Origin of the sequence: Sphingobacterium mizutaii (assembly GCF_900187125.1) — a bacterium.
GTDB lineage: Bacteria > Bacteroidota > Bacteroidia > Sphingobacteriales > Sphingobacteriaceae > Sphingobacterium > Sphingobacterium mizutaii.
Genome location: NZ_LT906468.1, coordinates 807,401 through 865,071, shown reverse-complemented (window position 1 = coordinate 865,071; position 57,671 = coordinate 807,401). Strand labels below are relative to the sequence as shown.

General features: G+C 40.3%; 41 protein-coding genes and 5 tRNA genes (2 of these 46 running past the window's edge). 21 read left to right on the top strand and 25 right to left on the bottom strand.

Features of this window, described 5'->3' with window-relative positions:
• The 8 genes from CKW03_RS03730 to CKW03_RS03695 form a co-directional block, all read left to right on the top strand.
• On the top strand, positions 1 to 702 hold the 3' portion of the coding sequence (locus tag CKW03_RS03730; RefSeq protein WP_093098587.1) for a 3-keto-disaccharide hydrolase. Its footprint begins 96 nt before the window's first position; the window shows 702 of its 798 coding nt (coding positions 97-798); its start codon lies off the left edge, out of view; the stop codon is at positions 700 to 702.
• 19 nt (positions 703 to 721) lie between these two features.
• A complete protein-coding gene (locus tag CKW03_RS03725) occupies positions 722 to 1,441 on the top strand; it encodes an EboA domain-containing protein (RefSeq protein WP_093098585.1) in 720 nt (239 codons plus the stop codon).
• Between the two features lie 12 nt (positions 1,442 to 1,453).
• Positions 1,454 to 2,434 (top strand): TatD family hydrolase, encoded by a 981-nt coding sequence (locus CKW03_RS03720; protein ID WP_197700972.1) that lies wholly within the window; start codon positions 1,454 to 1,456, stop codon positions 2,432 to 2,434.
• 11 nt (positions 2,435 to 2,445) lie between these two features.
• Positions 2,446 to 3,318, top strand: a complete 873-nt coding sequence (gene eboC / locus CKW03_RS03715; RefSeq protein WP_093098582.1) for a UbiA-like protein EboC — start codon at positions 2,446 to 2,448, stop codon at positions 3,316 to 3,318.
• Positions 3,319 to 3,330: 12 nt separating this feature from the next.
• The gene (locus CKW03_RS03710) at positions 3,331 to 4,512 is read left to right on the top strand and encodes a 3-dehydroquinate synthase (RefSeq protein WP_093098581.1); all 1,182 of its coding nucleotides are present in this window, start codon (positions 3,331 to 3,333) and stop codon (positions 4,510 to 4,512) included.
• Positions 4,499 to 5,713, top strand: a complete 1,215-nt coding sequence (eboE, locus tag CKW03_RS03705; protein ID WP_093098579.1) for a metabolite traffic protein EboE — start codon at positions 4,499 to 4,501, stop codon at positions 5,711 to 5,713. Before CKW03_RS03710 ends, eboE begins: the two co-directional genes overlap by 14 nt.
• Before the next feature lie 2 nt (positions 5,714 to 5,715).
• The gene (locus tag CKW03_RS03700) at positions 5,716 to 7,101 is read left to right on the top strand and encodes an alkaline phosphatase family protein (protein WP_093098578.1); all 1,386 of its coding nucleotides are present in this window, start codon (positions 5,716 to 5,718) and stop codon (positions 7,099 to 7,101) included.
• 93 nt (positions 7,102 to 7,194) lie between these two features.
• Positions 7,195 to 8,733 (top strand): hypothetical protein, encoded by a 1,539-nt coding sequence (locus CKW03_RS03695; RefSeq protein ID WP_093098576.1) that lies wholly within the window; start codon positions 7,195 to 7,197, stop codon positions 8,731 to 8,733.
• A 207-nt stretch (positions 8,734 to 8,940) separates the two neighbouring features.
• Here the strand turns inward: CKW03_RS03695 and CKW03_RS03690 are convergent, their stop codons facing one another.
• Genes CKW03_RS03690 through CKW03_RS03680 form a run of 3 tightly spaced genes read right to left on the bottom strand, consistent with a single transcriptional unit; the run spans position 8,941 to position 12,406 of the window.
• Entirely contained in the window at positions 8,941 to 10,383 is a 1,443-nt protein-coding gene (locus CKW03_RS03690) for an MFS transporter (RefSeq protein ID WP_093098575.1), read from the bottom strand.
• A 30-nt stretch (positions 10,384 to 10,413) separates the two neighbouring features.
• Positions 10,414 to 11,583, bottom strand: a complete 1,170-nt coding sequence (gene uxuA, locus CKW03_RS03685) for a mannonate dehydratase (protein WP_093098573.1) — start codon at positions 11,581 to 11,583, stop codon at positions 10,414 to 10,416.
• 1 nt (position 11,584) lies between these two features.
• Entirely contained in the window at positions 11,585 to 12,406 is an 822-nt protein-coding gene (locus CKW03_RS03680) for an SDR family oxidoreductase (RefSeq protein WP_093098572.1), read from the bottom strand.
• A 141-nt stretch (positions 12,407 to 12,547) separates the two neighbouring features.
• On the opposite strand from CKW03_RS03680, the gene CKW03_RS03675 reads away from it, so the two are divergent.
• Complete coding sequence (locus CKW03_RS03675) at positions 12,548 to 13,540, top strand: sugar kinase (RefSeq protein WP_093098570.1); 993 nt, start codon at positions 12,548 to 12,550, stop codon at positions 13,538 to 13,540.
• A 1-nt stretch (position 13,541) separates the two neighbouring features.
• Positions 13,542 to 14,192, top strand: a complete 651-nt coding sequence (locus CKW03_RS03670) for a beta/alpha barrel domain-containing protein (RefSeq protein WP_093099053.1) — start codon at positions 13,542 to 13,544, stop codon at positions 14,190 to 14,192.
• A gap of 4 nt (positions 14,193 to 14,196) precedes the next feature.
• Here CKW03_RS03670 and CKW03_RS03665 read toward each other — a convergent pair whose 3' ends face one another.
• The 10 genes from CKW03_RS03665 to CKW03_RS03620 form a co-directional block, all read right to left on the bottom strand.
• Positions 14,197 to 14,877, bottom strand: a complete 681-nt coding sequence (locus CKW03_RS03665; RefSeq protein WP_093098569.1) for an MgtC/SapB family protein — start codon at positions 14,875 to 14,877, stop codon at positions 14,197 to 14,199.
• Positions 14,878 to 15,009: 132 nt separating this feature from the next.
• Positions 15,010 to 19,287 carry a DNA-directed RNA polymerase subunit beta' gene (gene rpoC, locus CKW03_RS03660; protein WP_093098567.1) on the bottom strand — a complete coding sequence of 1,426 codons (4,278 nt, stop codon included), beginning with the start codon at positions 19,285 to 19,287 and terminating at the stop codon, positions 15,010 to 15,012.
• A gap of 73 nt (positions 19,288 to 19,360) precedes the next feature.
• Positions 19,361 to 23,170: a DNA-directed RNA polymerase subunit beta gene (gene rpoB / locus CKW03_RS03655; protein WP_093098566.1), complete on the bottom strand. Its 3,810-nt coding sequence runs from the start codon at positions 23,168 to 23,170 to the stop codon at positions 19,361 to 19,363.
• A gap of 163 nt (positions 23,171 to 23,333) precedes the next feature.
• Positions 23,334 to 23,714 (bottom strand): 50S ribosomal protein L7/L12, encoded by a 381-nt coding sequence (gene rplL / locus CKW03_RS03650; RefSeq protein ID WP_093098564.1) that lies wholly within the window; start codon positions 23,712 to 23,714, stop codon positions 23,334 to 23,336.
• Positions 23,715 to 23,796: 82 nt separating this feature from the next.
• Complete coding sequence (gene rplJ / locus CKW03_RS03645) at positions 23,797 to 24,315, bottom strand: 50S ribosomal protein L10 (protein ID WP_093098563.1); 519 nt, start codon at positions 24,313 to 24,315, stop codon at positions 23,797 to 23,799.
• Between the two features lie 2 nt (positions 24,316 to 24,317).
• Positions 24,318 to 25,016, bottom strand: a complete 699-nt coding sequence (gene rplA / locus CKW03_RS03640; protein WP_093098561.1) for a 50S ribosomal protein L1 — start codon at positions 25,014 to 25,016, stop codon at positions 24,318 to 24,320.
• A gap of 22 nt (positions 25,017 to 25,038) precedes the next feature.
• Positions 25,039 to 25,482, bottom strand: a complete 444-nt coding sequence (rplK, locus tag CKW03_RS03635; RefSeq protein ID WP_093098559.1) for a 50S ribosomal protein L11 — start codon at positions 25,480 to 25,482, stop codon at positions 25,039 to 25,041.
• A gap of 153 nt (positions 25,483 to 25,635) precedes the next feature.
• A complete protein-coding gene (locus CKW03_RS03630) occupies positions 25,636 to 26,859 on the bottom strand; it encodes an FG-GAP repeat domain-containing protein (RefSeq protein ID WP_093098557.1) in 1,224 nt (407 codons plus the stop codon).
• An 82-nt stretch (positions 26,860 to 26,941) separates the two neighbouring features.
• Positions 26,942 to 27,958: a glycoside hydrolase family 18 protein gene (locus CKW03_RS03625; protein ID WP_197700971.1), complete on the bottom strand. Its 1,017-nt coding sequence runs from the start codon at positions 27,956 to 27,958 to the stop codon at positions 26,942 to 26,944.
• Positions 27,959 to 27,970: 12 nt separating this feature from the next.
• Positions 27,971 to 29,194 carry a DUF5009 domain-containing protein gene (locus CKW03_RS03620; RefSeq protein WP_236736508.1) on the bottom strand — a complete coding sequence of 408 codons (1,224 nt, stop codon included), beginning with the start codon at positions 29,192 to 29,194 and terminating at the stop codon, positions 27,971 to 27,973.
• A 95-nt stretch (positions 29,195 to 29,289) separates the two neighbouring features.
• Between CKW03_RS03620 and CKW03_RS20265 the strand changes: the two genes are divergently transcribed.
• A complete protein-coding gene (locus CKW03_RS20265; protein ID WP_139185474.1) occupies positions 29,290 to 29,484 on the top strand; it encodes a hypothetical protein in 195 nt (64 codons plus the stop codon).
• Between the two features lie 526 nt (positions 29,485 to 30,010).
• Here CKW03_RS20265 and nusG read toward each other — a convergent pair.
• From nusG to CKW03_RS03580, 8 genes are all read right to left on the bottom strand, one after another.
• Positions 30,011 to 30,556 carry a transcription termination/antitermination protein NusG gene (gene nusG, locus CKW03_RS03615; protein WP_093098554.1) on the bottom strand — a complete coding sequence of 182 codons (546 nt, stop codon included), beginning with the start codon at positions 30,554 to 30,556 and terminating at the stop codon, positions 30,011 to 30,013.
• Between the two features lie 20 nt (positions 30,557 to 30,576).
• Positions 30,577 to 30,771 (bottom strand): preprotein translocase subunit SecE, encoded by a 195-nt coding sequence (secE, locus tag CKW03_RS03610; RefSeq protein WP_093098552.1) that lies wholly within the window; start codon positions 30,769 to 30,771, stop codon positions 30,577 to 30,579.
• Between the two features lie 24 nt (positions 30,772 to 30,795).
• Positions 30,796 to 30,866: transfer RNA gene (locus CKW03_RS03605), tRNA-Trp, on the bottom strand.
• A 234-nt stretch (positions 30,867 to 31,100) separates the two neighbouring features.
• Positions 31,101 to 32,288 (bottom strand): elongation factor Tu, encoded by a 1,188-nt coding sequence (gene tuf, locus CKW03_RS03600; RefSeq protein WP_093098550.1) that lies wholly within the window; start codon positions 32,286 to 32,288, stop codon positions 31,101 to 31,103.
• Positions 32,289 to 32,360: 72 nt separating this feature from the next.
• Positions 32,361 to 32,432: transfer RNA gene (locus CKW03_RS03595), tRNA-Thr, on the bottom strand.
• 90 nt (positions 32,433 to 32,522) lie between these two features.
• A tRNA-Gly gene (locus CKW03_RS03590) sits at positions 32,523 to 32,595 on the bottom strand.
• 58 nt (positions 32,596 to 32,653) lie between these two features.
• Positions 32,654 to 32,737 (bottom strand) — tRNA-Tyr (locus CKW03_RS03585).
• Positions 32,738 to 32,762: 25 nt separating this feature from the next.
• Positions 32,763 to 32,835, bottom strand: a tRNA-Thr gene (locus CKW03_RS03580).
• Positions 32,836 to 33,140: 305 nt separating this feature from the next.
• On the opposite strand from CKW03_RS03580, the gene CKW03_RS03575 reads away from it, so the two are divergent.
• Positions 33,141 to 34,292, top strand: a complete 1,152-nt coding sequence (locus tag CKW03_RS03575) for a BamA/TamA family outer membrane protein (protein ID WP_261772024.1) — start codon at positions 33,141 to 33,143, stop codon at positions 34,290 to 34,292.
• A 44-nt stretch (positions 34,293 to 34,336) separates the two neighbouring features.
• Here the strand turns inward: CKW03_RS03575 and CKW03_RS03570 are convergent, their stop codons facing one another.
• Genes CKW03_RS03570 through CKW03_RS03555 form a run of 4 tightly spaced genes read right to left on the bottom strand, consistent with a single transcriptional unit; the run spans position 34,337 to position 38,820 of the window.
• Positions 34,337 to 34,795 carry a hypothetical protein gene (locus tag CKW03_RS03570; protein ID WP_093098549.1) on the bottom strand — a complete coding sequence of 153 codons (459 nt, stop codon included), beginning with the start codon at positions 34,793 to 34,795 and terminating at the stop codon, positions 34,337 to 34,339.
• A gap of 24 nt (positions 34,796 to 34,819) precedes the next feature.
• A complete protein-coding gene (locus CKW03_RS03565) occupies positions 34,820 to 36,139 on the bottom strand; it encodes a sensor histidine kinase (protein WP_093098547.1) in 1,320 nt (439 codons plus the stop codon).
• Between the two features lie 2 nt (positions 36,140 to 36,141).
• Positions 36,142 to 37,497 carry a sigma-54-dependent transcriptional regulator gene (locus tag CKW03_RS03560; RefSeq protein ID WP_093098546.1) on the bottom strand — a complete coding sequence of 452 codons (1,356 nt, stop codon included), beginning with the start codon at positions 37,495 to 37,497 and terminating at the stop codon, positions 36,142 to 36,144.
• Positions 37,498 to 37,512: 15 nt separating this feature from the next.
• Positions 37,513 to 38,820, bottom strand: a complete 1,308-nt coding sequence (locus tag CKW03_RS03555) for a TolC family protein (protein ID WP_093098544.1) — start codon at positions 38,818 to 38,820, stop codon at positions 37,513 to 37,515.
• Between the two features lie 569 nt (positions 38,821 to 39,389).
• On the opposite strand from CKW03_RS03555, the gene CKW03_RS03550 reads away from it, so the two are divergent.
• The 9 genes from CKW03_RS03550 to CKW03_RS03505 form a co-directional block, all read left to right on the top strand.
• Positions 39,390 to 40,643, top strand: a complete 1,254-nt coding sequence (locus CKW03_RS03550) for an efflux RND transporter periplasmic adaptor subunit (RefSeq protein WP_093098543.1) — start codon at positions 39,390 to 39,392, stop codon at positions 40,641 to 40,643.
• A 167-nt stretch (positions 40,644 to 40,810) separates the two neighbouring features.
• Positions 40,811 to 43,195 carry an ABC transporter permease gene (locus CKW03_RS03545; RefSeq protein WP_093098541.1) on the top strand — a complete coding sequence of 795 codons (2,385 nt, stop codon included), beginning with the start codon at positions 40,811 to 40,813 and terminating at the stop codon, positions 43,193 to 43,195.
• Between the two features lie 50 nt (positions 43,196 to 43,245).
• Positions 43,246 to 43,926, top strand: a complete 681-nt coding sequence (locus tag CKW03_RS03540) for an ABC transporter ATP-binding protein (RefSeq protein WP_093098540.1) — start codon at positions 43,246 to 43,248, stop codon at positions 43,924 to 43,926.
• Between the two features lie 1,055 nt (positions 43,927 to 44,981).
• Complete coding sequence (locus tag CKW03_RS03530; protein WP_093098538.1) at positions 44,982 to 45,353, top strand: hypothetical protein; 372 nt, start codon at positions 44,982 to 44,984, stop codon at positions 45,351 to 45,353.
• A 1-nt stretch (position 45,354) separates the two neighbouring features.
• A complete protein-coding gene (locus CKW03_RS03525; protein WP_093098537.1) occupies positions 45,355 to 47,715 on the top strand; it encodes an ABC transporter permease in 2,361 nt (786 codons plus the stop codon).
• A 226-nt stretch (positions 47,716 to 47,941) separates the two neighbouring features.
• Positions 47,942 to 50,332: an ABC transporter permease gene (locus tag CKW03_RS03520; RefSeq protein WP_093098535.1), complete on the top strand. Its 2,391-nt coding sequence runs from the start codon at positions 47,942 to 47,944 to the stop codon at positions 50,330 to 50,332.
• Positions 50,333 to 50,514: 182 nt separating this feature from the next.
• Positions 50,515 to 52,926, top strand: a complete 2,412-nt coding sequence (locus CKW03_RS03515) for an ABC transporter permease (protein ID WP_093098533.1) — start codon at positions 50,515 to 50,517, stop codon at positions 52,924 to 52,926.
• Positions 52,927 to 53,536: 610 nt separating this feature from the next.
• Positions 53,537 to 55,930 (top strand): ABC transporter permease, encoded by a 2,394-nt coding sequence (locus CKW03_RS03510; protein ID WP_169918974.1) that lies wholly within the window; start codon positions 53,537 to 53,539, stop codon positions 55,928 to 55,930.
• A 159-nt stretch (positions 55,931 to 56,089) separates the two neighbouring features.
• Positions 56,090 to 57,671: the 5' portion of an ABC transporter permease gene (locus tag CKW03_RS03505; RefSeq protein WP_093098530.1), read on the top strand. 866 nt of this gene lie beyond the right edge of the window; the window shows 1,582 of its 2,448 coding nt (coding positions 1-1,582); it begins with the start codon at positions 56,090 to 56,092; the stop codon falls past the right edge of the window.

Here is a 57,671-nt window from a genome sequence, read left to right as displayed (position 1 = left end):
GACAGTACCGCCAGCGATACGGTAGGGTTAGACGATGGTTATATCGCCATGTTTGACCCGAATTCCTTATCCGGCTGGGAGGGTGATACCACCTATTGGAAAATGGAAAATGGGGTCCTATCGGGCGAGATCCGAGCAGACCAAGAGCCCTTAAAAACTAATACATTTTTGATCTGGAACGGTGGGGATGTAGCTGACTTTTCATTGAAAACTAAATTTAAAATTTCCGAAAATGGAAATAGTGGTGTAAATTACAGAAGCGATCGTTTCACAGAGGTGCCGAATGCCCTACGGGGGTACCAAGCGGACATTGATGGAAAGAATAATTACACTGGTCAAAACTATGAGGAACGCAAGCGAACAACCTTAGCTTACCGTGGTCAGCGAACAGAAATATTGAACCCTGCAGATGGAAATAAAGGCGAGTCGAAAGGCAATGCCTGGACAAATATGAAGGTGATCGATTCTGTAGCTACCGATGAAGAATTAAAGACCATAGTAAAACCGAATGATTGGAATGATCTGGAAATCGTTGCTGAAGGCAATAAACTAACACATTTTATCAACGGAAAGGTAATCGCTGAAGTGATCGACAATGATCCTGAAAACCGCAAGGAGAAAGGATTGATTGGTGTGCAAGTGCATGTTGGTCCACCAATGAAAGTTGAATATAAAGACATGCAGATTAAAATTTTAAAGTAATCATAATATAAACTGCAATATGGAATGGAAAGAACAAGTGCGAAATACCTTATTCGAACTGCTGACAACAGAGGAGAAAAGCTATTTAGAGGAATGTGAGCGAACGATTGCAGATAATTACACTACAAGTTTTGTAAAGATATTTTCCTCATTAAGCAGGAAATTAAATACCAGCAAGGATAAAACAGTAAGTATGGTCCAAGAGGATAGCAATCCCTTGATTGTCGAGAATTGGACCGTACTTAGACTTGCGCGGGTATACCTATTGAGTTTGATCGAAGATCAACAAGAACCCTATTTTACTTTTATCGAGAAGTTGTTCAATTATGCTGATATGCAAGAGCAGGAAGCTTTGTATTCGGCATTGAACATTTTCCAGTTCCCAAGAATCTGGATTGACCGTTGCCAAGAGGGTATTCGGAATAATATTGGGCTGGTTCAAGGCGCTATCATGGAGCAGAACAAGTTTCCTGCTACCTACTTAAATGAAGAAGCCTGGAACCAAATGATTTTAAAGAGCTTTTTTACCGGCAAGGATATCAAGAAGATTTATGGTCTCTACGACCGCAACAACATCCATCTTGCAAACTCCATTGTCGACTATATTTATGAACGCGATTCTGCCAATCGAGAGATCCACCCTATGCTATGGGTTTTGGCGAAGGATCACTTACCTCCTCGCGCTAAAGAAATCTTGAAGCAGCAAAACGTTAGCCCAGAATTATTAGAGAAAAATTAAAAACAGACAGGAATGTGCACAGAATTAAATAGAGACCTAGCGAGTATGGGGAGACCAATGTCGTTAGACTTTGAATTAATTAAAGGGATGAAATTTGTGGACCCACATATTCATATGGTTTCACGAACGACGGATGATTACCAAGCGCTGTTTGATGCAGGTGTTCTTTTACTGATCGAACCTGCCTTTTGGGTCGGACAGCCAAGAACTGGGATAGATACCTTTAAGGATTATTATAGTAGCCTGATTGGATGGGAAAGATTTAGGGCTTCCCAATTTGGGATTAGACATTTTTGTACCATCGGTCTTAATTCTAGAGAAGCAAACAATGAAGCTTTAGCAGAACAGGTCATGGAATTACTTCCTCATTTCATTTATAAGGAAGGTGTTGTCGGGATTGGAGAAATTGGTTTCGATGACCAGACTCCTGCTGAAGATAAATACTATAGAGCTCAATTGGAGCTTGCCAAAGAAGCTGGACTGCCTGTCCAGGTTCACACCCCCCACCGTGATAAAACCCGCGGAACCACACGCAGTATGGATATCGCTATCGAGCATGGCCTAGACCCTCAAACCGTCATCATTGACCATAACTCGGAAGAAACGGTTAAGGAAGTTTTAGACCGTGGTTTCTATGCCGGATTCACCATCTATCCATTTACCAAAATGGGCAATGAGCGCATGGTGGACATCGTCAAAGAATACGGCTCTGATAGGATCATGGTCAATTCAGCAGCAGACTGGGGAATCTCAGATCCATTGGCAGTGCCAAAAACTGCTGCATTGATGCTGCAACATGGTGTTTCAAAAGAAGATGTCATCAAGGTGACCTATCAGAATGCTTTAGATGCTTTCAAGGTCAGCGACCATCTTGATTTAAATACCCTGGACAAGACTTTATTTGCAGATCCGAATGAGAAATTTGAAGGTAATACAATCCTTCGTGGTGGTCAACAACCTAGGTTAAATAAGGATTCTATTATTATTTCTTAATACCGTTGCGTATGTTGAAACCATGGATCCAAATCATCAGGCCGTCCAATGTTTTAACAGCCATATCTGATGTTTTAGCTGGTGTCGCTTTAGCCTGCTTGTTTCTGCAACAAGATTTACCCCCGGTCAATCCATTGATCTGGATTACCATTTCCAGTATGTTACTCTATACTGGCGGGATAGTCTTTAATGATGTCTTTGATGCCGCTTTGGATAAAGTGGAGCGTCCCGAACGCCCTATCCCTTCCGGTAGGATCAAAAAATCCGCTGCCAGCATTTTAGGTACCTTAGCCTTTGCCATTGGATCCTTTTTGGCCTATCAGGTCAATATGACCGCATTCTATGTTTCATTGGCCATCGTGCTGATGTGCTTATTGTACAATGGCAAAGCAAAACATCATTTCCTAGCTGGCCCTATCGTCATGGGAGCCTGTAGAGGTCTGAACCTTCTTTTGGGAATGGCCGTATTGCCAGATGCCTTGAGCTATTGGTATATCGCCATCATCCCGATTATCTATATCGCCTCGGTAACAAATATAAGCCGTGGTGAAGTTTATGGAAGCAATAAGACTGCCTTATTGGTTTCCATTGGCTTGTATTCCATTGTTATAATAACCTTACTTTACTTCACCTATAGCAGCAAAAATTACTTGGCCTTGGTTTTCATCCTGCTTTTCAGTGTTATGATTGGTTCACCGGTTTCCAAAGCCCTGAAAACATTGCAGCCACAAGATGTCAGGAAGGCTGTGAAATTTGGAGTACTCGCACTGATTTTAATGAATGCTAGCTGGATTGCCATATCTGGCCACTGGCTGTTAGCATTGGCCGTATGCGCCATATTACCGGTTTCAATCTTCTTAGCTAAGAAATTTGCCGTAACCTAAACCCTATTGAGTATGGAACGTGTATTAGAACAAAAATTCACTATTGAATATCAATATAATATCTTTTTCACCAAAGGTCTTTTCACCTTAGGCAACAACCTATTGAAAGATTTTCTTTCCCAGCACAGCAACCCCGGATTCAAACAGAAAATCCTCTTTGTTATTGACGCTGGATTTATGGAAAAACACCCTAATCTGACGGAACAGATCCATAATTATTTCATGGAAACGGAAGATTTTATTTTAGCGAGCGAGCCATTGGTCCTTCCCGGCGGAGAGATCTGCAAGAATGATACGACCTGCTTAGACTCCATAATCCAAGCGGTAGATCAGTATGGGATCGATAGACATTCCTATGTTATTGGCATAGGCGGCGGAGCTATTTTAGATCTAGTGGGCTATGCCGCTGCGATCTCGCACCGTGGCATCAAGCATATCCGTATCCCGACTACGGTCCTATCCCAGAATGATTCAGGTGTGGGAGTAAAAAACTCGGTGAACTATAAAGGGAAAAAGAACTTTCTAGGAACATTTACCCCTGCAAAGGCAGTTTTCAACGATTATGAATTCCTTCAAACCTTAGATGAACGGTCTTGGGTAGCTGGGGTATCAGAAGCCATCAAAGTTGCATTGATCAAGGATTTAGGATTCTATGAATGGATAGAAAATAATGCCAGTAAGATCAAACAAAGGAATTCTGTTGAAATGGAAGATTTGATTTTCCGTTGTGCCGATAAGCATCTGGAACATATCCGAAATGGTGACCCTTTCGAATTAGGATCTTCCAGACCATTGGATTTTGGCCATTGGAGTGCCCATAAACTAGAACAGATGACTGATTTCCAAGTATTGCATGGCGAAGCTGTTGCCATTGGAATCGCGATGGATGTCTTTTATTCCTATTTAATCGGTAATATTACAGAAGAAGAGGCTACCCGAGTGGTCAGTTTGATCCGTAACCTTGGTCTGCCAATTTATCATCCGATCTTGGACTCCGAAGAGGCAAGATTTATTTTGCTATCCGGCCTGCTCGATTTCCAAGAACACCTAGGCGGAAAATTGACCGTAGTTCTTTTAGAGAAAATGGGAAAAGGAAAAGACTATCATCAGTTAGATTATGACCTGATTATCCAAGCTATTGATTTTTTAAAGAACTTTAGTCAAAATCAAAACCCTGTTTATGAAGCTAGCTAATTCACATCTTTCTTATTGTAGCAATATCCATCCAGGTGAAGCCTGGAAAGACCATTTTCACGAGCTAAAAACAAATTTACCGAAGATAAAAGCGGCGGTTTCAGCTGACCAAGACTTTGGATTAGGCCTGCGCCTATCCGCTCAAGCAGCCAAAGAATTGAGTGAACCGGAAGCCCTAAAAGAATTTCAAGATTGGTTGAAACAAAACCATATCTATGTATTCACCATGAATGGTTTCCCCTATGGCGATTTCCATATCAAAGAGGTGAAGGATAAAGTGCATGCTCCTGATTGGACAAGCAAAGAGCGATTTGAGTATACAAAGAATCTGTTTGACATCTTAGCGCATTTACTGCCGAAAGGCCAGGAAGGTGGAATTTCTACTTCGCCTCTATCCTATCGTTTTTGGCATGAACAAAACACCCCTGAATGGCAGCAAAAGCGTGACCTTTGCACCAAACATATTCTATTGATCGCGGAACAGCTGTATCAAACAGAGGTTAATAGCTCGATCTATATGCATTTGGATATTGAACCTGAACCTGACGGTATGTTAGAGGATTCCAGGGAATTTATCACCTGGTATACAAACGAGCTGATCCCGATGGCCAGTGAGTTCTTTAAGGAAAAATATAAACTAGACGTCGATCAAGCCAAGGCGATCATCAACAGATATATCTGTCTCTGCTACGATGTCTGCCATTTTGCTCTGGAATACGAGGACCATCAAAAGAGCATGGATGAATTGGAAAAACTGAACATCAAAATAGGTAAATTCCAAGTTAGTTCAGCCCTAAAGGTGTCCCTTGCAGAGGATCCAGAAAAAAGGGTTAGCCAGAAAAACAAACTGAAAGAATTCAATGAGCCGATCTATTTGCATCAGGTCATTGCTAAAGATAGCGAGGGCAACCTCATCAAATACAAGGACCTTCCTGAAGCATTAAATGATCCCAATGATGCCAACCATGTGGAATGGCGGAGCCACTTCCATGTTCCTATCTTTTTGAAAAGCTATGGAGAACTGGATTCCACCCAAGAGGATATCATCAGGGTCATAGAACTGCATAAAGAAAAGGAAAGAACAAATCATATCGAGGTAGAAACCTATACTTGGGGCGTATTGCCAAAATCCTTGCAGGCTCCCATTGAAGAGTCCATCGCAAGGGAATTGAATTGGTTATTGAAAAAATTAAGGGATTAAATATGAAGAGAATTGCTGTTATTGATATTGTTGGGCTTTCAAGTTCCGTAATTGGAGAACATACCCCGTTCATTGAGAAATTCATTAAACAGAATAAGCTACGTAAGATAAAACCGGTTTTGCCTGCATTGACCACATCTGCCCAAACAACCTATTTGACGGGCGTGGCACCGAGTGAACATGGCATCGTTGGAAATGGGTGGTACGATCATACCGATTCAGAGATAAAATTCTGGAAACAATCCAACAAATTGGTGCAAGGAGAAAACATCTGGGTGACCGGAAAGAAACAGAATCCTGCATTTACCTGTGCACAGATGTTCTGGTGGTACAATATGTATAATGATGCGGACTTCTCAGCTACGCCAAGACCAAACTACTTGGCCGATGGGCGGAAGATGCCGGATTGCTATGCTTACCCCAGCAGCCTGCGCGATGAATTGACGGAGAAATTCGGAAAATTCCCTTTATTCAACTTTTGGGGTCCCAATGCCAATATCACCTCTTCCAACTGGATCGCGGATGCGGCCATGTATGTGGAGGAGAAGCATCAACCGACTTTAAACCTTATTTATCTCCCGCATTTGGATTATTGTTTGCAGAAATATGGTCCTAAAGGCGAAGGTGTAGCAGCAGAGTTGAAACAAATCGATCATTTGGTTGAAAAGCTTACCACCTTCTTCCAAAAAAGAAACGTGGAAGTGATCCTATTGTCGGAATACGGAATTGGCCCAGTCGATCAACCTATCCATATCAACAGAATCCTTCGCAAAGAAGGACTAATCGATATCCGAATTGAAAGAGGATTGGAACTATTGGATGCTGGAGCATCTGAAGCTTTTGCGGTCTCTGACCATCAAATAGCACATGTATATACTAAAACACAGGAAACTAGAGATAAACTCAAGACCTTATTATCGAAGGTCGCTGGCGTAGCCAAAGTATTGGATAAGGAAGAACAAAAGGCTTATCAAATCGACCATGAACGTTCAGGAGATTTGGTCCTATTAGCAAATCCTAACGCCTGGTTTACCTATTATTTCTGGGAAGATGATGCTGTGGCACCGGACTATGCGAGAATGGTAGACATCCACAAAAAACCGGGCTATGATCCGGTGGAAATGTTCATGACCTCCAAGTCTAGGGCAATCGGTAAACTTATCTTGAAGAAAATAGGCTTTGCAGCCGTTTTGGATATTACTCCATTAGATGCTTCATTGGTGAAAGGTTCTCATGGCATTGTAGATGTAGACGCTGAATACTACCCGATCTTAATTGGGGATTTTGATGGATTGGAGGAAAATGTTGAACCCACTTCCATCAAGCAAATTCTCTTGAACAAGATTTTTGTAGATAAAAAAGTGCAAGAAACAGTTGTTTCTCAATAAATGTAGATGTTATGTAAATAGCCTGCAGATGAATTGTTAAAGATCAATAGGATATTCTTTTGCATCTTTAATTCAAACAAATACAGCGCTATTATGTCGTATCATGCTATAGAAAATTTAGTGGAAGATGCCGTTCATCTCCTAGAACGAACTGATCTTCCTGCCGCGGAACAACGTAAAATCATTTTCAATCTCTACCAATTCCAAAATCGATTTGATACGAGTTTTACGGTTTTACGTTGTTTCCCGTATTTGGAAAAAATCGGTTTTATCAAGAAGCTTCCCATTGATCAACATCCTGATTATAAAAACAACCCTGAATATTTCAAAAACCTAGAAGATTCTGACTGGATCCTCAGTGATGTCAACAATGAGGAGGCTGATGTTGTCTTTCAGGAGGATGGATATATTTTCCCTGAGTATGGTTCCGAAACCTGGAAAAGATTGCTGGATGCTGGCCATTGGAAAGAAGCCCCTGAAAAACTGGAGCATATCCCCATTCCTAAATTGATTGCTGAGATGATCGAACTATCCAAGCAGCAAGACGACAAGCAACTGATGCATAATTTTTACTTGGCTTTTGTCAATGCCTATCTAGAAGCTGATATAGGTACAGAGGACGGCTTGGCAAAAGATTTTGAACAATGGATCAACAATCCTGAATTGATCAAGTTACATGAACTCCTAACCCAATATGATTTACTAAAGATCAAGAAGAAAGATACCGATTTTGAAGTCCCAAGACTGTCAGATGAATTATCCACGCTAGTAGATCCTGATGAAAGAGCCAAGGTTAGTTTTTTGATGGACCCTAAAAAATCTATTGAAAAAATATATGCTAGCTACCAAAAGGAAAAAAAGGCTACCTTAGAATTACCTCATCATATCGAGACGATCTCAACCGTGGTTAAGGAAGCCATGGAAAAAAGTTCTTGGACATTTTTAAGTGAAAATATTGAACGCCCATTAAGTTTATACAATTGGGTATGGTACAAAGATCTTTCCGTAGCAAATAGACCAAGTCGTATTTTCACAGAAATAAGCTTAGATGTAGAATTGAGTTCTATTTTTGCCAAACAATATATACAGCATGCATTGCTACTTGAATGGCAAGGCAAGTCGCTTAGTATGGATTTGGAAGATGCACAATTTAAGACTAACCCTTTCGAGCTAATTGAAGATAATGAAGTCGAAAAAAACCTCAACTTCTTAGGCTTATGGGTTCTGCCACTTAAATCTTCAGAGAAAAGAATCGCAACCTCCACCCAGAAATTCATGCAATACCTTGATGGATTAGGCACAGGCTATCTAGACCGGATAAATAAAGAGTTTCCAAAGGCTTTCTTTTCTAAGTCCTTTGCTTCGTATATCAAAATATTCGAATCCATGACACCGATCGATGATTTCTTATTGATCAATGACCTGTATTCCATTAGCACGTTATTTATCTATAACTTGATTCAACAAGGTAAAGAAAAAGAAGCCCTGAAAATTTATGACACTATGGAAGGACGATTGACAGACCGTTTTAGAGAAAATATTCCGTGGTATAAGAATGAATTTTTACCCTTTATCAAAGCTATAAAAGCAGGTGAAAAACCAGCATTGCCTGCTATGTTCAGGAAGGATTAAAAGAAATTCTTATCAGTATTTATTGCTTCGGAAAAGAGCAAAATGTTAATTTATTTTTTGCAAGAAGTATCGAATCTATTCTACTGCGCAACAGTAAGATTTCGATCAAAGATTGAACAGTTTTATTCGGACCTTATTCGAGACATATTCGAGACACATTCGGAAAATTCCGAATGTGTCTCGAATAAGATCAAGCAAATTCCTTTATTAAGAAAGGTGAATAAGTTTCATTTTTGGAACCAATATTCGCATAATTGTCCAAGCCAATAAATAGGCGATCGAACAGACTGCAAAGATGATAAAGTAACCCGATTCAATCCCCTCGAATCCAAAAACTTTCATATTGGTTTGTTCGGCATAATCGAACAATACCCCTGAAACTTTATTGATCAGGAAAGAACCAACTCCGCCAGCAAGACCACTGATACCTGTCACCGTGGCAATAGCTTTCTTTGGGAACATATCACCTACGGCTGAGAATATGTTTGCAGACCATGATTGATGAGCTGCTGCACTGATACCGATCAGGATAACTGGAAACCAATACGAATATTCGCCCAATGGTTGTGCAAAAAGGATCAATAAGGGGAAGAAAGCAAAGATCAGCATGGCTCTCATACGTCCTGCATACACTTCCATCCCTTTCTTTTCCACAAAATAGGTGGGTAGCCAGCCGCCGATAATGGACAACATGGTAATGGCATACAGAACAAATATAGCAACCTGTCCTTCTATATCCGAGGATTTAATATCATAAACCGAACTTAAATAGGCCGGGAACCAAAACAAAAGAAACCACCATACGCCATCGGTCAGGAACTTGCCAAAGATGAGTGCCCAGGTTTGTTTGAACTTTAGGCATTCTCGTATGGAGACCTTGGCTTTTACGGGCTTATCCGCTTCGGTTACTTCTCCATGATCGACATCCTGTTTGATGTAAGCCAACTCAGCGGCATTGACGCGTGGGTTTTCTTCTGGTTTTTTGTACATAAACTGCCAGAAACCCATCCAAATGAAACCTAAGGCTCCAATTATAATAAACGACATTTCCCAGCCGTATTTGGCTGCAATAACCGGAATGATCAAAGGAGCCAAAAGTGCCCCAATGGTAGTGCCCGAATTAAAGATGGATGTGGAAAATGCCCTGTCTTTTTTTGGAAAGTATTCTACACAGGCCTTCATGGCTGCCGGAAAATTTCCGCCCTCCCCTAATGCCAAAATGATACGCGCAAAGATAAAGACAGTGACCGAGATGTTAACCACTTTGGTGACATCCTCGATACCAGCGATGATTTCCTTGGCCCGTCCGAAAGTAACCAACCATTCTCCTGCTAATACCCCTGAAGTGATCATGCCACAGAATGCATGTAGGATAGCACCTACCGACCAGATCGCAATCGCCCATAAATAGCCTTTCTTTGTTCCAAGCTTATCGATAAATCGACCGGACAACAACATGGAAATGGCATAGACAATGGAGAAAATGGCCGCAACGTTACCATAGTCATTGTTGGTCCAATGAAATTCTGGGGCAATAAAGTCTTTCCAGGTCAGAGAAAGCACTTGCCTATCCAGGTAATTGATGGTCGTTGCGAAAAATATCAGTGCACAAACCGTCCACCTATATTTCGTAGGTTTACTTGTATCCATAATTTGTTGTTTATGTGGGTAGATCCTTGGTTAAGATCTCAAAATTCCTAATTCTAAACCTCGCAATTCTGCAAGGCCACGAAGCCTTCCAATGGCTGAATAGCCTGGATTGGTCACTTTATTGATGTCATCAAGCATTTGATGCCCATGATCGGGTCTAAATGGAATCGCCAAATCTCTGCGTTGGTTTTCTTCACTTAAGCCCTTAACGATCGCATACATATCCACATCCCCATCCAAGTGGTCTGCTTCATAGAAGCTGCCTAGGGCATCGCGCTTCACATTGCGCAGATGGGCAAAGTATACGCGGTGCTTCACCTTGTCCAAGATCTGTGGGAGATTGTTTTGAGGTCCAGCTCCTAAAGAACCGGTACAGAAACAAATCCCATTGAAATCCCTTGGTTGCTCTGAAATGATGTAGACCAAATCCTCTTCGTTGCTGACCACTCTAGGAAGCCCCAGGATAGCGTAAGGCGGATCGTCGGGGTGAATGGTCATCTTGATTCCATTGGCCTCACAGGTGTCCGCAATGGCACCTAGGAAATGGAGCAAGTTCTGTTTCAATCCTTCCCTTCCAATATTTTTATAAATATTGATGCTGTTTTGTAAGGATTCTAAGCTGATATCCCCTTCCCCGGGAATTCCCATCAGGATATTGAACTGTAGATCCGTTTTCTCTTCCTCAGTCATCTTGCTGAATTTCTCTTCAGCCAACTGTTGGATCTCTTGGCTATAGTCTTGGGCCGCTGCCTCTCTTTTTAAGATATAGATATCGAAGATCGCAAGATCGATCCAATCAAAATAGAGCGCCTTAGATCCATCTTTCATGATCAAATCCAATTGCGTGCGGGTCCAATCCAAAACAGGCATAAAATTATAACAGATAGTCTTGATGCCGCAGGAGGCTAGATTTTGTAAGGATTGCTTGTAGCGTTCGATATATTGGTCTGCATCTGCAGATCTTGTTTTAATGGCTTCATGGACCGGTACCGATTCAACAACGGACCAAGTCAGTCCAGCTTCTTCAATAATCCTTTTCCTTTCCTGTATGTCCTCTAGAGGCCATACCTCACCGTGGGGGATATGATGCAATGCCGAAACTATGCCAGTAGCTCCAGCCTGCTTCACATCTTGCAAGGATACCGGATCGTTAGGTCCGTACCATCGCCAAGTTTGTTCTAAGAATTTTTTGTTTTCCATATTATACGCCACACCAAGAGTTAAAGCCACCGTCCACAAAGATTATTTCTCCAGATACGAATGCCGATGCATCGCTGAGTAGATAGACTAAGGTTCCTTCTAATTCTGATGGATCCCCTAACCTTCTGTATGGTGTTCCATTGATGAATTTCTGTGCCCTATCGGTATAGCTACCATCTGGATTGGTCAGTAAAGTTTTGTTTTGCTCGGTCAAGAAGACTCCAGGTGCAATCGCATTGACACGCACCTTATCGCCATAGCGAAGCGCCAATTCGGTGGACATCCACTTCGTGAATCCATCAATAGCATGCTTGGCAACGGTATAGCCCAAAACGCGGGTCAATGGTCTTGACGCAGCCAAGGAGGATATATTGATGATGGAACCTTTGCCTTTTACTGCGATGAGTTCCCCAAAGATCAAGGTTGGAATAATGGTACCGTAAAGGTTAAGCTCAATCGCTTTGATGGTATCTTGGATTTTATTGTCAAATATATTTTGATCATCAGCGATCGTGGCACCTGGAATGTTACCTCCCACGGCATTGATCAGGCCGTCAATGCTGCCATAGCGATTTACGATCAGTTGTTTGGCATCTTTAACAGACTGCTCATCCATCACATCGGCAACAATGCCTATTGCCTCTGCACCGAGGTCATTGGCCATGCTGATACGTTCATTGATTTTTTCTTGGTTTCTCCCGATAATACAGATTTTAGCGCCGGCCTCAGCCAATGCTTTGACAAAGGATTTGCCTAAAATCCCAGTGCCTCCTGTAATAACGATAACTTTATCTTTTAGGGAGAATTTATCTAGAATACTCATAGTTTATAGTTGATTATTATCCAATAATACAGAAATTATAGCGAAAAATCGGCAATGTAAACAGGATTATTACTTAAACGTTTTCGTAAAAACGCTGCAACAATCCATCAAAAACTATTATATTGTTGTTCAGTTTGACCTATGCCACAGATATTAACATTCGGTGAAGTATTGTACCGCCTTCAAAGCCTCAGTGAGTCCATTTTTGAAGGGGGAAATAATCGTCTAAAAGTTTTCCCCGGTGGTTCAGAAGCCAATGTGTCCGTTGGTTTGGCCCAAATGGGAGATCAGGTCCAGTTCTGCTCTGCATTTCCGGATAATACCTTAGCAAATGAGCTTAAAGATAGTATCCAGAATTTAGGAGTGGATTGCTCTAAGGCGATCCGCTTTGGGGATCGTATTGGGAGCTATATCCTGCTTTCTGCTAATGGATTGAGTAGCGGTGAGGTGGTATATGACCGAAAGTATTCCAGCTTTAGCCAGTTAAAGCCTGAGAATATCGATTTTGATCTCCTCTTTCAAGATGTAGATTGGTTTCACTGGTCGGCATTGACACCAGCGCTTTCCCAAGATATGGCAGACCTGATGAAGCAAGTGCTGAAGGAAGCGGATCAAAGAGGGATTACTATTTCTGTAGACCTTAATTACCGCAGCAAGCTTTGGAAATATGGCAAGGAGCCCTTGGAAATCATGCCGAAATTGGCTGCGTATTGCGATGTTATCATGGGAAATATTTGGGCTGCGCAAAACATGCTCGATAGCCCCGTTGAAATAGGATTAAACCGACAAACAACCAAAGAAATTTATTTTAACAGTTCCCAAATATCTGCAAAGCATATTTTTGAAACTTTCCCTAAGGCGAAACATATCGCCAATACCTTTCGGTTCATGGACCATTCAAAACATAACCTGTTTTATGGCACCTACCATAGCAGAAATGAAGACAGCATCTCAGAGACTTTTGAGACGGAAGCTGTGGTTGATAGGATCGGTAGTGGCGATGCTTTTATGGCGGGATTGATCCATGCTTTGAGAAAAGGATTCTCTGCGCAGGAAATCATTAACTTTGCTACCGGAGCAGGTTATCAAAAGTTATTTGTGGAAGGAGATTTTGGAAATGGAAAAGCAAACTAAGATGAAAGAAGAAATTATCAAAGATATCATTCGAAATCCGGTCATTCCTGTTTTCTATCATGATGACGTCAATACCTGTATTCAGATTCTAAAAAGTTGTTATGAAGGCGGTATTCGGGTATTTGAGTTTGTGAACCGAGGAAATGAAGCCGAACAGAATTTTAAAGCTCTGCGAAACTATAAGGAAGAGCATTTTCCGGATCTAAGACTAGGTATTGGGACGATAATGCATGCGGATGATGCAGATCGATTTATCGAACTGGGAGCCGACTTCTTGGTCAGTCCTATTTTTTCAGAATGTGTCGCAAGTAGTGCCAATAAGAATAACATCCTTTGGATTCCGGGCTGCATGACTCCTACCGAGATTGCAGAGGCTCAGTTAGCCGGCTGTACCTTTGTGAAATTATTCCCGGGTGAAACTCTTGGTCCTGGCTTTCTGAAAAGCATCAAGCCTATCTTTCCTAAATTGAGATTTATGCCTACAGGTGGTGTGGATTGTACGGAAGAAAGCATCAACAAATGGTTTGAAGCCGGAGTAAGTGCCGTAGGATTAGGTTCTAAATTGTTTGTAAAAGTGGGTGGAAATTATGAATATGGACAGATTGCTGAAAGCTGCAGCAAACTATTGACCTGGGCAAAAAGAGAGGTTTGATCTGTTAAAGACTGATCTCTACCAACTGCTTGTTTTCAAGGATAGATCTTTCGAACTTCCTGATATTCCTTTTATCGATCAGAACCTCAATATCAATCGTCAATAAATCTGCAGACATGGTCTGCTTTTTTATTTTGACATGCTTGGCAAGTGGCTTGATTTCAGACAACAATTGATCTTTGGCATCCAGGTCTTCTCTTTTCATACTGACACTCACCAATCGCACGATGTTATGGATCACATATTTATTCAATAAAGGACCTGATACGATAATGGCAAAACAAGCCAAAAGGAAAATGGCAGCGATCACATATACGCCAAAGCCGATGGCCATCCCAATGGCTGCAGACATCCAGATAATACTGGCAGTAGTCAACCCATTCACATTCACGCCATCCTTAAAGATTACCCCTGCACCTAAAAAACCAATCCCTGAAACCACATAGGAGGCTATACGGGTAGCGTCCTCAGATTCCCCAGCTCCCAACTTGAAAGACAGCAAAGAAAACAGGGTACTCCCCAGACAGATAATAGAAATGGTCTTGAAGCCCGCCGATTTATCCTTCCACTCGCGCTCAAATCCCAATACGAATCCAGCACAGAGTGACAATACGGCTTTCAACAAGTCATTCCAATCCCAAACAAATTGATTGATAATAAAGTCGATAGATGCGATGTCAGTCATAATCAGAGGAACAAATATAAGATGAAATTGTTAATAAAAATCTTTAATTCATCCAAAAACAAAAAAGCTCGGCTACAGGAGCCGAGCTTTTTTTATTTCCATTAGGAAGTTTAATTCCTAAATCTTTCTGTATTAATCTTCTTCTTTAGAAGCCAACAACTGATCGTATTCTTCACGAGAACCAACGATGATGTTGCTGTATTGACGTAAACCTGTACCTGAAGGGATTAAGTGTCCAACAATAACGTTTTCTTTCAATCCTAATAAGTTATCACGTTTACCTGCGATAGCAGCTTCGTTCAACACTTTGGTAGTTTCCTGGAAGGAAGCAGCAGAGATAAACGATTTCGTACCTAATGAAGCTCTTGTAATACCTTGCAACAATGGACTAGAAGTAGCTGGAATGGCATCGCGCACTTCCACTAATTTCAAGTCTTGACGTTTCAAGCTAGAGTTTTCTTCACGTAATTTACGAAGATTTACGATCTGTCCTGGACGCAATGATTTAGAATCACCTGCATCTACAACCACTTTCTTGTCGTAAAGTGAATCGTTTTCTTCCATGAAGTCCCATTTGTTTACAGCTTCTTTTTCTAAGAAACGAGTATCTCCTGGATCTTCGATGTTCACTTTTTGCATCATTTGGTGAACGATGGTTTCAAAGTGTTTATCGTTGATCTTCACACCTTGCAGACGGTAAACCTCTTGGATACCATTCACAATGTATTCTTGAACTGCAGAAGGACCTTTGATCGATAAGATGTCTGAAGGAGAAATCTGACCATCTGAAAGCGGCATACCCGCTTTGATAAAGTCATTATCCTGTACCAAGATGTGTTTCGAAAGTGGAACTAAGTATTTCTTCACCTGTCCGTCACGGGACTCAATAGAGATCTCACGGTTACCACGTTTAACACCACCTAAAGTTACAACACCATCGATTTCAGTAACAACTGCTGGGTTTGAAGGATTACGAGCCTCGAACAACTCCGTTACACGAGGAAGACCACCCGTAATATCTCGGGTCTTACCTGTAGAACGAGGGATCTTAACTAAGATCGCACCTTCTTTTACTTTTTGTCCATCAGATACCGAAACGTGTGCTCCTACTGGAATGTTATATGAACGGATGATTTCGCCTTTGTTATCCAATACTTTGATCATCGGGTTTTTAGTCTTATCACGAGTCTCAATGATCACTTTCTCTTTGTGTCCAGTTTGCTCATCAGATTCCTCACGGTAAGTAATACCTTCGATAATCGCATCAAATTCTACCTTACCTGCAAATTCAGAGATAATTACAGCGTTGTATGGATCCCAGTCAACCAACTTAGTTCCTTTATCAACTTTCTCTCCTTCTTTAACGTATAGGTTCGATCCATAAGGAATGATTTGTTGGTAAAGGACTTTCTTGTCGTCATTTACAACTTTAATCTCTCCTGAACGACCCAATACAACTTGGTAAGGACCAAATTCACCTTCTTTTTCTACTGTACGAACGTTCTCAAATTCGATTTTACCATCGTATTTAGAGATGATCGAAGATTCAGCAGCAATGTTAGATGCCGTACCACCGACGTGGAATGTACGAAGTGTCAACTGTGTACCCGGCTCACCGATTGATTGAGCAGCAATTACACCAACCGCTTCACCTAATTGAACACGTTTACCTGACGCTAAGTTACGTCCGTAACAACATGCACAAACTCCACGCTTAGACTCACAAGTTAATACAGAACGGATTTCAACTCCTTCAATTCCTGCATTCTCGATTGCCTCAGCAATTTCTTCAGTGATATCATCATTTGCAGCAACGATCAATTCGTCTGTCTCAGGATGTACAACATCGTTCAATGGCGTACGTCCTAAAATACGGTCGTACAATGGTTCAACGATATCGTCATTATCCTTAAGCGCTGTTGTATAGATACCGCGTAAACCGTTACAGTCTTGCTCAACAACAATCATATCTTGAGCAACGTCATGTAAACGACGAGTTAAGTAACCCGCATCGGCTGTTTTCAACGCTGTATCGGCAAGACCTTTACGCGCACCGTGGGTAGAGATAAAGTACTCCAATACTGACAAACCTTCTTTGAAGTTTGAAAGGATCGGGTTTTCGATAATCTCACCACCTGAAGTACCTGATTTCTGAGGTTTCGCCATCAAACCACGCATACCGCATAACTGACGGATCTGCTCTTTCGAACCACGAGCTCCTGAATCCAACATCATGTAAACAGAGTTGAAACCTTGGTTGTCGTTCGAAAGGATATCCATAACGTGCGCTGTCAACTTGTTGTTGATACGTGTCCAGATATCGATGATTTGGTTATAACGTTCGTTGTTCGTAATGAAACCCATGTTATAGTTGTTCATTACTTCTTCAACTTCGTTTGTAGCTTGAGTGATCAAATCAGCTTTCGCAGCAGGGATGTTCAAATCTTGAAGGTTGAACGATAGACCACCTTTGAATGCTGTTTGGAATCCTAATTCTTTCATGTCATCCAAGAATTTCGCTGCACGAGCCATACCCGTGTTCTTTACGATCTCTCCAATGACATTACGAAGTGATTTCTTAGTCAATAATTCATTGATGTAACCTACCTCTTCTGGAACGATTTGGTTGAAGATCACACGACCCACAGTCGTTTCAATGATTTGATCTTTGAATTCTCCTTCTTTAGTCTTAACACGAGCTTTAACTTTGATAAACGAGTGAAGATCTACTTTTGCTTCATTCAAGGCAATGATTACCTCTTCTGCTGAATAGAAAGTACTTCCTTCACCTTTCATCACGAGGCTATCGTCAGTTTTACGGCCTTTAGTAATATAGTAAAGACCCAATACCATATCTTGTGATGGTACTGTAACTGGAGAACCGTTTGCAGGGTTAAGAATGTTATGTGCTGCCAACATCAAGATTTGGGCTTCCAAAATTGCAGCATTACCTAAAGGTAAGTGAACTGCCATCTGGTCACCGTCGAAATCGGCGTTGAACGCTGTACACACTAATGGGTGTAATTGGATAGCTTTACCCTCAACCAAAGTCGGTTGGAAAGCCTGGATACCCAAACGGTGAAGCGTAGGTGCACGGTTTAGTAATACTGGGTGACCTTTCAATACGTTCTCAAGGATATCCCATACTACTGGATCTTTGCGATCTACAATTTTCTTCGCTGACTTCACTGTCTTTACGATTCCTCTTTCGATCATCTTACGGATGATGAACGGTTTATAAAGCTCAGCAGCCATATCTTTAGGAAGACCACACTCGTGTAATTTCAAGTGAGGACCAACGACGATTACCGAACGAGCCGAGTAGTCAACACGTTTACCTAATAAGTTCTGACGGAAACGACCTTGCTTACCTTTAAGGATATCCGATAAAGATTTCAAAGCACGGTTACCTTCAGTCTTAACCGCATTTACCTTACGTGAGTTATCGAATAACGAGTCAACTGCTTCTTGAAGCATACGTTTCTCGTTACGTAAGATTACCTCTGGCGCTTTGATCTCGATCAAACGCTTCAAACGGTTGTTACGGATAATTACACGACGGTAAAGGTCATTTAAGTCTGAAGTCGCAAAACGACCACCATCCAAAGGAACTAAAGGACGTAACTCTGGTGGGATAATAGGTACAATCTTAACGATCATCCATTCCGGACGGTTTTCGATATGATCATTAGCACCACGGAAAGCCTCTACAACGTGAAGACGTTTCAACGCCTCGTTTTTACGTTGTTGGGAAGTTTCGTTAGCTGCTTGGTGACGAAGATCGTATGACAATTGGTCTAAGTCTAGACGTTTCAATAAATCTTCCAATGCCTCTGCACCCATCTTAGCGATGAATTTCTGAGGATCGTTGTCATCCAAGTATTGGTTTTCTTTCGGAAGAGTATCTAAAATATCTAAATATTCCTCTTCTGTCAAGAAATCCATGTATGAAATACCATCTTCTTCTTTGATACCAGCTTGGATAACCACGTATCTTTCGTAGTAGATGATCATATCCAACTTCTTCGTTGGAAGGCCTAATAAATAACCAATTTTGTTAGGTAGAGAACGGAAGTACCAGATATGAGCAACCGGAACCACCAAGTTGATGTGTCCCATACGCTCACGACGTACTTTCTTCTCTGTAACTTCAACACCACAACGGTCACAAACGATCCCTTTATAACGGATACGCTTGTACTTACCACAGTGACATTCGTAGTCTTTTACTGGACCGAAAATACGCTCACAGAATAGACCATCACGTTCTGGTTTATAAGTACGGTAGTTGATAGTTTCTGGTTTAGTAACCTCACCACTTGAACGCTCCAAAATAGTCTCTGGAGAAGCTAAGCTGATCGTAATCGATGTAAAGTTACTTTTGATTTTGTTATCTTTTTTGTAAGACATACTTAGTAAAAAGTTAAAGCTGTATGTGAAAGCTTAAGAAGGTTATTCACCCTCTTAAGCTTAATTTGCTTGATTAATCTAATGTGATATCTAAACCTAATCCGCGTAGCTCGTGTACCAATACGTTGAACGATTCTGGTACCGATGGAGTTGGCAGGTTGTTACCTTTTACGATTGCCTCGTAAGTTTTCGCACGACCTACTACATCATCAGATTTTACAGTTAAGATCTCTTGTAGGATGTTGGATGCACCGAATGCCTCTAACGCCCAAACCTCCATCTCACCGAAACGCTGACCACCGAACTGTGCCTTACCACCTAATGGTTGTTGAGTAATCAACGAGTATGGACCAATTGAACGTGCGTGCATCTTATCATCAACCATGTGTCCTAATTTCAACATGTAGATTACTCCAACTGTTGTAGGTTGGTCAAAACGATCACCTGTCAATCCATTGTATAGGTAAGTACGACCTGACTTAGGCAAACCTGCTTTTTCCACCCACTCTTCTACTTGGTCCATTTCAGCACCGTCGAAGATTGGAGTAGCAAATTTAACGCCCAATTTTTGTCCTGCCCAGCCTAATACAGTTTCATAGATCTGTCCAAGGTTCATACGCGAAGGTACCCCTAGTGGGTTCAACACGATATCAACTGGAGTTCCGTCCTCTAAGAAAGGCATATCTTCATCACGTACAATACGTGCAACAATACCTTTGTTACCGTGACGTCCCGCCATTTTGTCACCTACTTTCAACTTACGTTTTTTGGCAACATATACTTTCGCCATTTGAACGATACCCGATGGAAGCTCATCACCGACAGAGATTGCAAATTTCTCACGCTTGAATGCACCTAACTCCTCATTAACTTTAATGTTGTAGTTGTGCAATGCAAGTTTGATCATGTCATTCTTGTCATCATCAGTTGTCCATCCTGTAGGATTAACGTTGTTATAGTCAAGATCAGTAAGGATCTTTTGAGTAAACTTAGCGCCCTTAGCTACCAATAACTCTTTGTAAACATTGTAAATACCTTGTGAGGTCTTACCATTTACGATCGTGAATAATTTCTCAACTAAACGATCTTTAAGAATCTTGATGTTTCTATCATGAGCAACTTCTAGTTTCTCTAAAGCTTTACGTTCAACTTCTTTAGACATTTTCTTCGCACGAGAGAACAACTTCGTATCGATAACCACACCTTTGATTGATGGTGGAGTTTTCAATGAAGCATCCTTCACGTCACCAGCTTTGTCACCAAAGATCGCACGTAATAACTTCTCTTCTGGTGAAGGATCAGACTCTCCTTTTGGAGTAATCTTACCAATTAAGATATCACCTTCGCCAACCTCAGCACCAACACGGATAATACCGTTTTCATCAAGGTCTTTCGTAGCTTCTTCAGAAACGTTCGGAATATCAGCAGTCAATTCTTCTTCACCACGTTTGGTGTCACGAACTTCAAGTTCGAACTCTTCAATATGTAATGAAGTGAATAAATCTTGTGATACTACACGCTCAGAGATTACGATCGCATCCTCAAAGTTGTATCCTTGCCAAGGCATGAATGCCACTTTCAAGTTTCTACCTAAAGCCAATTCACCGTCCTCGGTTGCATAGCCTTCACATAATACCTGACCTTTTTCAACCCTCTGTCCTTTCGTAACGATCGGTTTCAAGTTGATACAAGTATTCTGGTTGGTTTTCTTGAACTTGGTCAATTTATATGCTTTCACATCATCGTCGAATGATACCAAACGATCGTTGTCGTTTCTATCGTAACGGATGTGAATTTCTTGTGCATCTACATATTCTACTGTTCCGTTTCCTTCAGCATTGATCAATGTACGTGAATCTTTCGCTACACGAGCTTCCAATCCAGTACCTACAACCGGTGCTTGCGGACGCAACAATGGAACTGCTTGACGTTGCATGTTCGAACCCATCAATGCACGGTTGGCATCATCATGCTCCAAGAAAGGAATCAATGAAGCCGCGATTGATGTAATCTGGTTCGGAGAAACGTCCATATAGTCTAATTTCTCAGGCTCGATAATCGGGAAGTCACCCTCATATCTAGCTTTTACTTTAGCATCTAAGAAATTACCTTTATCATCATATAGAGCATTTGCTTGCGCAATTGTCTTATCATCTTCATCTTCAGCAGACAAATAAACAACTGGTTTATCAACCACAACCTTACCATCAGAAACGATACGGTATGGAGTTTCGATAAATCCTAGGTTATTGATTTTCGCATGAACAGACAATGAAGAAATCAAACCAATGTTTGGACCCTCAGGAGTTTCAATTGTACACAGACGACCGTAGTGCGTATAGTGAACGTCACGTACCTCGAAACCGGCACGCTCTCTTGAAAGACCACCAGGACCTAAAGCTGATAGACGACGTTTGTGCGTAATCTCAGCCAATGGGTTGGTTTGATCCATGAACTGTGATAACTGGTTCGTTCCGAAGAATGAATTGATCACTGATGACAATGTACGAGCATTAATCAAATCAGTAGGCGTAAACACCTCGTTATCACGAATGTTCATACGCTCACGGATAGTACGAGCCATACGAGCCAGACCTACACCGAATTGCGCATATAATTGCTCACCTACCGTACGAACACGACGGTTAGATAAGTGGTCGATATCATCCACCTCAGCTTTCGAGTTGATCAAGTTGATCAAGTACTTCACGATAGCGATGATATCTTCACGAGTCAATACTTTTGTATCCGACGGTGTATCAAGTTTCAATTTACGGTTGATACGGTATCTACCCACATCTCCTAAATCGTAACGTTTATCCGAGAAGAACAAACGGTCAATGATACCACGTGCAGTTTCCTCATCAGGAGGTTCTGCGTTACGCAATTGACGATAGATATGCTCTACCGCTTCTTTTTCTGAGTTGGAAGTATCTTTTTGTAAAGTGTTATATATAATCGAATAGTCCGCATTGTTTGACTCATCTTCCTTGGTCAGGATAATGGATTTCACTCCAGCGTCGATGATCAGGTCAATGTGGTCTTCTTCTAATATGGTTTCACGTTCAAGGATGATCTCGTTACGGTCGATCGATACTACTTCACCTGTATCTTCGTCCACGAAATCCTCTGTCCATTTGTTCAATACCCTAGCCGCTAAACGACGGCCAACGTATTTCTTCAATCCAGATTTACTAACTTTAACTTCATCTGCAAGGTCGAAAAGCTCTAAGATTTCCTTATCCGAATCGAAACCGATTGCACGTAACAAGGTAGTAACTGGGAATTTTTTCTTACGGTCGATATAAGCATACATCACGTTGTTCACGTCTGTTGCAAACTCGATCCAAGAACCTTTAAAAGGAATAACCCTAGCAGAATAAAGTTTAGTACCATTGGTATGTCTACTTTGACCAAAGAACACACCAGGGGAACGGTGCAATTGAGAAACGATAACACGTTCAGCTCCATTGATCACGAAAGTACCTTTTGGAGTCATGTACGGAATGGTTCCTAAATACACGTCTTGTACAATGGTTTCGAAATCTTCGTGTTCTTCATCATTACAAGACAACTTCAATTTAGCCTTTAAAGGTACGCTATAAGTCAGTCCACGCTCAATACACTCTTGGATATCGTAACGCGGTGGATCAATGAAATAATCCAAAAACTCTAGCACAAAGATGTTTCTTGAATCAGAAATAGGGAAGTTTTCTGCGAAAACCTTGTAAAGCCCTTCCTGATGGCGGTTGTCAGAAGTAGTCTCTAATTGAAAAAACTCCTTGAAAGACTCTAATTGTACGTCCAAGAAATCCGGATAATCAATCACCTTCTTACTTGTCGCAAAATTTACTCTTTCTTTTTGAATATTATTGTTTGCCAAGGGAATAAGAATTTAGTTTTAAAAAACTGAGCTAACATCTGCTGATTCCGTCTTCCGATCAAGCATCAGCAGGGGCTTGATCCATACACTATATTTATAAACAGGAATAGACTCTGATAGATTTGGACTATCAGAGTCTAAGTTTTTGGTGCATTATGCGAGATTACTTAATCTCAACAACAGCTCCAGCTTCTTCTAATTGTTTTTTCAAAGCTTCAGCTTCGTCTTTAGAAACACCAGTTTTTAATTCTTTAGGTGCACCGTCAACTAAGTCTTTTGCTTCTTTCAAGCCTAAACCAGCTAAATCTTTAACTAATTTTACGACAGCTAATTTCTGACCACCAGCTTCTTTCAAGATCACATCGAAAGATGTTTTCTCTTCAGCAGCAGCAGCACCATCACCAGCACCTGGAGCAGCAGCAACAGCTACAGCAGCAGCAGCAGGCTCAATACCGTATTCGTCTTTTAAGATATCAGCTAATTCTTTAACTTCTTTTACTGTTAAGTTAACTAACTGTTCAGCAAGTTGTTTTAAATCTGCCATTTTATTTTGAATTTTTGAATGTTCTTTTAAAAAAATTGTTAATTAAAATTTAACGAACGTTTGTTATTAAACTGAGGGTTCGTTAGCCTCTTTCTTCTAAAGCTTTTACTAAGCCTGAAATTGTATTTCCGCCTGATTGAAGCGCAGAAATAACATTCTTCGCAGGAGATTGAAGTAAAGCAATAACGTCTGCAATAAGTTCTTCCTTAGATTTAAGGGTCACTAATGCGTCAAGTTGGTTGTCGCCCACAAAAGCAGTCTCTTGAATGTACGCTGCTTTTAATACTGGCTTGTCACCTTCTTTACGTAATTGTTTGATCAATTTCGCTGGAGCATTCCCTGTTTCGGAAAACATTAGGGTTGAAGCTCCTTTTAATACGCCAAAGATCTCTTCTGAATCTACACCCGCCTCTAACAACGCTTTCTTAATCAAGGTGTTTTTCACAACCTTAATCTCGATTCCCTGCTCGAAACATTTACGACGAATATTATTCACCTTTTCTACAGTCAGATTAGCAGTGTCAGCAATATAAAAATTACCGTAAGATTTAATCTGTTCTGCTAAAGCTTCAACAATTTCATGTTTAAGTTCTTTTCTCATGATTAAATTCCTGCTACTGATTTAGTTTCAATATGAATACTAGGACTCATAGTTGAAGAAATGTGAATACTCTTGAAGTACGTTCCTTTTGCTGCAGACGGTTTCAAACGTGAAATTGTTTGTAACACTTCTAATGCGTTGTCATAGATTTTATCTGCGTCGAAAGACACTTTACCAACTGAAGTGTGGATGATACCTGTTTTGTCAACCTTGAAGTCGATCTTACCAGCTTTTACCTCAGTCACAGCTTTTCCAACTTCTGGAGTTACTGTTCCTGTTTTAGGGTTAGGCATTAAGTTTCTTGGACCTAAAATACGACCCAATTTACCTACTTTCGCCATAACACTAGGCATTGTGATGATAATGTCAACGTCAGTCCAACCACCTTCGATTTTGCTGATATAGTCATCAAGACCTACGTAGTCTGCACCTGCCGCCTTAGCTTCTTCTTCCTTGTCAGGAGTACACAAAACTAATACACGTACTGTCTTACCAGTACCGTGTGGCAATGTTGCAATACCACGAACCATTTGATTTGCTTTACGAGGATCTACGCCCAAACGAACGTCGATATCCACAGAAGCATCAAATTTGGTGTTGGTGATCTCTTTTACTAAAGCCGCAGCTTCTTTCAAAGAGTATGCTTTACCAGCTTCAATTTTGGATAGTGCCGCTTTTTGATTTTTTGTTAATCTAGCCACTTTCTTAAACTGATTTCGTTAATTAATTTTTCCAAGGAGCATCACCAGATACAGTGATACCCATACTACGCGCTGTACCAGCAACCATTCTCATAGCTGATTCTACAGTAAATGCATTCAAATCTGGCATCTTATCTTCCGCAATCTGTTTTATTTGATCCCATGAAATGGAAGCAACTTTCTTACGGTTAGGCTCTCCCGATCCGCTCTTAAGCTTCGCTGCATCTTTTAATTGAACAGCTACCGGTGGAGTTTTAATGATAAAATCAAAAGATTTGTCGGCATATACAGTGATCACAACAGGTAATACTTGACCTGGTTTGTCTTGCGTACGAGCGTTAAATTGCTTACAGAAATCCATAATGTTCACACCTTTAGCACCTAATGCAGGTCCTACCGGTGGAGATGGATTCGCAGCTCCGCCCTTCACTTGTAATTTTACTAACGCACTGACTTCTTTTGCCATTTTTTCTGTGATTTAATTTGTTAAATGTTTGTTAGTAAGTTGGAAGCAATAACGTAACATTTAATTCTCGATGGCAACAAAACATAGTTTTGCAACCAAACGAGGTGCAAAGATAACTAAATATCTGATAATAAAAAAGTATTTTTTCTTTTTTTATTTACCTAGTAATAAGCGTACTTGGTCCCCCCAGGCACCGATCATCAAGTCCGGAATCTTATCCCCATTCACATCCCCCACATCGATCCCCCAGGCTCGCTCCACCGTCACCTTCGGAATGGCCTCCTTTGTGGCAAAACTGAACTTGCCCGAACCGTCATTCTTCAAGGCCTGGACCTGCATCGCCTCAAATGGCGGAATCTTCAATGCACTCAATATTATATCTAGATCCCCGTCGCGATCATAGTCGATCACATTACAGGCATAGGTTGAAAATTCATAGGCAGGGATCCTGGCATCTGTCTCATCAACAAATTTTCCCTCACCTTTATTAATAAATAAACGTCCCGTAGGGTTTCGCTCCTTCTTTCCACCATTACTGGTCAGGTTGGCAAAGAAAATATCATCCTTTCCATCCTTATCGGCATCGAATACGATGACCTCCCGACTATGCAAGGGCTCTGTGGTTTGCAAAGCACCCTCCTGTTCTGTAAATTTTCCCTTACCATCATTGAAATACAATCGGCTCGGTGGAGTTTCGGTACCCAATACCATATCTAAATCACCATCGCCATCGGCATCAAATAATTTGACCGACTGCACCTCGTCCTTGTTGTCAGGCAGACTTCCCGGTGCCGAATCAATCAGGTAGCCCGGTTTATTCGGATCATTTAACCAAATAAAGGTCCTTGCCCCTTCGCCGGTATTACCAATAACGATATCCGGCAACCCATCTCCATTCACATCCCCTATATCCAATCCATTGCCCTCACTCTTGCCCAACAAAGGGTCTGAAACATTCCGAAAGGTGCCATCCCCATTTCCTAAATAATATTCATGGGTTTTATTGTCTTCAGCGACGAATATCACATCTGAAAAACCATCATTGTCCATATCGGCAACACGCACATGCTCTGTATCGTTATTTTCATTCACAAAAACATCCTTCTTCCAAGTGAAATTACCATTGCCGTCATTGATATAAAGACGGTTGGGTTGCATTTCCAGCGCAAAGATGGCATCCAATGCGCCATCTCCATTCACATCTACCAAAGCAACATCCAAAGCATGCGTCTTTGGATCCAGGGGTATGCTGCCTTCTGTAACGTCAGAAAAATAAGCGGTCTCATTATCCTGTGCAAAAACAGTATGTCCTTGGCTTAGGGCAAGAAAAATCAATGCATAGCCCAAATATTTGGGCTTAAAATTTAGAATAATCATAAGCTTATTTTTTAAGGTTTACAGAAATTGTGTCTATAACTACTTATTATCAACAGTTTACAGCAACATTTGTTTGTAGACCCTATTTCAGCCCTTCATACAGCGCCTTGCTCAAGGTCAGCTGATCATCATCCCCTTTAAATTCCCAATACATGGCCCCTAGGATGCCTTGGGATTTGATATAGGCAGCTTTTTCCCGGATCGACCTTTCATTCTCAAAGGTCAACACCAACTTCCCGGTGCTGTCCACTAAATAAGGTACTTTCGATTCATCATCCCATTTTTCTTCAAACTGGGTCAACTTGGGTATGTTTCGGAACATCACAAAATCACTCACCTGCACTTTATCTCCTCTTCCATAGAATGGAATCCCCATCACCAATTTGTTCTTCGGAACACCGGCATCAATATGGGCTTGCAAGGCTTCTACCAAGGTAATACGTCCAGCAAGATCCGATTTATATAGACTATTATGTTGCAATGGAGGTTTTGAGACATCATACATCATGATATTCACAAAATCAATATCCTTATCGATCGCTCTAAAATCAATATATTTTCCATCTGCTATGGTCGCTAGGGTCAATAATTTTTTCGGACCGATTGCCTTACGGATATCCTGCATTAAAAGGGTAAAGTTCTTGGTATCATCGGGAGAGGAAGATATGCCCGCTTCATCACTGGTCGGATATTCCCAATCAATATCGATTCCATCCAGATCAAATTCCTTTACGATCTTTTGGCAATCTTTAGCAAAGCCCAATCTATTGTTCTTGTCTGCTGCCATTTCACTGAATCGACCGGAGGTCCAGCCACCGATCGACAACAAGATCTTAAGATCCGGATGATTCTTTCTTAAGGCTACAATCTCCTTTAACCTTGCTGGGTTATCTATTTTCACCCCATTGAAAGTCTCATTGACATGGCCAAAGGCATAATTAATATGGCTGATCAAATTAGGGTCAGGCATCGGACCTTTCCCCGAAGTAACATAAGCGATGATTACAGGCTTCTTCCCTTGGGCAACCAAGCTAAAGGGAACTGCAAACAGCATAATTAGAGCCATTAGGATCAGCTTGTTCGTGTGATTTCTTTTCATAGTATTATGATATTATAGTTTAAGTTTTATACCAAAACGGTTCAACAAGATGCCAAACCAAAGCATTAAATAGGCCCATAGCAAGGAACCCAATACAGCTAACCACATCTGGTCAGGCTGCTTATAGAAAAACAAGGGAATACCGAATCCCCAAACCAAGAAATAGATCAGGTCGGGAGCCAAATAAGTAGTTAATGAATTTTGACCCGCCAGTTCAAAAAGTCGACTATATTTATTATTCCCTCTGACATCTATAAAGTAATAGACCAGGACAAATAGCATAATGCTGATCCCGTTGCAAAGCATGCCCCAGGATGGAGTCGCTTGGATCTTGGACACGATGAACCATTGATGGAATATCAAGCCCACAACCAAGCTAATAAGGCCATACATGGCTAGATAAATAGCCAGCTTCTTCCAATCCTTTGAATATTTTTTAACAATCAGGGTCGCTGCCATTCCTGAAAGCACAATCATCGGCACATTCCCATGAAGGACCACATCAAAAAATTCCTGGAAAGAAAACATCTGCGGAATCCAACCGCTCAAGGATGCTACATTCAGGAATAAGAAAAAGATAATGGCCAAGAATGCAGCCCAAAGCTTGTCCCGAAGCAGCAGATAGACCGAACCTGCTACCAGATATCCCCAACCGATCTGCCCTAAAATGCCCCACCAACTCTTCTCAAACCAAGCCGGTGATTCTGGAGTTCCAGCCCGAAATATATAGGCTAAACCAAGCAGCCCTACTATTCCCAACAACTTCAGCCCGACAAATAGGTTCTTATTTCTATCCTTTGGATAGTTATTCCAGATCAAAAAGATACAGACATAGACCAATCCTATCCACAGCAACTTGTTCATGCCCGTCATTTCCGGATTCAAGCTGCTGGAATTAACCACCAATAATCCAATAATGATCAAGCTAATCGACCTGCTGATGATATGAAACCAGATCTGCCAGGTCGGTTCACCTATTTTCCGTCTAGCAGCCACCGCATAAGGAATTGCCATACCCACCATAAAAAGGAAGCCCGGAAACACCCAATCCGCCAAACCCATACCATCCATATCAGCTTCCGTATGCAACAGCCATTTCGGTACCCCAGGAATAAAGAGATCATTGACAAACAACATCAAGAACAAGGTCAAGCCTCGCATAATATCAATAGCACGAACCCGTAATTTCTTAGGTTCAGGCGGATAAGAAGTAATGGATGGTGACTTCGACATCATTAATTTAGGTAATTCAATTCCTAAATATACAAAATTGAATCGGACTTGAATGCTATGGAGTAAGCCGGGTCTAAGACGATCATAGCGGAGCCGAGATGACTATTAATAGTGTCCAAAGGATCATCGAAGTCGAGATGACCAACAATAGTATCCTAAAGGAGCAGAGCCGAGATGACGTTCGGGGATCATACTCACAAAGGTTGAGAGACAATCAGCGGAGGCGAGATGACGTTCAACCGTCGGGTTTGGAGGATGGGCCAAGACCTATTCCCATTCCGGTGTCATCGTGACGAAGGAACGATCTCGGAACCATACTAACAATGATTGCATTGGCGTACAGGTCCTGCACCTTTCGGTGCACGATGACAGAGCCTGATGGAAGAGAACCGTACAGATTCTTCACTACTCGTTCAGAATTGGAAATGAGTTAAAGAGGGATTAATAGAAAGCTAATTAGCGAAGCCGAGATACCGCCCAACCATCGGAATATGATCTTGGTCCATCCTCACATCCCTTCCATCCTGGTTCATTCCATGATCTTGGCCCATCCTCTCATCCATTCCATCCTGGTTCAAATACCAATGGGCGAATTCAATTCGCCCCTACCAAAATTGACAAATTTATAGCCGAATGATATTCTTCCAATAATCCTGTGCCGGGTCTCAAACGGTTATCTAGCGGAGCCGAGACACCGCCCAACCAACGGAATATGATCTTGGCCCATCCTTGGTTGGTGAGCGGAGTCGAACCACAAAAAAAAGCCCTATCCAACTGGATAGGGCTTCTAATGTCTTTTGTTTGCTGTCTAAAAAGAACTTACTCTTTTTCAACTTGCATATAATTCAGCTCAAGAGGCGTCTTACGACCGAATACTTTTACCATTACGGTTAATTTCTTCTTATCTTCATGTACCTCTTCGATTTCACCTGTAAATCCGTTGAAAGGACCGTCGTTTACTTTTACGGTCTCACCAACGTAATAAGGAACGCTGATTGATTCACCTTGCTCAGCCATTTCGTCAACCTTACCTAAAATACGGTTAACTTCAGCTGGACGTAGAGGGATTGCATTACCTGCTTTATCACCTAGGAATCCGATTACACTATTTACGTTTTTGATTGCGTGTTCGATCTCACCGTCCAATGCCGCTTCGATCAAAACATACCCAGGGTAGTAGTTACGTTCTTTGGCAACTTTCTTGCCATCGCGCATTTGGTAGTATTTCTCCATAGGGATCAATACTTGGGTAACCAAATGTTGTATGCCCAAGCGGTTGATTTCAGCTTCAAGGTATTGTTTTACCTTCTTCTCTTTTCCGCTAACAGCACGCACAACGTACCACTTTAAACTTTGATCTGCCATAATACTGTTGGATTAGAAAATTAAGACGCTGTATTGTACAGCAATTCCATTACATTACTTGATGCTTTATCCATTATAAAAATCACCAAGGCAATAATAACAGATGCAATAAGTACAATAACCGCATGACTTTGTAATTGCGCCCAAGTAGGCCAAGTCACTTTCTCAGTAACCTCTGTATAAGAGTCCTTAATAAAATCAAGTACTTTTGCCATTTTTTAAGTTTCTATTTTTATTAGCACGGGCACTAGGATTCGAACCCAGATCGAAGGTTTTGGAGACCTCTATTCTACCATTGAACTATGCCCGTGTAGATTTTTTTGATGTTGCAAATATAGGCTTTAGACCCCATTGCAGCAAATATTATTTCAATTTATTTGCGATTTCCGCAAGATTTCTTTCTGGTCAAACTATTCTTTTTTAGCTACCGAACTCCCCTACTTCGCTAAGTATTTGAGGCTCAACAAAAACGAATAATTCAGAAAAAATAAGCTAATTAGCCGGAGCCAATTAGCTTATCTTTTATTTAGATAATCCTTTGGGATTATTTAATGATTTCAGTTACCTGACCAGCACCTACTGTTCTACCACCTTCACGGATAGCGAAACGTAGACCTTTTTCCATAGCGATAGCGTTGATCAACTTAACAGTGATTGTTACGTTATCACCTGGCATAACCATCTCAGTACCTTCTTCTAGAGTGATCTCTCCAGTTACGTCAGTTGTACGGAAATAGAATTGAGGACGGTATTTGTTGAAGAAAGGAGTGTGACGACCACCTTCTGCTTTCGACAATACGTAAACCTCAGCTTTGAAGTCTGTGTGTGGAGTTACTGAACCTGGTTTACAGATAACCATACCACGACGGATATCAGTTTTCTCAATACCACGTAACAATAAACCTACGTTATCACCAGCCTCACCGTAATCTAAGATCTTACGGAACATCTCAACACCTGTTACTGTAGATTTCAAGTTCTCAGCACCCATACCTAAGATCTCAACTGGATCACCAGAGTTGATTACACCTCTTTCGATACGACCAGTTGCAACTGTACCACGACCTGTGATCGAGAATACGTCTTCGATAGGCATCAAGAAAGGAAGATCTGTCAAACGTGGAGGGATTGGAATGTAGTTATCTACAGCATCCATCAATTCCATGATTGAATCAACCCATTGAGTCTCTCCGTTCAAAGCACCTAATGCAGAACCTTTGATTACTGGAACATCGTCTCCTGGGAATTCGTAGAATGATAATAATTCACGAACTTCCATCTCAACTAAGTCTAATAACTCAGCGTCATCAACTAAGTCAACTTTGTTCAAGAAAACTACTAACGCAGGAACACCTACCTGACGAGCTAATAGGATGTGCTCGCGAGTTTGAGGCATAGGACCATCTGTAGCAGCAACTACGATGATAGCTCCATCCATCTGTGCAGCACCAGTTACCATGTTCTTAACGTAATCGGCGTGACCTGGACAGTCAACGTGTGCATAGTGACGGTTAGCTGTTTGGTATTCTACGTGTGAAGTGTTAATTGTGATACCACGCTCTTTCTCTTCAGGAGCAGAGTCAATTGAATCAAATGAACGAGCCTCTGAAAAACCTTTATCAGCTAAAACTTTAGTGATAGCAGCTGTTGTAGTTGTTTTACCGTGGTCAACGTGACCGATAGTACCAATGTTTAAGTGCGGTTTACTACGGTCAAATTTCTCTTTTGCCATGTTTATGCGAATTAGTAATTATAAAATATTTCTTTTAATTAATCTTACAAAGTTACAAAACTTATGTATTCGAGCCAAAGATGGGATTTGAACCCACGACCTCTTCCTTACCAAGGAAGTGCTCTACCCCTGAGCTACTTCGGCTTTCAAAAAGCTTATTTACAGATATAAGCCTCTACCCTTTCAAAAATAAATTGTTAAGAAGACAGAGACTTAGATTTGTTTTATAAATTGAGCGGAAGACGAGGTTCGAACTCGCGACCTATAGCTTGGAAGGCTATCGCTCTACCAACTGAGCTACTTCCGCTTTTCAGTTTTACACTCAGGAATTCTGGCCTTTAACAACCAGAAGAATGAAAACTTTTTGGTGGAGGGAGAAGGATTCGAACCTTCGAAGCCGAAGCAACGGATTTACAGTCCGTCCCATTTGACCGCTCTGGAACCCCTCCAGACCTACAACTTGCGTTGTTTTTGAGCCTCCTATCGGAATCGAACCAATGACCTACTGATTACAAGTCAGTTGCTCTACCAGCTGAGCTAAGGAGGCGTGCTTTATTTAATAAAACTTTCTGTTTTAAAGAACGGCTATCTTTGGATAGCGAGTGCAAAAATCTAATATTTATCTGATATTCGCAAGTTTTATTTTTAATTTTTTTTCTACTTAAAGAACAATCCCTTTTCGGTACTCATTTTCCCGATTTGATGTTGCAAAGATAGCTACTCCATGAACATATCAAAAATATTTGGTCATTTTTTTTGCTCCTGAAAACCATATCATTGATATGCAAGTAAATAATTTTCATATTCCATTTCAAAGGATACCCTATATTTGCACAAATAACTCGGATTGCTTTGAAAAAATATTCGCTATTAATATCGCTATTTATCGGCCTTTGTATCTCCCCTAAGCTTGGAAACGCCCAAGAAAAACCTGGAATCATCCAAAAATTGATGCAAAAATTCGTCTCCTCCAAGAAAGATTCTTCCCGATCCGGAAGCTTCGTCGTCCTGCCTGCCATCGGTTATGCACAGGAAACTGGATTCGAATACGGCATCGCAAGTACCTATAATTTCTATATCGACAAAGAAAACCTAGATAGCAGAACCTCAAACGTTACCCTAATCGGTACCTTGACCACCAAAAAACAAAAGAATATAAAACTGACCTCCGACATCTGGACTAAGAACAATGACTACCATATATTAACCGAAATGCGCTTCAGAGATTGGCCTTTCAATTTCTATGGCCTCGGAAATGATACCTGGAAAGCAGATGAAGATTATCTGGACCAAAAACTCTACCGCATCAAACTGGATGGGGAAAAGAGATTCGCCCCTAATTTTTATGCCGGTGTCAATTTAAATTACGAGAACTTCGAATTCAAGGATATGGAAGCTGGTGGTGTTTTTGAATCTCCAGAAGTGTATGGTAAAGATGGTGGCCAATACCTAGCCCTTGGTGTTTCTGCCCTATATGACACCCGTAATAACACCACATACTCTACCAACGGATTTTATAGCCGGGTAAAATATAGCTTTGCCCCTAACTTCTTTGGGAAGGATAATTTCACGGGAAACCAAATCGAACTGGATGTTCGTGGCTTTTATCCGATCAATAAAAAACTCACCATCGCCGCCCAAGGTCTGTACCGTGGCACCTACGGTAAAAACGTACCATTCTATGTCATGCGTGAACTGGGTGGGGATATGACCATGCGTGGATATTACCTGGGCCGATACAAGGACAAAAATTACCTTACTGCGCAAGCAGAACTGCGATACCGTTTCATCCCTCGTATTGGCGTCAATGCATTCCTAGGTACGGGTAGCACCTTTTCAAAACAACATGATATACGCCTGATTCCGTCCTACGGTGCTGGATTACGCTATTTCTTCAGCCTTGAACACAATAGCAGCATCCGTTTAGACTATGCTTATGGCGAACAGAGACCGGGAGAGAAAAGACAGTCTGGCTTTTACTTAAGTATCAGTGAGGCTTTTTAATGAGAGAAAATAAAAAGAGGGGTTAAACTTATTTTATCAGTGCCCTAAAGATATCTCAGCAGGAAATCTTGTTTTCTTTGCCCATCCCTTTTCATTAGGATACCAAAATTGAACAAATTGATAGATACGGTCACTCGCTGGTCGGCAATCAGTTTTTTCCATTGCCTCTTTTGTTTATAGGGCTCATGGAAAACAATGATTTTCCCAGCATCTATCAATGGCAAGATAACTTCAGAATCCTCCTTCCCATTTACCAAATAAGATTGCGCATCTGGATTCTGTAGATCATCACTCAACATATTGACCTCCCAAAAACTCAGGATCTTCTTTAACAATGGAAAATAATTTGGATTGAAACCTTCCGGAAATTCAACAAAATTTGGGCTTTTATAGCTAGGGTTATAAATTACCTTTTCCGTCAAGGCATACACAAATGGGGAATGCGTACCATGCCTGCTGTTGGAAACCAAAAAATGATAGATATAGTCGAAGTAATACCGCATTGCGGCACAAAAATACAAATTGCTTTAGAATTGCAAGGTAAAGGTACTGCCTTCTCCTTCCACACTGTCCACAGAGATATTGCCGCCATGCATTAACATGATCTGCTTGCTAAGGGTCAGACCAACACCGGTACCTGTCTTTTTGGTCGTAAAGAATGGCGTAAAGATCTGTTCTTGGATTTCCGGAGACATCCCTGCGCCATTGTCCTGGATCTTCAATTGGATATGGTCCTTGGTCTCGATGGCTGACAAACTGATATAAGGCTCCTCTTCCTCCTTTACCGCTTCGATTGCATTCAATAATAAGTTGATGATGACCTGTTCCAGCAGATTGACATCCGCTCTCAATATCATCCGGGTATTCTTGATGATAATGTCGACATCTATATTTTTTTGGATCAAGGTAGGCTCCAATAATTGATAAATATTTTCAAAAAGTTGAACGACCAGTATCTCGGAAAACTGAGGCTGATCAACCTTATTGATCAACCGATAGCTCTTAGCAAACTGCAACAGCCCCTCACTTCTGCGCTTGATGGTAAAAATACCCAACTTTAAATCTTCAATATCCTGTTCGCCTTCCCAATGTTCTAAACGATCATGTAAGGTTTCCGCCAAGGAGCTGATTGGACCAATGGAGTTCATGATTTCATGGGTCAGTACCCGCAATAATTTATGCCAAGCCCTAGTTTCAGTTTCATCAATGGCCTCATTGATATTCTGATAGACGATAATGCGAAATGAGCCATCTTGCGTTTCAAAGCCCGAGCTTTGCATCAATAACTTAATCTTGCCTTTACTGGAATGGGCAGTTTCCATTTGATGCTTGCCCACCTGCAACTGCATGGTCTTGATATAAAGTTCAGGATGTCGTTTTTGCATACCTGAAATATTGCCCAGATGCGGAACTTGAAAAAGCTCCTTAAAGGCTTCGTTTAGCCAAATAACCTTCCCTGATTCAGCATGGTAAAATATGATGGCGGTATCCAACATATTGATGACCTTATTCAGGTACTGGTGTTGCAATGCCTGATCGATACTGATATTCTTATAGACCTCGTTGATCTGATTGAAAGCAGTATATAACTGCCCTTCAACAGATTTTTCCCTTTTCACCACAAACCTTCTTGTGAAATCACGATACTTCACCGCTTCGGAAAATTCTACCATCTGTTTCAAAAGAAATCGATGCTTTGAGAACATCCTATAGGAAAGGATCAGCAAAAAGAAAAAACCTAGACCGGCATAAAGATAAAAACCCTTAAATATCAAAAATGCTATACCTACGGCCAAAGCCATAAGGAACAGCATCTTAAAAAAATCTGCTATAGCCAGTTTGGTCATTATTAAAGGTTATATTTTTCTAATCGACGATATAATGCCGCACGAGTAAGGCCCAATTCCTTTGCTGCCTTGCTGATATTACCGTTATAGCGTTCAATGGCAGATTTGATGGCCTTACGCTCCATCTCTTCGAGATTATGGGATGAAAAATCGTCCACTATAGGTTTATCGGGCAACTGTTGTTCTATGGGTGAGAACAAAATGTCTTCAGGACGGATACTCTGCTGATCAGACATGATCACAGCCCGTTCTATACTGTATTGTAATTCGCGAACATTCCCCGGGAAATGATAGCCTTTTAATTTATTTATAGCATCCGCTTCCAATCCGCCAATGTTCTTATGGTATTTTTCATTATAGAATTTCAGAAAATGCTCCGCGAGAAGTGGGATATCACCTACCCGTTCCCTCAATGCAGGAACTTGGATTTCCAAGGTATTGATCCTATAGACTAAATCCTTCCTAAACCGACTCTCGTCAGCCAAAACTTTTAAGGGTACATTGGTAGCCGAGATCAAACGGATATCCACCGGAATAGCTTGACTGGAACCTAGAGGAACCACGGCCCTATTTTGGAGTACACTGAGTAATTTTGCCTGCTGCTGCAAACTGATGTTTCCAATTTCATCCAAAAACAAAGTTCCCGAATCGGCATGTTCAAAGCGACCTTTACGATCCTCCCGAGCATCGGTAAAGGCACCTTTCTTATAGCCAAAAAGTTCAGATTCAAATAAGGTTTCTGTCAGGGAACCCACATCCACCTTGACAAAAGCTTTCTTAGACCGTAAGGAACGCTGATGGATGGCATTAGCGATCAAATCCTTACCCGTACCATTCTCCCCTAAGATCAGGATATTAGCCTCAGTAGGCGAAACCTTATCCAACTTATATTGCAATTCTTCCATAATGGGAGAATTCCCAATAATTCCATGATGTTCACGGGGGCTGACGATCTGTTTCTCCTTTTGATTAGGTTTATTTTCTTCGTAAATACTGTTTAGGGTATTGAGCAACTGTTCATTTTGCCAAGGCTTAACGATGAAGTCAGAAGCACCTTGCTTCAGCGATTTCACAGCAAGGTCTACAGCTCCATAGGCAGTGATCATGACCACATTCACCTTTGGAAAATGCGTCTTGATCTTGGACAACCAAAACAAGCCTTCATTACCTGTATTGATGGCACTTTTGTAGTTCATATCCAGCATAACAATATCAACTGGATTCTTTTCCAGGATATTCATTAACCTCTCCGGATTATGTTCTACCAGTACTTCTTTGACGTTTGGTCTTAATAATATTCGTGTGGCGGTTAATAAATCTTGATCATCATCAACAACAAGAATGGTCGCTTTTTTCATTTAAAGCTAAGTTAATTATAAATTCAATGAACCTGCATAATAATCATTCACATATTTTTGCATCAACCATTCATATTGCCTAATGATCAATTGACTACGGGTGGCATCTAATTTATTCTTAGCCGTTAAATAAATGACAGAATTGCTGTTGCCGGCCTCGAAATGCACGGTTGCAATCCGAAAGGACTCTGCATAACTGATTTCTTGGTCCCGTAGATTCAGTACATTCTTTTGGGTAATGTTCAGATCGAAAACCGCTTGTGCCGTCCTCATCCTTAGATCATTACGCATAATATCCCTACTAAAATTCGCATCATCTAAGGATACTTGGGCCAAACGAACCTGGGTTCTGTTCTTGAACTGATTAAAGATCGGAATGGACAGAGTCAATCCCACCCCTTTACTCAGGTTATTCTTGATCTGATTGAATATTGCCCCGCCTTCTTTGCTATAGTTGGAGCTCATTCCACCGCTTAATGAAACACTAGGCCAATAATTAGATTTCGCCAGCTTTATGCCTTCCTCCATTTCTTTGATTCTCCAATCCAAGGCCTTATATTGAGGCAGGATATCCAAGGATTGCTGAAATAATTCCTCAGAACTCTTCGCTTGGATTTCGGTAGGGATATCGATAGCTTCTAATGACCCTACATTATTGACGTCCACATTCATCAAACCAGCCAGTTCTACCCGGGCATTGTTCAAGGTTTGTTTCGTTAATTCTACGGTGTTCAGGTCACTGCTGTATTGTCCTTTGATATCATATAGATCACCCGGATTGGTAGCCCCTTCCCTATTCAAGACCTCATGTCTATTTAGTTGCTCTTTAGTTACTGCCAATTGTCCCTCCGTCTGGATCAACATATCTTGTGCGGTCAAGACCTTGACATAAGCTTCTATAACGTCCAGTTTCAGTTCATTGACAAAGCCTTCATACTCCAGTTTGCCAGCATCAAGCGCATTGGACCGCATTCGGATATTATGGATAATATAGAAACCATTGAAGATGGGAACATTTAAGCTCAGGGATTGGCGCCCTGAGCTATTGTTCTGATCTATATATTGATTGGTAGTCGGATCGATGGACCTACCTTGAGAAATGTCATGACCGATATTGGCATTCAATGATGGTAAACGGTCATACTTGGCTTGTTTGTACTGAAGATCTGCACGATCGATTACCAGTTCATTTCTTTTTAAAGTAGGATTATTCTGTATCGCTTGCTGAATGCAATCGGCCAAGGACAGAGAACCACTCTGCCCTTTTGCCGTGCTAACTAAACAACAAACAATTATGATTACGTATATGTAATTTCTTTTCATCTAAAATCTTATTTCCCACTGCATTCCATAGGCTGTGCCAAATAATTAAAACATTGTTTATCAACATATTAATAATTAAAGAAAGCATAAGCTGTTCGAAGCCGAACATGAAAGTGTTCGCTTATGAACACTGAAAGCGATCAACAGCGGTGATTTTTTGAAGACTAGCCATGCATCCCTCAAATTTTGCATAAAGGATCTTGCCTGACTGGATGAATAATTGACCAAATTCGAGACATATTCGGAATTTTCGCAAAATGCCCTGCATGAAGTCGAATATTTTCTCGAAGCTGCCTCGAACATGGGTCGAATGAGACCAATAAAATGTAGCCTATTTTTCAGTGCAAAAGTAAATCCCAACATTTTTAAGCTTTTTAATTAAGTCCTTGAAAACCCAAATCAGCCCTACTATATAATTGCCTGCTTTTTTATTGTTCAGCATCGCACAATTACTGTTCGCTTTCGAACAGTCACATCTAGCATACTTTATTTAAAACATTGATTTTCATCATTTTAAAACTTTGGCACAACCTTGTATATGCATATTGCAAATTTGAACATAGAATTACATGGACAGACCAATTGAACAAAAGAAGTGGAATAGCAAAAGGATCCTAACTGTAGCTGGAATTGCAGGTATTGTTGCGCTGATCGGTGCGAGTTATTACTATACCAGTGGAAACAGCAAGTTGAATGTTGATGCAGAGCGTATTTCCATCTTTGAAGTTAAAGAAGATACATTTCAAGAATTCATTCCTATAAATGGTACCGTTCTTCCTATCAGCAGTATCTATCTAGATGCTTCAGTTGGAGGCCGTGTCGAAGAAAAGTATGTTGAAGATGGGGCACACCTGCATAAAGGAGATCCCATTATGCGTCTTTCCAATACAGATATGGAATTGAGTTTAGTTCAGAACGAAACTCAGGTCTTGAACCTTTTGACACAAGCTCAAATTGCACAGACCAATGCGCAACAGGCTTCCATTTCCAACAAAAACCAAATGGCAGATGTAGAACAGGCCTACAAGGAATCAAAACGTATATATGAATTGAACAAAAAACTTTTGGAAGAGAAAGCGATCGGTTCTCAGGAATATCAGAAATCGCTGAACGAATATAACTACCAAAAGGAAAGGGTTGAATTGACCAAGCAGATCTTGAAACAGGATGAAATTTCCAACAACCAAAAATTGAGTCAAGACCGCAAGACATACCAAAGTACCCAACAGGCATTGGATCTGATGCGCAAGAAAGTTGGGGATTTGATCCTTCGTGCTCCAGTTGACGGACAATTGACATCATTTGATGCGGAAGTTGGACAAAATAAGAACCCAGGTGAACGACTAGGCCAGATCGACGTACTGACTGGATTCAAGGTTCGTGCAGAAATTGATGAACACTATATCAACCGCATCTTCCCTGACCTTAAGGGACAATTCAGTATAGGTAATAAAACCTATGAGCTAAGGATCAAAAAGGTGTACACCCAAGTCAAAGACGGAAGATTCCAAGTGGATATGGAATTTGTCGGTGAAAGACCAGAAGGCATCCGTCGTGGTCAAACCTTAACTATCCGCTTAGCCTTAAGTGATGAAACTAAGGCAATACTATTAGCCAAAGGAGGTTTCTACCAACAGACCGCTGGAAACTGGATTTTCAAACTGGATAAGGATGGAAAAACAGCTTACCGCACAGATTTACAACTAGGAAGGCAGAATCCTGAATATTATGAAGTGTTAAATGGATTGAAACCTGGTGATAAAGTGGTGGTTTCGAGTTATGAAACTTATGATAAAATACAGGAATTAAACATAAAGCAATAAGTGTTTGCCTATTAACCGTCGTCAGTGAACCGCTAATTCGAGGCGACGGTTATTGAAAAGAAAACCAAATGAATAAATAAAACAATAAAGGCATGTCGAAGCGCTGTGATGGCTAGGAAAGCCTCACAGTAATTCGGCATAAAGACAAAACAACCAACAAATAGATTATGATCAAAAACTTCATAAAATCCGCCTTTAGAAACCTCTGGAAAACCAAGGGATATAGCTTCTTGAATATTTTTGGTTTAGCGTTGGGGATAACCGTAACAGCATTGATTTTCCTTTGGGTTCAAGACGAGCTATCCTACAATGATTATTTCAGCAATAAAAAGGACATCTATGTAGCTAAGTCAAAGCAGACTTATGATGGAAATATCAATGTATTTGGCGCTACACCAGGTCCATTTGCCAAAGCCCTAAAAAAAGATATCCCAGGCATTCTCAATTCAGGCAGGATTGATTGGGGAAATACTAAACTATTTACAGTTGGAGACAAGAAAATCTATCAATCTGGAAATTATGTAGATCCAGAAATCCTCAGTATCCTCAATCCGGAATTCTTGGCAGGAGACGCAAAAACAGCCTTAGATAACCCAAGCAGTATAGTTTTGAGTGAATCCACTGCCAAACGCTTCTTCAATGATGATAACCCTGTTGGAAAGACCATAAAGTTCGACAACAATCAAGTTTATACCGTGTCAGCTGTTACTAAGGATTTTCCAAAAAATACGAATTTTCGATATGATTGGCTCCTGAATTTCAAAATCCTGGAAGCCAATAAAGATTTTGGATATGATTTCTGGGGAAATAACAGTATACAAACCATTGTACAATTAGAGCCAAATGCAGATTTAAATGCAGTGAATGCGAAGGTTAAGAATTACATAGCCGAGATCAACAATGATAAAGAAGCCAATTCGGAGAATTTCCTTTACCCGATGGAAAGATGGCGCATGTACGATCGTTTTGAACAAGGCATTGAAAAGGATGGAAGAATAAAAAATGTTCGATTATTTACTTCAATCGCTTGGTTGGTCTTATTAATTGCTTGTATCAATTTCATGAACCTGTCGACTGCAAGGTCTGAGAAAAGAGCAAAAGAAGTTAGCATGCGTAAGATTGTTGGTGCCAAGAAAGGCTCCTTGATCATGCAATTCTTGGGAGAATCCATTGTTTTCGCATTTGTTGCCGGCATTTTGGCTATCGGAATGGTCAAATTAGGTCTACCGACATTTAATACCATGGTCAACAAAGAGCTTGCGATTGATTTTGGCAATTGGCAACAAATTGGATTTATTAGCGCCATTATTTTAGTGGTTGGAATTATATCCGGAAGTTATCCAGCCTTTTTCCTTTCTTCTTTTGATCCATTGACCACATTGAAGGGTGGCAAGAGAAAAGCCGGAAGCAGCAATCTTATCCGAAAAGGATTGGTCATTACCCAATTTACAGCAGCCATTATCTTAATGATATGTACCTCTGTCATTTACCTTCAGATCCAGTTTGCCAAGAACCGGGATTTAGGTTTTGACCGTAGCCAGGTTATTATGACGAATATTTTAGGGGATATGTCCAAACACATCCCTGTAATCAAACAGGAATTGAAAGCCACCGGCAATGTGGAGACAGTAGGATTGAGCCGTGGAAGTGTTTTACAAGTTGGTTCCAATACCTCCTCATTCGAATGGGATGGTAAAGATCCAAAGTCTTCGATCTTGATTGGCTTTTCCTTTGTAGATGAGGATTTCGTAGATGCCTTGAGCATGAAAATCATGGATGGGAGGACGTTCAGACCTAACCTATTAGGCGATAGCAGTTCGGTATTAATCAATGAAAGCATGGCGAAACTGATTCAACCCGATGGCAGGGTGGCTGGGAAGTTGATCAAGTTTCAAGGGGAAGCATTAACTGTGGCAGGCGTTGTAAAAAATTATGTCTACAACAGTATTTATGATGAAGCAGAGCCTTTGGTATTGGCACCTTTAGCTTTAGGAAAAGCCTATGGCGTAGAAGCAGGGATATTAAACATCAAAACGAAACCGGGGGTGGACTTTCCTAAGGTATTGAAAGAGATTGAGGGAATCGTGAAGAAGTATAACCCCGATTTCCCATTCAATTATACCTTTTTGGATGATGATTTTAACAACTATTTTTCTTCAGAAATGATGCTGCAAAAGTTGGCAAGCCTATTCTCTATTTTGGCCATCATTATTTCCTGTCTAGGGTTATTGGGATTGGCTGCATTTTCGGCAGAACAAAGAGCTCGAGAAGTCAGTATCCGTAAGGTATTGGGTGCATCTGTAGGTCGTTTGGTGAGAATGTTGAATACAGAATTTATTATTTTAGTTGGGATTTCATGTTTAATAGCCTATCCCATCGCTTGGTGGTTTATGCAAGATTGGCTAAAGGGATACAATTATCACATGGATATGCCTTGGATGATCTTCCTGATGGTTGCAGGTCTAGCCATAGTCATTGCATTATTTACCATCAGTACGCAAGCTTTGCGGGCAGCAACGAGCAACCCTACGAAAACATTGAGGAACGAATAACATTAACCTATTATAAAACTGAAATTTATTTATTTTAAACAAAGAAACACATGATAAAAATAACCAATCTTCAAAAATTCTACCGTACCGAGGAGGTAGAGACCGTTGCCTTGAACAATGTGAATATCCATGTTAAGGAAGGTGAATTTGTTGCAGTAATGGGACCTTCGGGATGTGGAAAGTCTACCCTTTTGAACATTATCGGTCTTTTGGATGATTTGGATGAAGGTAGTTATCTTTTCAATAATATTGAGGTGGCACATTTCAAGGAAAACAAACGCTCGGATTTGCGTAAGCACAATATTGGATTTGTATTCCAAAGTTTCAACCTGATCGATGAATTGACCGTATTTGAAAACGTGGAACTTCCTTTGGTCTACACCAATGTCCCTCCCGCAGAACGTAAGAAACGCGTGGAAGAGGTACTGGAGAAAGTTCAGATTATGCACCGCCGTAATCACTTCCCACAACAGCTTTCCGGTGGTCAGCAACAACGTGTTGCCGTTGCCCGTGCGGTAGTCAATAATCCCAAACTGATCCTTGCCGATGAGCCTACTGGTAACTTGGACTCCAGCAATGGTAATGAAGTTATGCAGCTATTGACCGAACTCAATGAAAGCGGCACAACAATCGTTATGGTTACCCACTCAGAGCATGATGCAAAGTTTTCGGATCGCGTGATCCGGATGCTGGATGGTCAGGTAATATTGGAGACTACAACGGCATTGTAGGGTTTAGTATTTAGTAGAAAGTATTTAGTATTTAGACTTTGTTAAACTTTTGATATAACTGCCGGCCTAAAAGGCCGGCTTTTTTGTGTAAGGTTTTGGGATTTGAACCAGGATGGATGGGATGGGAGGATAGACCAAGATTATTGGCGGATTACCTATTTTCAACCATATATTAATCAAGGTTGGTAGGGGCGTATCGAATACGCCCGCCGTTGATCTGTCCATGAATATTATCGCAATTTAGGGTGTTATTCTTCGAAAAAATTTAAAATAGATTCTTCATTTTACTCTGAACCCCTCTCTAGAAACTTCCAATTCTGACCGATTAGTGAAGAATCTGTACGGTTCTCTAACACAATTGCCTGTCATCCATAATCTTCGATTATGGAACTGTAAGCCAATGCGTTCTTTTCTGCTTACAAAATAGGATTTTTGCATAGTCTCGAGTTGTGGAAATTTAATTCATGAGAATATGAAAACCAAGGAAATTCTATAATCTGAAAATAATGTTATTTTAGGTTTGTATGGGACGGGCGTATTCAATACGCCCCTACACTATGCGGGACTTTCAAGCTATATTTGACCATAATCTTGGTCCTTCCTCCCATCCTTTTAATCCTGGTTCAAACCATAACACCAGAGCTCCTTTGTCGGTTTGGTTAATTTGGGTTACAATAGTAACGAAGAGAATAATTGAAAAACATTTCATGTCCAATGGAGATTGGGATGTGGAATTTTTACACACGAGAATTTTAAAATCGAAGAATTTCTTTAATCTGAAAATGATATTAATTTAGGTTTGTATGGGGACTTTCAAGCGATAATATACTAACCCCATCCCGGTTCAAGGTCTAAATACTAAATACTCTCTACTAAATACTATAACAGCCCGTCCATTACCGAACAAACAACCGTCCGATAACGGACAACTACAATACCTGAATAAATAACAATCAATTGATAATGAATTATTTACATTTTTGGCAAATGAATTGGATATTGATTTATGGGTTGAAAAAATTATGGTTTCATAACCTTATCACTAATCAAAGGCCATGCAAAATCAATATTTAAATAAAACCTTTATGCTTCTGAAGAAGGTTAAAGGATTAAAGGGAAAAAACTCAGTTTGGGGCATCTGTTGCCTATCTAGCTTGATGGTTCTGTTGATGTTAAATCTGCAGTATGGATTTAATAAAAACATCCCCGCTGATGGGATTTGGTATGCTGCTGAGACGAAAGAGTTTTCAATTAAGAAGCAAGTTGTTGCTGGAATCGAACGTTCGGAAATGGAACTGAGCAGATTATGCAAAAAGGAAACCATTATTAGAATAAAACCACTTGCAAGTGGAAATAGGGTAATAGTTGTCTTGCGTAAGGCTTCAAACCTTCCGCAGTTCATTAAACAAATCAATTACCTGATCTGATATGCTCAAAAACTATTTCAAGATAGCCTTTCGTAATCTTAAGAAGAACAGGGGTTTTACGGCAATTAATATAGTTGGATTAGCCATTGGAATGGCGGCTGCAATGCTGATTTTGTTATGGGTAAATTTTCAGTATGGATTCAACAAGAATTTCCCAAAAATCGAAAATCTCTATGCTGTCGGTTCTAAAGAAGCGACAGACCAGGATTCCGCAACATGGTTTTCTACTCCAAAACCTATGGCAGCCGTGGTAAAGGAAGAAATTCCAGAAGTGCTGAATGTTTCCAGGTTAAGTGGTACCAGAGGTTTTTTATTTACAATTGGCGATAAAAAAGTTCCGGCAGGAACCGGTGTATTTGTAGATTCAGCCTTTTTGAACATGTTTGAATTACCCTTATTGAGTGGGAATAGAAACACCTTATTAAAAGACCCGAACAGCATTGTCTTATCTGAGAAACTTGCTAACAATCTATTCGGCACTACAGATGTACTTGGAAAAACGATCAGACTGGATAGCACCAATGTGCTAGCAGTTACTGGGGTCATAAAGGAAACAGAATCCAATTTTATATTCCAAGGCTATGAATACTATGTTCCATGGACCTTAATGGAAAAACTAGGGTTTTCAGATAGCCAATGGGGAAATAGTTCCGTGGATTTATACGTAGAAATCAATGATAAAAAGCATCTCCCAAAAATCCAAGAGCAAATCAAAGACTTGATTCCAAGACACTCCGAAGTAAAGACGGTCAGTTTTCTGACAGCCTTTGCTGATATATACCTTTACAATAAATACAAGAACGGAAAAGTAATTGGCGGAAGGATAGAAATGGTGAAAACATTTACCCTTATCGCTGCTTTAATTCTGTTGATTGCCTGTATAAACTTTATGAACCTCAGTACTGCCCAAAGTGAAAAGAGAGCGAAAGAGGTTGGAATCCGAAAGGTCGTAGGCGCACAAAAAAGAAGTTTGGTGTTCCAATTCCTTTCTGAATCATTATTACTGGCTTGCTTTTCAGGTCTGATTGCCTTTATTATTGTCATTTTGGTCCTACCTGCATTTAATGATTTGGTGGGCATGAAATTCAAAATACCATTTCAGGATTTTAGATTTTGGATCCTATTTGTTGGGTTTGTTTTGTTCACAGGCTTTCTAGCTGGCATTTACCCTGCATTCTTTCTGTCTTCCTTTAATCCGGTCAAGGTGTTAAAGGGACGATTGCATAGCATACAGCAAAAAATCAACCCTAGGAAAGTACTGGTTGTTACCCAATTTAGTATAGCCTTGATATTGATCGTAAGTACCGTTGTTATCCAAAAGCAAATCAAACATGCCCAAGATCGCGACTTTGGATTTGAAAAAGAGAACCTGATCTATGTTCCAGAGGTCGGTGAGATCACTAAGAATGTGCAACTGATCAAGCAGGAACTATTAGACCAAAATGTGGCGCAATCCGTTAGTCGATTAATGTCTCCATTGACAGAACGTTGGAGCGGCTGGAATGGCTTCACTTGGGAAGGAAAAGACCCCAATAGCATTATCGACTTTAATCGCCAAACAGGTGATGATAGAGTTGTTGAAACGGTAGGTTTTACCTTAATAGCAGGTCGCGATTTTGATTTGACTAAATTCCCTACCGATTCGATGGCCGCCATTATCAATGAATCCGGGGCCAAGGTCATGGGCTTTCAAGACCCCATCGGCAAAATCTTCGATGATGGAGGAAGGAAATTTCAAATCATCGGCGTCATTAAAGATTTCATCCAAGAGTCTCCATTTGAACCTGTCAAACCTTTGGTTATTGAAGGAGCTAGTGGCTGGATGAACAATATCCATATCCGCTTCAATCCAAACTTGACAACAACAGACGCCCTGAAAAAAGCAGAGGCTATCTTCAAAAAATACAATCCTGACTTTCCTTTTGACTACAAATTTGTAGACGAGGCCTATGCATTGAAATTTAAGGAAACTCAAAAAACAGGTAAACTGGCAGCACTATTTGCTGGCCTTACCATCATTATCTCATGTCTTGGTTTATTTGGACTAGCAGCCTATATGGCAGAAAGCAGAACCAAGGAAATCGGGGTCCGTAAAGTCCTCGGTGCTTCGGTATTCTCTGTAACCAGGTTATTGTCTAAGGAGTTTATTTTATTGGTAGGAATCGCTTGTTTGATCGCCTTCCCTATCGCCTATTGGGCCATGAATAAATACCTCAACTCCTATACTTATAGAATCAATATCAGCTGGGAAATCTTTGCTTTTACAGCCGTACTGGCTTTGCTGATCACGATTTTAACTGTGAGTTATCAGTCGATTAAAGCTGCAATTGCTAATCCGGTGGATAGCTTGAGGGATGAGTAATTCAAGGGCTTTGCCCTTGAATGGATATGAGATCTGAGATATGAGATTTGAGAGAGTGGAAAGGCTGCATGGCTGTAGACAATAGACATAAGACACAAGACATAAGACAATAGACACAAGACAATAGAAATTCTGGTGGATTATTGCTGGGGAAAAACGAGTTATTAATTAGAGGGATTCTTCGGGGAGCCAGTGAATCTATTGCTAACCACTAAATAAGAAAGTTATGCTTAAGAACTATATCAAAATAGCGTGGAGGAATCTCTTAAGGAATAAGGGGTTTACGGCCATAAATATTATCGGTTTGGCGATTGGGATGGCCGGCGCTTTAATGATTATGCTTTGGCTGCAGAATATGCTGACCATGGACCGCTACCATGAGAAAAGTGATCGCTTGTATATCATGAGCAACAGGGATGAAAACCAAGGTTCAAAACATGCTTGGCCTGCCACACCAAAGATCCTTGGCCCCTCAATAAAGGAAGAATTTCCGGATATTGAATCTTTTTCAAGATATAGTAATTTTCACTTATTTTTAACCACTTACCAGGACAAAAAATTAAAATCGCAATTAGCTTTTGTGGATTCTGGTTTATTTGAGATGTTCAGTTTCTCCTTTATTTCAGGTGATAAAACTGGTTTATTAAAAGACCCGAATTCAATCGTACTAACAGAGAAAAAAGCAAAAGCTCTATTTGGTTCAGAAAATCCCATTGGAAAGATTATCAAAATAGATTCTGTCAACCAAGTAAAAGTTCAAGCTGTAATTCAAGACAATCCAAGTAATTCAAGTTTTGATTTTGAAGGTTTAATTTCTTGGGAATATGGAAAAAATATAGGTTTTTATGATGAAAACTGGGGTAATAATTCTATTAAGACTTTCATCTTATTGAAAGAAGGAATTTCGTTAGCTAGTTTTAATGAAAAAATAAAACCTTTCACAAGAAATCACATCAATGCCGATAAAGATATGATTCGGAGTGGTTCTAAGAGTACAGTCGAATTATTTGCCTTCCCTTTTCAGGACTATTACTTATATAATAATGGCAAGGGAGGGAATTATGAATCAGGTCGGATAGATTTGGTTAAGCTTTTTGCTTGGGTTGGTGGTTTTATATTATTAGTTGCCTGCATAAATTTCATGAATTTAAGCACAGCAAAGTCAGAACGAAGAGCCAAAGAAGTTGGTGTCAGAAAAGTGATTGGAGCTAACAAGAAAACTCTTGTATTCCAATTCTTAACTGAAAGTATTTTGATAAGCTTCTTTGCCTTAGTACTTTCTATTATCATTATTTTCATTGCATTGCCCTATTTCAATGAACTCGTTTCAAAAAATCTTAGTATTGGCTATTTTACTGTAAATACTTGGTTCTTTTTAATTGCCTTTGCGTTATTAACTGGAATATTGGCTGGAGCATATCCTGCTTTTTTCTTATCGGCATTTAAACCCATCAGCACCTTGAAGGGAAAATTTAACGCCAGTAAAAAAGGTGTAAATATTCGTTCTGTTTTAGTTGTCATTCAGTTTTCATTCGCCATAATATTAATTATTGCGACAGTGGTAGTTACAAACCAGATTCAATATAGTAAGGAGCGTGACCAGGGATACCAAGCCAATGGTTTGTTATACACTGAAATAGAAGGAAATATTGCTAAAAATTATCTGAATATAAGGAATGAGTTATTGTCAAGTCAAGCAGTAATTTCTGTTTCCAAGAACATGTCTCCAATTACAGATTATTATTCATCCGGTCAAGGAATAATTTCGAACGCTTCTTCTGAAGAGGACAAAAGAATAAATTATCTCTGGTTTAGTTCGGATGCTGATGCCATTAAAAACATTGGGTTTAGCTTAGTTTCTGGTAGAGATATTGACATATATAAGTTTCCGACGGACAGTTCAGCAATCATATTGGATGAATCTGCAGTTAAAGCTTTGAAATTGGAAAATCCTATTGGAAGTATTATTGAGGGAGTAGGAGGAAAATGGACTGTAGTTGGAGTAATCAAAGATTTTATCATGGACTCCCCATTTGACAACAGTAAACCTACCATTATTTTAGGACCTCATGCTTGGTTTGACGTCATTCATTATCGTCTTAATCCAGCGCATTCAACTAGTGACAACTTAAAAACCATTGAAGGCATATTTAAAAAATACAATCCAGAATATCCCTTCTCCTATCACTTTATTGATAAAGTATTTGAAAATAAATTCAAAGAAGCTCAAGCTATAGGTACAATTGCCATGCTCTTTGCTGGACTGACCATCTTTATTTCCTGTTTGGGGCTTCTTGCCTTGATTGCCTATATGGCGGAAACTAGAATGAAGGAAATTGCCGTAAGAAAGGTGTTAGGTGCTTCGGTTCCTCAGATCACTTCTCTCCTATCCATGGATTTTATCAAACTGGTTTTAATATCCATCTTAATTGCTTCACCAATTGCCTGGTGGGCAATGAACAACTGGCTTCAAGATTTTGAATACCGCATCCATATGGAATGGTACTATTTTGTGATCGCAGGAGCAGCAGCCATCTTTATTTCTCTGGCAACTATTAGTTTCCAATCTATAAAAGCTGCGCTAGCAAATCCTGTGGATAGCTTGAGGGATGAGTAATTCAAGGGCTTTGCCCTTGAATGGATATGAGATGATTGAATGGATATGAGATGTGAGATTTGAGAGAGAGGGAAGGCTACATGGCTGTAGACATAAGATAATAGGTATAAGACAACAGAAATTCTGGCGGGGTATTGCTAGGGGGATAAATAAAGAAGATATTAAATTAAATATTGACCAAAATGTTAAGAAATCATTTTAAAACGGCTTGGAGATTTTTAAAGAAAAATTTACTGGTAACCTCTATTAGTGTAATCAGTTTGGCCATTGGGATCTGTGCGACCCTGATCATTTTTTTGATGGTGCGCTATGACTTTAGTTTTGACAAGCATTTGCCATATGGAGACCGTGTATATAAGGTTGTAAGTGATGGAGGTTATAAAGGCGACGCGGTATTGGTTCCATTGATACGGGCCATGCAAACGGAATTGACGGGTGTGGAGGCAGTTGTTCCGAATTTGGAATTAGGGACTGCAAAGTTGAAAATCGAAAAGGAAGCTGGTCAGGAAGAAAAAGTGTTTCCAAATGAAGAAGGTTTGACCTTTAGCAATGAAAAATACTTCAGCATATTTCCACATGCTTCTTTAGCGGGAGATATCAACTCCCTAAAAGAGCCTAATACTATTGTTCTTACCCAAAGTAAGGCCGAGGTTCTATTCCCAAAGGCTAATGCTAGTGAAGTGGTAGGGAAAAACATCTTATATGCGGATAGCATACAATTGACTGTTGGAGCTGTCGTAGCTGATATGAAAGAGAATTCTGATTTCAAGTATGATGGAATTATTTCTGTTTCAACGGTTGAAAACAATGCTTCCTTGAAAGTGATAAAATCTTGGGATCAATGGAGTAATTATAATGGTGGCAATCAATGTATTATCTTATTAAAAGCTGGAACTTCGCCTAAAAATATTGAAAAGGTAATTGCTGGGATCTTAAGTAAGAACAAAGAGCAAAATGATTATGATTGGAAGGATAATTTTATCCTTCAACCCTTAAAGGATGTCCATTTTGACATTAAATTCAATTATAATGCTGTAAAAGAATCCACCTTAAGAAATTTAATTTTGTTAGCGGTCTTCCTACTGACTTTAGGAGCTATTAATTTTATCAATCTCTCTACGGCTCAATCTACAGAGCGTGCTAAAGAGATTGGAATCAGGAAAACATTGGGTGGAAAGAAGTCAAATCTGGTAAAACAATTTCTATTGGAGACATTTTTAGTTGCAGGATTTGCTACGATATTATCCGTAATATTAATTCCTATCCTGACTCAGGCCTTCGCAGGATTTCTTCCTAAAGGATTTACCGTTTCATCTATTCCAATTTTGGAAATCATAGGATTTTTGGTTCTTCAACTGCTGGTTATTACCTGTATTGCGGGTTTTTATCCGGCATGGGTATTAACGGGATACTCTCCTATTATGGCCTTGAAAAATCAAGCCACAAAAAACAGTAATCTGAGCAGAAGCGCCTGGGTAAGAAAAGGATTGACCATTTTCCAATTTGTTTTGGCGCAAGTTTTTTTGATTGCCGTATTGGTGGTATCCAAGCAGATCCATTATGCTGTTAATATGGATATGGGTTTCAATAAGGATGCTGTAGTGACTTTTTTCGTTCCAAATTTCGACCGTGAGCAAAAGGGAAAGGTCCTAAAGACTGAATTGGAAAATTTAGCTGAAGTAAATGCGGTTAGTTTTGGCAATCAATCTCCGGCATTCAATGGTTATATGAGCTCTGGAATGGCGTATGACCAAAACACTTCGGACAAGAAAATGGTCACCTTCGATGCTAGAAACGGCGATGAGAACTTTATTAAGGTTTATAATATTCCGCTAATAACTGGTAGAAACGTCCGAGTTCTTGACTCTGTTTCGGAAAGTATTATCAATGTCAAGATGTTGGAACTTCTGGGTCTAAAAAACCCTGAGGACGCCATTGGCAAAACATTCAATAATGGCCAAACAACCATTGTTGGGGTAATGAAGGATTTTAATATTTCTTCTGCCCGCGAAGCCGTAAGACCTACGATGTACTGGAGCAGCAATTCGGGCTATATGATGCATGTGGCTTTGGATAAAAACCACCCTGAATCTTGGAAAAATGCGATTAGTAAAATCGAAAGCAAGTTTAAAAGCCTCTACCCTGAGGAAACCTTTGACTATAAATTCGTCGATGATATTATTGCCAATTTCTATAAAACCGAACAGAACCTATCTAAGCTATTGAGTTGGGCTGTATGGCTTTCCATCAGCATTGCTTCACTAGGATTGTTTGGTTTGGCGGTATTCATCACCAACCAGCGTGTAAAAGAAATCGGCATCCGTAAAGTTCTAGGTGCATCGATCAGCCAGATAATATTCTTGCTATTGAAGAACCTAATGCTCCTTGTTATTATCGCTTCTGTTATTGCATTCCCAATTGCCTGGTATTTTATGCATGAATGGCTGAACGATTTTGTCTATAAAACCGAACTTTCATGGTGGATTTTTGTGATCGCCGGAATAGGCCTTTCGGCAGTTGCTACACTGGTGCTGACCTCCAGGACTTACTTCGCCGCCAAAGCAAATCCAGTGGATAGCTTGAGGGATGAGTAATTCAAGGGCTTTGCCCTTGGAAAGATATGAGATGTGAGATATGAGATTTGAGAGAGTGGAAAGGTTTTAAGACTTAAGACAATAGACATAAGACCTATATAGTGGGTTATTGTGGGGGGAATTGACAGACTAGATATCTCTTAAAAAATGTATTGGCGAACAGGTCCTTGACCTTCGGACCGTGGAAGGAACTCTGGTTCAAATTCATACGGCGGGCGTATGCGATACGCCCCTACCAACCTGGAAATCTTTCAAGCGGGAAATGAATCACTTATTTGGTCCATCCTCCAATCCTCGGTGGGTGAGCTGTTCCCTGAGCGACATCTCGGCTTCCCTAACCGCCGAAAGGGAGCCGAACCCAATCCTGGTTCTTACCCATGATCTTGGTCCATCCTCCCATCCCTTTAATCCTGGTTCAAACCATTACGTTCATTTGCGAACAACAAATCGTCCGATAATGAACATATCAATCTTTATTGATATACTCAATTATCAGATAATCAGTATGTTACAATTATGGCAAACGAATTGAATTGCTGTTTAAAGCAAAAAAAATGATATGGAATTTGCTATCTCCATATCTCAATACTCAAATCTCAATACTACTAAAATGCTTAAAACAGCTTGGAGATCGATATTAAAGACCAAATCCTTAAGTGCTATTCACATCATAGGATTGGCTATTGCCATTGCAGCATCAACGGTTTTGTTTTTGACAGCAATGTTTGAGTTATCGTTTGATAATTTTCATCCTAATGGAGAGAGGATTGCGCTTCTTTATAAAAGTTCAGAACCGGAAACTGGAAAAAGAGAGGACTCTTCGATGCCTTCACCCTTGGCTCCCCAGTTGAAAAAGGATATTCCGAGTATTGAAGGTATTACACGTTATGCCAATAGCAAATTAGTCCTGAAAAATGGTGATAAAGAATTTACATCAACCAATAGATTTGTAGATGAGGATTTTTTCAAGATTTTCGATTTCCCGTTTATTTCAGGTAATAAGAATGTCCTTTCGGGTCTTGACAATATGGTCTTGACCGAGAATATGGCAAAGAATCTGTTTGGCTCAACCGATGTTGTAGGAAAACAGATTGAGGTTAATTTAAATGGAGTTTGGAAGGCGGCAACCGTTGGCGCGGTCCTGAAAGATTTACCGAGCAATTCAAGCCTTCGATTTAACTCACTCTATAGATTTGAAAACAGACCTGGTTACCTGGAACAGATGCAGGCATGGGACAACTCAGACCATGAAGTTTATGTAAAAATGAAAGCTGAAGTCAATGATGCGACCTTCAGCAAGGAAACCAAAGCTTTTACGGAGCAATTCTTTAAAAATGACATAGACCGCTTGAAACGTGATGGCGGAAAAGCAGATATCAATGGAAGTTATTTCAGTTTTCACCTATTGCCAATGGCAAAAGTACACCTGAATGATTTTGGTCCTGCGTCCTCTTTATCATCCAACTATCCTTGGATATTATTGTTGATCTCGGGTTTAATTATGTTTATCGCTTCATCCAATTTCATCAATCTCTCCTTAGCTAATGCTATCAGTAGAAATAGAGAAATCGGCACCCGCAAGACATTAGGTGGAACGACTTGGGATATTGTAAAGCAGTTGACACTAGAATCTTTTATCTTATGCCTTATTGCTTTGTTGGTTGGTTTGATCATAGCCTATTTGGTCTTACCGCAGTTCAATGCCAACATGAATTACCAATTGAAAATAACGGATCTATTTAATATCAAGAACCTGGTTATCTTCCTAGTGGCTTTTCTGCTAATCTCTCTTCTTGCTGGCGGTTTACCAGCCTTTAAAGCTGCACGGACAAATATTATCCAGTCTCTAAAGGGATCCAATAAAATAAAAACTTCAAATCTTAGAAGTTCATTAACGGTATTGCAATTTGTGATCGCCATTATCTTGATCATAGCGACCATTGTAATCAGCACCCAATTGAATTATATCTCGAATAAACCATTGGGATTTAACAAGACTGAAGTCATCAGTATTCCGATTGGTGCTGGGGTCAATAAAGAAGATATGGTGCAAAGGATGCGTGCTGAGTTAAGCCAACAAACCTGGGTAAAGAATGTCAGTGCAGCGGATGTAAATATTGGTAAGGGACGAGATGGCACTTTACAAAGGAGCATCTTTGGTTTTGAGTATGAGAACAAAGAGATCCAAACTAATTTCATGCGTGTAGATTATGATTACCTAAATACATTAGGCATCAAATTATTGGGAGGCAGGGATTTTGATCGTTCCTTTGGGACCGATACGAATGCTGTAGTCATCAACAAACAGATGGCGGCACAATTCGGCGGTGCTGATAAAATCTTAGGTAAGGAAATCGACCTGAACGGTAAAAGTACCGTAATCGGCATTATGGATGATTTCAATTTTCAAGATCTTAGGGCCCAAGTTGAACCTTTAACTATTTCTGTGAATCCAAATGTTTTCACTGTGGAATACATCTTTGTTCGTGTCGAAACCCAACAGCTAGCTGAAACCTTAGATAAGGTGAATGCAATTTGGAAAAAGGTAAATCCAAAGGCTAAGGTCGAACCATCCTATTTGGACGAAAACACACAGAACCTCTATCAATCGGAGCGGACATTTTCAAAAATTGTCATTAGCGGAACGAGTATAGCTATTATTATATCTTGCTTAGGCTTATTCGCTCTAGCTTTACTAACTATTAATACAAGGGTTAAAGAAATTGGCATCCGTAAGGTTCTAGGATCTTCGGTATCCAGTATCATTATACTTCTTTCAAAAGACTTTATAAGATTAGTCCTTATCGCCTTTTTGCTGGCAGCACCATTAGCATGGTGGGTCATGAATAATTGGTTGCAGACCTATGCCTACCGCATCGATATACAGTGGTGGATGTTTGCACTAGCAGCAGGCCTAGCCATTGTCATTGCCTGGTCTACCATCGCTTGGCAAGCCTTTAGAGCCGCCAATGCCAATATTGTGGACAGCTTGAGGGATGAGTGATTCAAGGGCTTTGCCCTTGAATGGATATGAGATATGAGATGTAAGATATGAGAGAGGTATAGCTTTATAATTCTTATTGAAAACAGGAAATTAATTAGTTGAATTGAATTTGAAACTATGCGTCTCAAATCTCAATTCTCAAATCACAATACTATAATAATGTTTCAAAACAATATAAAAATCGCTTGGAGGAACCTTAAGAATCAGAGGTTTTATTCCTTTATCAAGATTGGGGGATTTGCATTTAGCATGGCTATTTGCTTATTGATAGTGCTTTATATACAGCATGAATTGAGTTATGATAAGTTCTATAAGGACTCTAATCAGATTTTCAGGGTTGTAGGGGTTATTACAAGAGATAATGTGGTACAGAAGGGTGTTTCTATGCCTGCACCTGCTGGGCCTGAATTGAAGGAGGAGTTCCCTGAAATTACAGCTTTTGGTCGTGTATTATCGAATCCGCTTTTTGGTGCGGGTAGTAATCAGGTTGCGACGAATGAAAACCCTGAATTGTTTAGTGAGGAAGGTTTTTGTTATGTTGACCAGGGCATAATGGACATGTTTCCGATGGAAACAGTATATGGTACTTTAAATCATGCTCTGGATAATCCCAGTACGGTTGTTATTACTAAAAGTAAGGCCGAGAAACTATTCAAAGGAGACCCTACTGGAAAGACTATTTATCTAAACAATGATAAATCTAAGGGCTATACTGTTACCGCTGTAATCGATGATATCCCGACGAACTCGAATTTTTACGGATTTGATTTCTTTATGACCTTAAGTGGCCATGAACCTTACCCTGGCGAGAAACAGAATTGGTTGGCTTCCAATTATTCGACCTATTTCAAGGTTAAAGATGGGAGTGACATCGCTGAACTAGAGAAAAAACTAACCAGATCATATATTGATGATCATTATCGTCCTGCGGTCGTGCAAGCCGGCATGGCAGTGAATGAGGAAATATGGAGGTCTGCAAAGATGACCTTGCAACCTTTAAAGGATATTCACCTACATTCAAAGGGCATTCAAAATAATAAGATTGAAAACCAGAATCGAGGTGATGCCCAATTGGTCTATATCTTTGCCGGAATAGCAGCTTTAATATTGATCATCGCTATCATTAATTTCATCAATCTTTCGACTGCAAATGCCAACACCCGCGCCAAAGAAGTGGGTGTAAGAAAAACAATTGGGTCAGATCGCAAGTCTTTGATCTGGCAGTTCATTACCGAGTCTTTATTATATTCCTTAATATCAATATTGATTGCTATCGCCATTGCCTATTTACTTTTACCTTCTTTTAATGGAATTGCAGGAAAATCATTGTCCTTCCCTTGGAAGAACTTAGTGTTTATCCCCTCGCTCCTACTTTTTGGTTGTTTTATAGGCATTATTTCAGGGGTATATCCCGCATTATATCTATCATCCTTCAAACCGATTGCCGTATTAAAAGGAAAATTAAATTTAAAATCTCGCAACAACTGGTTCAGGAATGGATTAGTAATCTTTCAATTTTCTACATCCATTATCCTCATTATCGGAACATTAATCATCAATCAACAAGTAAAATATATACTCCATAAAGACTTAGGATTTGACAAGGAACAGGTTTTGGTTTTACGCGGAACGAGTACTTTGGATGGAAAACAAAAGGCGATGAAGGAAGAACTGAAAGGTATTTCCAGCGTTTCATCGGTTTCCGTTGGAGATTATTTACCCGTTATGATGGATGGGGTAA

Bases quoted from the DNA above. Each gene is read 5' to 3' on its own strand.
- CKW03_RS03725 (WP_093098585.1), top strand. From the start codon at position 722: ATGGAATGGAAAGAACAAGTGCGAAATACCTTATTCGAACTGCTGACA.
- CKW03_RS03720 (WP_197700972.1), top strand. From the start codon at position 1,454: ATGTGCACAGAATTAAATAGAGACCTAGCGAGTATGGGGAGACCAATG.
- eboC (WP_093098582.1), top strand. From the start codon at position 2,446: ATGTTGAAACCATGGATCCAAATCATCAGGCCGTCCAATGTTTTAACA.
- CKW03_RS03710 (WP_093098581.1), top strand. From the start codon at position 3,331: ATGGAACGTGTATTAGAACAAAAATTCACTATTGAATATCAATATAAT.
- eboE (WP_093098579.1), top strand. From the start codon at position 4,499: ATGAAGCTAGCTAATTCACATCTTTCTTATTGTAGCAATATCCATCCA.
- CKW03_RS03700 (WP_093098578.1), top strand. From the start codon at position 5,716: ATGAAGAGAATTGCTGTTATTGATATTGTTGGGCTTTCAAGTTCCGTA.
- CKW03_RS03695 (WP_093098576.1), top strand. From the start codon at position 7,195: ATGTCGTATCATGCTATAGAAAATTTAGTGGAAGATGCCGTTCATCTC.
- CKW03_RS03690 (WP_093098575.1), bottom strand. From the start codon at position 10,383: ATGGATACAAGTAAACCTACGAAATATAGGTGGACGGTTTGTGCACTG.
- uxuA (WP_093098573.1), bottom strand. From the start codon at position 11,583: ATGGAAAACAAAAAATTCTTAGAACAAACTTGGCGATGGTACGGACCT.
- CKW03_RS03680 (WP_093098572.1), bottom strand. From the start codon at position 12,406: ATGAGTATTCTAGATAAATTCTCCCTAAAAGATAAAGTTATCGTTATT.
- CKW03_RS03675 (WP_093098570.1), top strand. From the start codon at position 12,548: ATGCCACAGATATTAACATTCGGTGAAGTATTGTACCGCCTTCAAAGC.
- CKW03_RS03670 (WP_093099053.1), top strand. From the start codon at position 13,542: ATGAAAGAAGAAATTATCAAAGATATCATTCGAAATCCGGTCATTCCT.
- CKW03_RS03665 (WP_093098569.1), bottom strand. From the start codon at position 14,877: ATGACTGACATCGCATCTATCGACTTTATTATCAATCAATTTGTTTGG.
- rpoC (WP_093098567.1), bottom strand. From the start codon at position 19,287: ATGTCTTACAAAAAAGATAACAAAATCAAAAGTAACTTTACATCGATT.
- rplL (WP_093098564.1), bottom strand. From the start codon at position 23,714: ATGGCAGATTTAAAACAACTTGCTGAACAGTTAGTTAACTTAACAGTA.
- rplJ (WP_093098563.1), bottom strand. From the start codon at position 24,315: ATGAGAAAAGAACTTAAACATGAAATTGTTGAAGCTTTAGCAGAACAG.
- rplK (WP_093098559.1), bottom strand. From the start codon at position 25,482: ATGGCAAAAGAAGTCAGTGCGTTAGTAAAATTACAAGTGAAGGGCGGA.
- CKW03_RS03630 (WP_093098557.1), bottom strand. From the start codon at position 26,859: ATGATTATTCTAAATTTTAAGCCCAAATATTTGGGCTATGCATTGATT.
- CKW03_RS03625 (WP_197700971.1), bottom strand. From the start codon at position 27,958: ATGAAAAGAAATCACACGAACAAGCTGATCCTAATGGCTCTAATTATG.
- CKW03_RS03620 (WP_236736508.1), bottom strand. From the start codon at position 29,194: ATGATGTCGAAGTCACCATCCATTACTTCTTATCCGCCTGAACCTAAG.
- CKW03_RS20265 (WP_139185474.1), top strand. From the start codon at position 29,290: ATGACTATTAATAGTGTCCAAAGGATCATCGAAGTCGAGATGACCAAC.
- nusG (WP_093098554.1), bottom strand. From the start codon at position 30,556: ATGGCAGATCAAAGTTTAAAGTGGTACGTTGTGCGTGCTGTTAGCGGA.
- secE (WP_093098552.1), bottom strand. From the start codon at position 30,771: ATGGCAAAAGTACTTGATTTTATTAAGGACTCTTATACAGAGGTTACT.
- tuf (WP_093098550.1), bottom strand. From the start codon at position 32,288: ATGGCAAAAGAGAAATTTGACCGTAGTAAACCGCACTTAAACATTGGT.
- CKW03_RS03570 (WP_093098549.1), bottom strand. From the start codon at position 34,795: ATGCGGTATTACTTCGACTATATCTATCATTTTTTGGTTTCCAACAGC.
- CKW03_RS03565 (WP_093098547.1), bottom strand. From the start codon at position 36,139: ATGACCAAACTGGCTATAGCAGATTTTTTTAAGATGCTGTTCCTTATG.
- CKW03_RS03560 (WP_093098546.1), bottom strand. From the start codon at position 37,497: ATGAAAAAAGCGACCATTCTTGTTGTTGATGATGATCAAGATTTATTA.
- CKW03_RS03555 (WP_093098544.1), bottom strand. From the start codon at position 38,820: ATGAAAAGAAATTACATATACGTAATCATAATTGTTTGTTGTTTAGTT.
- CKW03_RS03550 (WP_093098543.1), top strand. From the start codon at position 39,390: ATGGACAGACCAATTGAACAAAAGAAGTGGAATAGCAAAAGGATCCTA.
- CKW03_RS03545 (WP_093098541.1), top strand. From the start codon at position 40,811: ATGATCAAAAACTTCATAAAATCCGCCTTTAGAAACCTCTGGAAAACC.
- CKW03_RS03540 (WP_093098540.1), top strand. From the start codon at position 43,246: ATGATAAAAATAACCAATCTTCAAAAATTCTACCGTACCGAGGAGGTA.
- CKW03_RS03530 (WP_093098538.1), top strand. From the start codon at position 44,982: ATGCAAAATCAATATTTAAATAAAACCTTTATGCTTCTGAAGAAGGTT.
- CKW03_RS03525 (WP_093098537.1), top strand. From the start codon at position 45,355: ATGCTCAAAAACTATTTCAAGATAGCCTTTCGTAATCTTAAGAAGAAC.
- CKW03_RS03520 (WP_093098535.1), top strand. From the start codon at position 47,942: ATGCTTAAGAACTATATCAAAATAGCGTGGAGGAATCTCTTAAGGAAT.
- CKW03_RS03515 (WP_093098533.1), top strand. From the start codon at position 50,515: ATGTTAAGAAATCATTTTAAAACGGCTTGGAGATTTTTAAAGAAAAAT.
- CKW03_RS03510 (WP_169918974.1), top strand. From the start codon at position 53,537: ATGCTTAAAACAGCTTGGAGATCGATATTAAAGACCAAATCCTTAAGT.